The sequence below is a fragment of the Kytococcus sedentarius DSM 20547 genome (assembly GCF_000023925.1).
Lineage (GTDB): Bacteria > Actinomycetota > Actinomycetes > Actinomycetales > Dermatophilaceae > Kytococcus > Kytococcus sedentarius.
This window is the reverse complement of sequence record NC_013169.1, coordinates 2211296-2267973: the sequence shown is the minus strand read 5'-3', so window position 1 is coordinate 2267973 and position 56678 is coordinate 2211296. Positions and strand designations below refer to the sequence as shown.

The following is a 56678-nucleotide window of genomic DNA, read 5'->3' as shown; positions in this document are numbered from 1 at the left end:
GACCACTCGCCCAGCACCGAGGTGCTGCCGCTGGAGTCGACCGCCTGCACCTGGAAGCGGTCGTAGGCCCTGTAGGTCGACTCACCCGACTGCACGTTCAGCGCGAAGCGCAGGGAGGTCGCGTTGGAGGGCACCTTGAACCGCTGGGTCAGGATGGAGGTGTTGCTGTACCCCTTGCCGCCCAGCAGCGCCTTGTAGTTGCCGCTGTAGGCCGAGTACCGGCCGGAGGTGATGGCCGAGGTGGCGCCACCCCAGCCGGTGCTGCCCTGCTCGAAGTCACCGTTCACCAGGCTGGTGCCCGGCGTGGGGTCGGTCGGGTCGGTGGGGTCAGTGGGGTCGGTGGGCGTGGCGCCACCCATCAGGGCCGTGGTGTCCAGGAAGCGGTTGGGCGACCCGTTGACGCCGGTGATGGTGTTGGTGGTGGCCGTGGAGGTCAGGGCGTTGGTCACCTGCGAGACGCTGGCGTTGGGGTTCTTCTGCAGGTAGAGCGCCGCGGCGCCGGCCACGTGCGGGGACGCCATCGAGGTGCCCGAGATCGTGTTCGTGGCGCTGCTGCTGGTGTACCAGGCGGACGTGATGTCCGAGCCCGGCGCGAGGATGTCTACGCAGGAGCCGTAGTTGGAGAAATAGGACAGGCCGTCGGTCTTGTCGGTGGAGCCGACGGTGATGGCCGAGGAGGCGCGGGCGGGCGAGTAGTTGCACGCGTTGTCGGTGTCGTTGCCGGCCGCCACGACGGTGATGACACCGGCGGAGGTCATGCGGGCGATGCCCTGGTCGGTGGCCGCGTCCGCGCCGCCGCCGAGGCTCATGTTGGCCACCGAGGGGCCGGACTTGTTCTGGGCCACCCAGTCCATGGCGGAAATGATCCCGTTCGTCGAGCCGCTGCCGTTGCACCCGAGCACGCGGACCGGGACCAGGGTGGTGCCCTTGGCGACGCCGTACCTGGTGCCGCCGACGGTGCCGGCGACGTGGGTTCCGTGGCCGTTGCAGTCGGCCGACCCGCGGCCGTCGTCGATGGCGGTCACGCCGGCCTGCACCCGACCGCCGAGGTCGGAGTGGTTGGCGAGGATGCCGGTGTCCAGCACGTAGGAGGTGACGCCCTGGCCGGTCTCGGTGTAGTTGTAGGTGCCGTTCAGCGGCAGGTCGTCCTGGTCGACACGGTCCAGACCCCAGGGGGCGCTGTACTGGGTGGCGTCGATGGAGACCATCTTGTTCTCGGTCACCGTGGAGACGGCCGGGTCGTTGCGCAGCGCCTCCACCTGGGCGGGAGTGAGGTGGGCGCTGAAGCCGCCGAGGGCCTCGTAACGCTGCTTGACCTTGACGCCCTTCGCGCTCCACTTGTCGGCCTGCTTCTGGGTGGCGGCGGCCACGGCGGCCTTGCCCTGGGCGCTGGCCATGGCGTTCGGGCCGCGCTTGGCGGCCGACGGCAGCTCGAGCATCACGATGTAGTTGGCGTCCGCGACGGACAGGACCTCGGCCTGCTGCGAGATCTCGGTGGAGGGGTGCGGCTGCTGTAGGTGCGGCTCGGTGGTGAGGCCGGCTGAGGCGGGGGTCATGGTGCCGAGGCCGACGACGGCGGCGGCGAGGAAGCCGAAGGAGGCGCGTGTGTGTGACATGAGGGGCTCCTGTGAGGGAAGGGGTGCCGGTCGTTCCGGCGCTGTGATACTTGCCACAAACGCACCCCGTGACCAGACCGAGGAGCGCAAAATCTGCAAATCCTGAGCCCTCCTTGGGCAGTTCTTTACCCGCGGGCCCTCGCAAGACCGCGCCGGTGGCTCAGCGGCGGCCCGTGAAGCCCCGCATCGAGGACTGCACCCCGAGCGCGCGCAGTGCGGCGTCCCCCACGCGTACCGGGAGTGCCCGCAGGGCGAGCGAGGGCACCACGTGGCCGGGCAGCACCAGGCGCTCGCGGCCGGACTCGATGGCGTCCAGCACCCTCGTCGCCACGTCATCGGGCTGCAAGATCGGCAGCACCCGGCTGAACCGACTGCGCACGCCGGCGAACATGCCGGTGTCGATGTAGTACGGGCACACCAGCAGGGTGCTCACCCCGGGCCCCGACTCGTGCAACTCGGCGCGCAGGGACTCGGTGAAGCCCACGGCGGCGTGCTTGCTGCCGGAGTAGTCCGTCTGCTGCGCGACGCCGACCATGCCGGCGAGGCTGGCGATGGTGACCACCAGGCCGCGACGGCGCTCGAGCATGCCCGGCAGCACGGCCCGGGTCACCCAGTAGGGGGCCAGGGCGTTCACCTCGTAGGTGCGGCGGATCTGCTCGTCGGTGGCCTCGGTGAGCCGCTTGCCGCTCACCACCCCGGCGTTGTTCACGACCACGTCCACCGGGCCGATCGCCGCCTCGGCCTCGGCGGCCGCCGCGCGCACCGCCTGGGTGTCGGTCACGTCGACCACCTGCGCGAGCGCCGTGCCCGCCGGCTGTGCCGCGGCGATCTCCCCGGCCACCCGCTCGGCAGCAGGGCCGTCGAGGTCCCACAGCACCACCCGGGCGCCGCGTCCGGCCGCTCCGAGGGCCAGCAGGCGGCCGATGCCGGAGCCTGCGCCGGTGACGAGGACCGTCGTGCCGCCCAGGGGTCGCTTCATGTCAGTCCTTCGTGATCCGGGGCCAGTTGCGGTTGCCGAACTCCCGGCGCCAGACCTCGCGCCAGGTGGGGACGTACAGGTTCTCCTCCACGCGCATCCGCCGCCGGGCCAGAGTCCGGAACCACAGGATGGCCCCGATGCCCAGGGCGTACGGCACGAACTGCACGGCCAGCGCGGTGCGGAAGGTGCGCAGGTCGTAGGCGCCCCCCCTGGAGGTCCAGCACCACACCGATGCCGAGGATGGTCACCAGGGTGACGCCGAAGCCGGTCATGATGATGATGCCGGTGGCGCTGCCCAGCCGCTCGGAGGGGGAGAAGGTGCGGGCGAAGTCGAAGGCCACCGCCGAGCCCGGACCGCCGCTCGAGAGGCCCACCACCCACAGGACCAGCAGCCACGCTGGCGCCGGGCCGGGCCACGCCACCATCAGGGTGAACGGCAGCGCATTGGCCAGGATCACCAGGATCACCAGCGTGGAGCGGCGCAGGGGGTGGCGCTGGGTGAGGAAGCCCACCATCGGGCCGAAGACGAGCCCCAGGACGACGCTGAGCGTCAGCATCGAGGACGCGAAGGCGGCGCTGCGGCCCTCGCCCTCCGTGAGGTAGGGGAAGCCCCACATCATCGCGAACACCATGGGACCGAAGACGGTGGCGGCGTGCGTACTGGCGCCCAGCCAGGTGCCGGGGTGCCGCAGCACCGACGCGATGCTGGTGCGCGGCCGGCGGGTGGGATTGCGTCGCGGCTCGTCCCCCGGGGGCCGGTCGCGGATGAGCGTCACCGCCACCACGCAGGCCACGGCACTCGTGGCCGCGGCGGCGAGGAAGGCCGGGCGCCAGCCCGCGTTCGCCAGCAGGGCCACCAGCGGCACGGCCGAGAGGATCTGCCCGAACTGCCCCGTCAGACCGGTGATCTGCGTCATCAGCGGGATGCGGGAGGGGGCGAACCAGGCCGGCACCAGACGGATCGCCGAGGCGAAGGTCATCGCGTCGCCGGCGCCCACGAGCACCCGGGCGGCGATGGCCCAGCCGAGGTCGGGCGCGAGGGCCATGGACGCCTGGCCCACCATCATCAGCAAGGCGCCCAGGGTGATGAGCAGCCGCGAACCGTAGCGGTCCAGGGCGATGCCGACGGGGATCTGGGCGAGGGAGTAGACCAGCAGCTGCACCACCACGAAGGTGGCGACCACGCTGGCCCCGACCTCGAAGCGCTCGGCGGCCGGGACCGCCGCGACGCCCAGGGAGCTGCGGTGGAACACCGCGATGGCGAACGCGAACGCTGCCGCGCCCCACACGAACCACGCCGCGGGGGGCGTGGACGAGCGGAACGGGGCAGCGGACGGCGTGCGGCCGGTGGCCGCGGGGGAGTTCTGCTCCCGGCTCACTTCGGCGGCATGCGCAGCGCGCCGTCGAGCCGGATCACCTCGCCGTTCAGCAGCGGGTTCTCCACCAGGTGGCCCACCAGTGCGGCGTACTCCTCCGGGCGGCCGAGGCGCGAGGGGTGCGGCACCATCGCCTCGAGGGTGGCCTTCACATCACCGGGCATGCCGGCCATCATCGGCGTCTCCATGACGCCGGGGGCGATGGTCATGACGCGGACCCCCTGCCCGGCCAGGTCACGGGCTGCTGGGAGGGTGAGGGAGGCGATGGCGCCCTTCGAGGAGGCGTAGGCGGCCTGCCCGATCTGCCCGTCGTAGGCGGCCACCGAGGCGGTCATGACCACCAGGCCGCGGTCCCCGTGGCCGGTGTCGGCCTCGGTGCCGTTGTCGCCGGTGCGGACGTCGGGCACCTGCTCGTTGCCGGCCATCGCCTCGGCGGCCAGCCGCAGCACGTTGAAGGTGCCGATGAGGTTGATGTCGATGACCGTCTTGTAGGTCTCCAGCGGCAGCACGCCCTTGCGGCCCAGGATCTTGCCCGGGGTGGCGACGCCCGCGCAGTTCACCGCCAGGCGCAGCGAGCCCATCTGCGTCGCGGTCGCCACGGCCTCGGCCACCTGGTCCGCATCGCGGACGTCGGTGGCGCAGAAGGCCACCGAGCCGGCGCGCTCGGCGTTGAACTGCTCGGCCATCTCGGCACCGGGCGAACCGGGCAGGTCGAGCATCACCACCTTGCCGCCGGCGTCCAGGATGCGGCGGGTGGTGGCGTGGCCCAGGCCGGAGGCGGCGCCGGTGACCAGGGCGACGAAGTCGGGCGTGATCTGCATCGAGGGTGTCCTTCGCGGGTCGAGAGGTGCGGGGTGACCCCGGCCCGGTGGCTCGGGGCGCGGTGGGGCGTCAGCCCAGGGACTTGAGCATGTCGCGGGCGATGACCATGCGCTGGATCTGGTTGGTGCCCTCGAAGATCTGGGTGATCTTGGCGTCGCGGAAGTAGCGCTCGGCCGGGAAGTCGGTGGTGTAGCCGTAGCCGCCGAGCACCTGGATGGCGTCGGTGGTCACCTTCATGGCGGTGTCCGAGGCGAACAGCTTGGCGATCGCGGCCTCGCGGCTGAACTTCTTGCCGGCGTCCTTCAGACGGGCGGCGTGCAGGTAGGTCGCGCGGGCGGCGCTGGTCTGCGCCTGCATGTCGGCGAGCATGAACTGCAGGCCCTGGTTCTCGGCGATCGGCTTGCCGAACTGCTGGCGCTCCGCGGCGTACTTCAGCGCGAGGTCGGTGGCGGCCTGTGCCAGCCCGGTGGAGGCGGCGGCGATGCCGAGGCGTCCGGAGTCCAGCGCCGCCAGCGCGATGCCGAGGCCCTTGCCGGGGGTGCCGATGAGGTTCTCGCCCGGCACGGTGACCTTGTCGTAGAGCACCTCGCGCACGGTGTCGGAGTGCAGGCCCATCTTGCGCTCGGGCTCGGCGAAGGTGAGGCCGGGGGCGTCACCGGGAACGTGGAAGCAGCTGATGCCCTTGCCGTCGTTCTCCCCGGTGCGGGCGAAGGTGGTGTAGAAGTCCGCGTGGCCGGCGTGGGAGATCCACATCTTGCCGCCGCTGATGGCGTACTCCTCGCTGCGGCCGGTCTCGTCCACGTCACCGGAGCCAACGGCCTTGGTGCGCATGGAGGCGACGTCCGAGCCGGCAGCCGGCTCCGAGAGGCAGTAGGAGCCGAACCACTCGCCGCCGATCATGCTCGGCAGCAGGCGCTCCTTCTGCTCCTGGGTGCCGTAGCTGTTGATGGGGAAGCAGGTCAGCACGTGGATGGAGACGCCCACACCGATGGCCATCCAGGCGCTGGAGAGCTCCTCGATGCACTGCAGGTAGACCTCGTACGGCTGGTTCGCACCGCCGAACTCCTCGTCGAAGGGCAGGCCGAGCAGGCCGGCCTCGCCCAGGGTGTGGAACACCTCGGCGGGGAACTCGGCGTTCTTCTCGTACCGGTCGGCCTTGGGCGCCACCTCCTTGGCGGCGATGTCGCGGACGAGGGCGATGAGGTCTTCCGACTCGGGGGTCGGCATCAATCGGGTGACGGCCATGCACACAGCGTAACGAGGCCAACCAGTGGTGGTGAGCCGAGTCGGGCGCGGGTCACCCCACCGGGCTGGGGGTCACCCCATCGGCCAGGGGGTCATCTCGGTGAGCTTGCCGCTGCGGCCGTCACCGGACGACCGCCGCGTGACCCGGCGCTTGACCCACGGACCGGCGTGGGTGCGGGCCCACTCGCGGTGCTCGGCCCAGGTGGGGCGGGGCGCGTCGGCGAGGTCGAGGGGCCGGCGGAAGGCCCCCTCATCGGCCTCGGTGTGGCCCAGCGCGGCGAAGGCGGCCAGGGCAACGCGGCGGTGCCCCTCGGGGGTCATGTGGATTCGGTCGGGCGCCCACATGCGCCAGTCCTTCAGGAAGTGCAGGTCCCACTGGTTGAGCACGTAGCACCCGTGGCGCCCGGCGATGCTGAAGATGTGCGCGATGTACTGGCCCACCCGGCCGCGGGTGGCGCCGATGATGGGGGCGCCCACCGGGTCGGTCGGGGTCACCATGAGGACGTCGGCACCGGTGGCGCGCAGGCGAGCGACGGCGCCGTCGAGCCGGGCGGCCAGGGCGTCGATGTCGGCGCGGGGCCGCAGGATGTCGTTGCCGCCGCCCACGATGCTGACCAGCACCGGGCCCGTCGCGCCGGCCACGAGCTCGGTGGCCGCGTCGGTCTGCGGGCCGGCGACGTCGGCCAGGAGGCGGCCGCGGACGGCGAGGTTGGCGTAGCGGAAGGGAGCGCCCGTGGCCGGGGGCCGGGGGTCACCGGCCGCGTCCGCGTGCTCGTGGGACAGCATCGTGGCCAGGCGGTCGGCCCAGCCGGAGAAGTCGCCGGCGGTGACGTGCTCGTCATCGGACATGCCCTCGGTGAAGGAGTCGCCGATCGCGATGTAGTTGGCCCAGTCGCGCGGGGTGGTGGCGAGGTGGCGCAGGGGGGCGATGCCGGAGCCGGGCACGCGCCAGTCGGACTGCTCGGGCTGGGTCGTGGGGGTGGTCGGGTCGGTCACGGCAGTCTCCAGTCGATGGGGTCGGCACCCTGCTGCGCGAGGAGCTCGTTGGTGCGGGTGAAGGGGCGGGAGCCGAAGAAGCCCCGGCTGGCGCTCAGGGGGGAGGGGTGCGGGGACTCGACGCACGGCATCGGGGCCAGGTGGGGGGCCAGGTCGCGGGCGTCGCGGCCCCAGAGGACGGCGGCCAGCGGTTGACCGTCGCGGGCGCGCTGCGCCAGGGCACCGATGGCGAGCTGGGTGATGCGCTCCCAGCCCTTGCCGCGGTGTGAGGCGGGGGCGCCGGGGCGGACCGTGAGGCAACGGTTGAGCAGCATGACGCCGCGCTCGAACCACGGGGTCAGGTCGCCGGTGGAGGGGCGTGGGCAGCCGGTGTCCTCGACCAGCTCGGTGTAGATGTTCTGCAGCGAGCGCGGGATGGGCCGGACGTCCGGGGCCACGGAGAAGCTCAGGCCCACCGCGTGGCCGGGGGTGGGGTAGGGGTCCTGGCCGACGATGAGGACGCGCACCGCATCGAGGGGCAGGGTGAAGGCGCGCAGGATGCTGTCGCCCGGCGGGAGGTAGCCGCGGCCGGCGGCGGTCTCGGCGCGCAGGAAGGTGCCGAGTTCCGCCAGCGTCTCGGCGGCGGGCTCGAGGACGGGCACCCACGAGTCGTGGACCCGGCCGGCGAAGGTGGGAGCGTCGTTCACGCGGCCACGGTACGTCGCCCGCGTCAGGGTGGCGGGGCGTGGTGGGGCGGGGTTGCCCAGCGTCGCCCCTGAGCGTCATACTTGTGGTATGAGCCTCACCACCATCAAGGTCGACCACGATCTGCGCGACCGGTTGCGCACCGCGGCTGCGGCACGCGGGCAGTCGATGGGTGCCCACATCGCCGCGCTGCTCGACGAGGAGGACCGCCGCGCCCGCTTCGCCGCGGTGCGCGAGGCGATGGCCGCGAGTCCCCCGGACGCCGCCTACCGGGTCGAGGCCGAGGAGTGGCAGGCGGACACGGGGGAATGACCGTCCACCCGGGGGACGTCTGGTGGCTCGAGCCTGCTCGGACGGTGGGGCGGGAGCAGGCCGGGCGTCGTCCCGCCGTGGTGGTGAGCGGCGAGGAGTACCTGGCCACGGTGACCACACTGGCCGGCGTCGTGCCTGTGACCACCACTGACCGCGGATGGCCCAACCACGTGCCGCTCACCGGTGCTCCGGGGTTGCCGGAGCACTCCTTCGCGATGTCCGAGCAGTTGACCACCGTGAGTCGGGACCGGTTCGTGCACCGCTCCGGTGTGGTGGACGCTACCTGTCTGGAGGCGGTGCGGCGGTGGGTCGTTGACGGGCTGGTGTAAGGGTGCGGGAACGCACGGGCTGCGTCGGAGAAGAACGGGCAACGGCGGAATGACACGGCTGTGATTCCCCCGTACCATCGCCCGCATGGGAGCAGCTGAGCAGACCGCGGGGGCCGCCGACGCGCAGGCAGGGGGCCTGTCGGCGCGCGACCGCGAGATCCTCACCTTCGAGCGGCAGTCGTGGCGGTACGCCGGGGCCAAGGAGCAGGAGATCCGCGAGCTGTTCGGCATGACCACCACCCAGTACCACCAACGCCTGAACCAGCTGCTGGACTCCGAGGCCGCGCTCGCCGCCGACCCGCTGCTGGTCAAGCGCCTGCGCCGCCAGCGCGACGCCCGCCACACCACGCGGCTGGCGGCGCGGAACCGCACGCACACGCAGTGAGCGGTCGGCCGGCGGGGCCGCCCGCACCCGGACCGGGGACGCACCACGCACGCTGAGGGGAGAGTTCGATGGGGGAGCAGGACCACGGGGGCGCGGGGACCGACGTCGAGGCCGCGCAGACCACGTACGCCGCCGCCGAGGTGTGGACCACGACGGTGCAGGGTCACCGCATCGAGGGGCGGTTCGCCAAGGGGTGGCCGGAGAAGACCGCCTGGCTCGTCGTCGACGGCACGGCGGTCGGCCGCGCGAGCAATGACGGGACGGTACGGGTCTCCGCGCCCACCGGGGCCCTGACCAACGCCGGGTGGAGCGGCTCGGAGCGCGGGCCGCTGGGCTTCGGGGGCGGCGTCACGCTGGAGGTGCGCCACTCCCGCGGCAAGGCCTACGACATGGACCTGCTGCCCCAGGGTGCACTGTCCCGCGAACGCTGCCTCGCCCTGGACCCGCCGGCCGGCAGCGCCGGCGAACGCTTCCAGCGCCTGCGCGAACGCCGCCCCCGCGTCGCGGCGCTGCGTCACCTCGTGATGCGGCTGGGCTGGCTCCTGGTACCGCTGCTGCTCCTGCTGGTGGAACCGGTGCTCGCCCTGCTGCGGCGGCTGCTGGGCCTCCTCGGCCTTACCCTCCCCAGCGTGCCGATGCCGGACCTGCCGGCCATCCCGATGCCGGACCTGCCCCGCCTGCCGCGCATCCCCTGGCCCGACCTGCCTGACCTCCCCAGCTTGCCCCGCATCCCGTGGCCGGACCTCTCGTGGCTGTTCGACCCCATCCGCCCAGTGATCGACTTCCTGCAGGACAACGGCCGGCTCATCGGTGCCATCGTGGTCGGTCTGGCGCTCGCGGCCACCGAGCTGCGCCGGCAACGCACCCGCCGGGAGACCCGCGACGCCGAACGCCAGGTGGAGCTCGAGCGCCTCGCCCGCGCGATGCGGCAGGTCGCCGAGCGGGAACGCCCCCCGCGCTGAGCCCGGCACCCGTCAGTCCGGCCAGACCCCGCTGGTGCCGCGGCGGTGCGAGCCCACCAGGTGGGTGTCCACCATCCCGATGGCCTCCATCAGCGCGTACATCGTCGTGGGCCCCACGAAGGCGAAGCCGCGCTGCTTGAGCGCCTTCGACAGCGCCACCGACTCCGCGGACTGCGTGGGCACCTCGGCCACGCGCAGCGGCCGCGGCGTCTCGGCGGGCCGGAAGGACCACACGAAGTCCGCCAGGCCGCCGCCCTCGCGCAGGGCCACGGTGGCCCGGGCATTGGTCACCGCCGCCTCGACCTTGCGCCGGTTGCGCACGATGCGGGCGTCGGCCATCAGACGCTCGACGTCCCCCTCGCCGAAGGCCGCCACGGCATCGGGGCCGAACCCGGCGAAGGCCTCCCGGAAGGCCGGCCGTTTGCGCAGGATGGTCGCCCACGAGAGCCCGGACTGGAAGGCCTCCAGCGTCAGCCGCTCGAACAGCCCGGCCTCGTCCCGGACCGGCAGGCCCCACTCGGTGTCGTAGTAGTGGCGCATCAGGTCGCTGGAGTCGCCCCACGGAGTGCGCGCCAGCCCGTCGGCGCCCACCACCACCTCGGAGCCCGCCGGCAACCCCGGTGCCGCCCCCTCGCCCGCGGTGCCCTGCCCCGCATCCCGCCCCGATGCGGTGACGCCCCCGCCGCTCATCGCTGGAGCCCCGTGACGCGCAGGGTGATGTTCAGCCGCCCGGGCAGCTCCGCCTCGGCCTGCGCGGCCGCCACCTGCGGCCCGGCGGTGCCCGGGTGGATCCGCGGCACCCCGTGGAAGGCGCGCCGTGCGGGGCCCCCGAAGACCACCAGGTCACCGCTCTCCAGCCGGATGTCGGTCCACGGCCGCGTGCGGGTCTCGGTACTGCCGAAGCGGAAGGTGCACGCGTCACCCACCGACAGCGAGACGACCGGTGCCTCGGTGAGCTCGTCGGCGTCGCGGTGCATCCCCATCGAGGCATCGGGCCGGTAGTGGTTCACCAGGGCGACGTCGGGCGCGGCCTCGGCCCATCCGTCGAAGCCGGTGGCGACCACCGCCCGGCGGTAGAGGCGCACCATCCAGTCCGGCACCGGCAGCGGGGCCGCGTCCTGCTCACCGGTCCGTGCGTAGCCGGCGGAGGTCCACACCCACCCGAAGGGGACCATCGTCACGCTCATCCGCCCGCCGCGCACGGCCGGTCGGTGCGCCGGGACGGGCCCGGCCGCCCAGCGGCGGTACTGCCGCACCACCCAGGCCTGCTGCCCCGCATCGAGCCATCCGGGCACCCAGTGGCAGCCGGGCGCCACCTCCTGCGCGGGGCGGGGGAGGGTCTCGTCGCCGAACAGGGCGCCCACGGCGGTCACACGGCCGGGTCGGACGGCCCGTCGTGCATCGAGAGCAGGAGCACCCCGGTGGACTGGAGCACCTCGGCGAACATCTCCGGCCCCTGGTCGAAGTGGTAGTCCCGGGCGGTGATGCCCACCTCGGCGGCGCCGGCCACGTTGTCCGGGCGGTCGTCCACGAAGACAACCTCCTCGGGACGCACGGGGAAGCCGGCGTCGGCCTCCGCGGCCAGGATGCGGCGGAAGAACTCCGGGTCCGGCTTCGCCGCCCCCAAGCCCGAGGAGGTGTAGACGACGTCGCTGATCTCGGCGAAGGCGCGGCTCTCGTCCAACCACGCGGCGCGGTGGGGCTGCTGGTTGGTGGCCATGGCCACCCGCAGACCGCGCTGGCGGGCCGCGACCACCATCGCGCGCTCCTCCTCCAGAGCCACCGTGTTGTGCCACAGAGCAGCGGTCGCCTCGGGGTCGGCGGAGTTGTCGTGGTCGTCCAGGACGGTGGCGATGACCTCGGGGAAGGTCGGGTCGTCCTCACCGCCGGAGAGCAGCGACACCTCGGCCACGAAGATCTCGTCGAGCACGGCGCGCGTGCGGCCCCACAGCGCGGTGTCGGCGGCCAGGTCCTCGGCCGAGGCACCCCATCCGGCCGCGAGGTGGGCCAGGGCGTCGTCGCGCCAGGTGTCGGGCATCCGCTGGATCACGGCATCGGCGTCCAGCAGCAGCAGGCGCACGGTGGACGGGCGAGGGGTCGGCATGGCTCGATTCTCCCACCTGCCGTCGTGGCAGGTCCGCCCACCCGGGCAGGAGGGATGCCCCCGTCCGCGGGGATGGGGTGCCCCTCTCCGAAGGGCGAGCCGGCCTGCCACCGGTGCGCCGGGGGCGTGCCGACCGCGCTTTGCACTCTCGGGTGGAGAGTGCCAAAATCGGACTTGGCACTCGGCGGCTCCGAGTGACAGTTCGCAGGTCGCATGGCCGAGGACAGTGCCCCTCGGCCGGTCTGGTGAACAGTGCGTGGAGCCGTTCCGGGTGAATGACAACCGACCACAGGTCGAGGGGCTCGCGCCCGGCGGTCAACACCGCACCGGCGCGCCCCGTCCGTCGCGGGCGACCGGTGGTCAGCCACTACCTGTGTGGGAGGAATCACCGATGGCCAAGACCATTGCGTTCAACGAGGAGGCCCGCCGCGGCCTCGAGCGCGGCATGAACACCCTTGCCGACGCCGTGAAGGTGACGCTCGGCCCCAAGGGCCGCAACGTCGTGCTGGAGAAGAAGTGGGGCGCCCCCACCATCACCAACGACGGTGTCTCCATCGCCAAGGAGATCGAGCTCGACGAGCCCTACGAGCACATTGGTGCCGAGCTCGTGAAGGAGGTCGCCAAGAAGACCGACGACGTCGCCGGTGACGGTACGACGACGGCGACCGTCCTGGCCCAGGCGATGGTCCGCGAGGGCCTGCGCAACGTGGCCGCCGGCGCCAACCCGATGGGGCTGAAGCGCGGCATCGAGCAGGCCACCAAGGCCGTGTCCGACGAGCTGCTGAACATGGCCAAGGACATCGACACCAAGGACCAGATCGCCTCCACCGCGTCCATCTCGGCCGCGGACCCGGAGATCGGCCAGGTCATCGCCGAGGCGATGGACAAGGTCGGCAAGGAGGGCGTGATCACGGTCGAGGAGAGCAACACCTTCGGCATCGAGCTCGAGCTCACCGAGGGCATGCGCTTCGACAAGGGCTACATCTCCCCGTACTTCGTCACCGACACCGACCGCATGGAGGCGGTGTTCGAGGACCCGTACATCCTGCTGGTGAACTCGAAGATCGGCGCCATCAAGGACCTGCTGCCGCTGCTGGAGAAGGTCATGCAGTCCGGCAAGCCGCTGGTGATCATCGCCGAGGACGTCGAGGCCGAGGCCCTGGCGACCCTGATCGTCAACAAGGTGCGCGGCAACTTCAAGTCCGTCGCCGTGAAGTCCCCGGGCTTCGGTGACCGTCGCAAGGCGATGCTGGGCGACATGGCCATCCTCACCGGTGGCCAGGTCATCTCCGAGGAGGTCGGCCTGACCCTGGAGAACGCCGAGCTCGACATGCTGGGCACCGCCCGCAAGGTCGTCGTCACCAAGGACGAGACCACCATCGTGGACGGCGCCGGCGACGACGCCCAGGTGCAGGGTCGCGTGAACCAGATCCGCGCCGAGATCGAGAACTCGGACTCGGACTACGACCGCGAGAAGCTGCAGGAGCGCCTCGCCAAGCTGGCCGGCGGCGTGGCCGTCATCAAGGCCGGTGCGGCCACCGAGGTGGAGCTCAAGGAGCGCAAGCACCGCATCGAGGACGCCGTGCGCAACGCCAAGGCCGCCGTCGAGGAGGGCATCGTCGCCGGTGGTGGCGTGGCCCTGCTGCAGGCCGCCACCAAGGCGTTCGAGTCCCTGAAGCTCGAGGGCGACGAGGCCACCGGTGCCGAGATCGTCCGCGTGGCCTCCAGCGCTCCGCTGAAGCAGATCGCCATCAACGCCGGTCTCGAGGGCGGCGTCGTGGCCGAGAAGGTGCGCGGCCTCAAGCCCGGCGAGGGCCTGAACGCGGCCACCGGCGAGTACGTCGACATGATCGCCGAGGGCATCATCGACCCGGCCAAGGTGACCCGTTCCGCGCTGCAGAACGCGGCCTCCATCGCCGCGCTGTTCCTCACCACCGAGGCGATCGTGGCCGAGAAGCCCGACAACAGCAGCAACAACGCTGGCGGCGGCGACATGGGCGACATGGGCGGCATGGGCTTCTGATCCCAGCCACCGGGCCGGACCACCACGGTCCGTGCCCGCGCACCACGACGGGCGGTCCCTCCTGTGGGAGGGGCCGCCCGTCGGCATGTGGGCTAGGTCCAATCCCTCTGCGGTGCAGGTGATGCAGTGGTTGTCGGCGGGGTGGTCTACCTTTCCGCGTGACGGGTCCCGCAGCGTGTGGTTCCCGCGTCGTCCGGGACGGCTGAGCTGCCCGGCTTCCCCACGGAGAAATCACCCATGCGTCGAGTCGCACTCGTCGTGGCTGCCCTCGTGGGCGTCAGCACCGTCCCCACCGCCGCGCCCTCCGTGGCCGCGGGTTCGTGCACCATCACCACCCCCAGCAAGATCGTCGTCGACCGGGAGTTCCGGGAGTACCCGGTGAGCTTCTCCGGTGCCTGCACCACCGGCTCGGGTTCGGGCAGCTGGGATGCCGTGCACCCGACCAAGGGCATCCAGGAGTTCTTCCTGGTCATCGGTGGCGACGCCCAGTACGACACGCGGCAGACCTTCGACGTGTACGACTTCATGACGCCCATCGGCACCTGGAAGGTCCGCCCGGGGGGGGCGCCTACGACAGCCGCTTCAACACCCTTACCCAGAACACGCGCACGATGACGGTGAAGCTTGGCTCCAGGAACGCGCTGAGCGCGAGCCGGTCGGGCAGCGCGGTGACGCTGACCAGCAAGGTCACGGAGTCCCCGTCCGGTGTCCACGTGCTCGCCCTCAGCCCTCGCCGAGCTCCGGGGGCAGCGGCGCGGCGTGCACCACCTCGAGCCCGCTCACCGCGCGCGTGAGCACCACGTAGAGGCGGCGCAACCCGGTGCGGTGGTCCGGCTCATCGGCCACCACGCGGGCCGGTTCCACCACGACGACGCGGTCGAACTCCAGGCCCTTGGCCGTGCCGGCCGGCAGCACGGTGCAGCGCGCCGGCGCCGCGTCGTCCAGGGCCGTGCCGCCCTCGACCCCTTCGAGGGCGGCCGTCACCGCATCGGTCCAGGCCCCGGGCACGATGACGCCGACGGTCCCCTCGCGCGCCAGCGCCCGCCCGGCGGCCCCACGGACGGCGTCCAGCAGCGCCTCGCCCGGCGCGCCGCCCGCCTCGTCGCCGCCACCCTCCACCGCCGTGAACGCGAGGTCGCCACGATTCGAGCGCACCGCCTCCGGCGCACGGAGCCCGTTCGCGATGTGCGGCAGCAGGCGCGCGGCGAGCTCGATCACCGCCGCCGGCACGCGGAAGCCGCGCACCAGCTCCTCCACGTGAGACCCCTCGGCCCCCAGGTGGTGCAGCGTCTCGTCCCACGAGGCGGTGGCCCACGGCGTGGTGCCCTGCGCGATGTCACCGAGCACCGTGAGTGCCCCGGTGCTGGCCCGGCGCCCCACCGCCCGCAGCTGCATGGGGGAGAGGTCCTGCGCCTCGTCGAGCACCACGTGCGCGTGGCTGGCGGTGCGCTCCACCGCGTCGCGGGCCTCGTCCAGCAGCGCGATGTCGGCGATCGTCCACCGGGCGGACCGGGGGCTGCGGGGCGCCGTCTCCCACAGCAGCAGCGCCTGCTCCTCGGCGGTCAGGACGCCCTCGGCGGCCCGGGCCAGCACGGCGGGGTCCGAGAGCAGCTCGAAGACCACGCGGGCCGGGTCGAGCACCGGCCAGAGCGACCTCACCGACGCCTTCACCGGCGTCGAGCGCGCCACCGCGTCGGCCACCCGGTCGTCGGGGGAGTCACCGGCGGCCTCCATCTGCACGAGCACCCGGTGGGCCAGGCGGCGCGCGAGCATCTCCCGGGCCGCGGAGTACCGCACCCCTCGCGTGCACAGCTCCTCGAGCAGCTCGCGCACCTCGTACGCGGGCACGCGCCACCGCCGCGACCCGCGCGGCACCACGAGCGGCTCGGTCGGCTCGGCGATGTGGCCCCAGATCGCCCGGTGCACCACCTCGGCCATGCGCGCGTCGCCCTTGAGTGTCGAGACCTCCGCCGGCTCCTGCCCGGTCGGCACGATCTCCAGCAGCTCCTCGATGGTGGTGTGCCCCACCTCCACCTCGCCCAGGGCCGGCAGCACCTGCCCCACGTGCTCCAGGAAGGCCCGGTTGGGCCCGATGACCAGGGCGCCGCCGCGCGCCATCCGGGCGGAGTGGGCGTACAACAGCCAGGCCACGCGGTGCAGGCCGACAGCGGTCTTGCCCGTGCCCGGCGCCCCCTGGACGCACACGGTGGTGGCGGCATCGGCGCGGACGATGACGTCCTGCTCGGGCTGGATCGTCGAGACGATGTCGCGCATGGGCCCGGTGCGCGAGCGCTCGATCTCCCGGGCCAGCAGCTCCGATGCGGTGTCCTGGCCCGCGGCGTCCCCGTCCGCGTCGCTGGTCAGCAGGGCCTCGTCCTCGTACCCGGTCAGCTGGCCCCCCTCCACGCCGAAGCGGCGGCGCAGGCTCACCCCCATCGGGTCGGTGGTCGACGCGCGGTAGTAGGCGGTGGCGACCTCGGCGCGCCAGTCGATGACGAGCGGGTCGCCCTCCTCGTCGGTGACGTGCCGCCGCCCCAGGTGCCAAGTCTCGGCGGCGTGGGCCAGCGGGTCGGTGCCGTGGCCGGGGGCCAGGTCGATGCGGCCGAAGAAGAGCGTCGTGTGTGGGTCGTCGGTCAGCGCGATGGCGCGGCGATGGAAGGTTGCCTTGAGGTACTCGGCAGTCTGCGCGTCGGCGCCCTGGGCGGTCAGGGCCAGGGTCCGCTGCCGCATCCGCCCCATCGCGGCGCGCGCCGCCGCCAGATGGGCGCGTTCGGCGACGAGCTCGGGGTCGGGAGTGGGGGTGGAGTCCATGGTGTCCTCTCGGGGCCGGTCCGGGGGGTGTGGAGTGGTCTCTCCGGTGGGCCGGATGAGGCTCGGGACGGCGCAGCCATCGGCGGTGAGCCGATCCGAGGGGGTCGGTCAGGAAAGCACGGGGGGGCCCTGAACGCAAGCAGGAATGCGAATCGTTATCAATTAGCGTTGACTGTTGCGCATGGCACGACAGGACATCCGCATCAAGGTCCAGCTCCGTTCCACGGCGGGAACGGGCTACGCGTACATCACCGAGAAGACCGCCGGAACAGCCCGGACCGGCTGGAGCTGCGTCGGTTCGACCCCGTGGTCTGCCAGCACGTCCTCTTCCGGGAGGCCCGCTGACGGCCAAGACCTCGAAGAAGCTGCCGCGCGACGCCACCCCCACCCGCCTGCGCAACCGCGACGTCGTGGACGGTCGCCCCCGCGCCTTCCATCGCGCGTTCGGGCTCTCCCGCATCCGGCTGCGCGAGATGGCGCACCGCGGCGAGCTGCCGGGCGTGACCAAGAGCGCGTGGTGAGCCACTCCCCATCCGTTCCGAGTACCCAGGAGGTTCCATGAAGAAGGACATCCACCCCGACGACCACCCGGTCGTGTTCCGTGACGCCGATGCGGGGTTCGCGTTCCTGACGCGTTCGACCACCACGCCGAGCCGCACCATCGAGTGGGAGGACGGCAACGTCTACCCCGTGGTCGACGTCGAGGTCTCCAGCGCCAGCCACCCCTTCTACACCGGGCGCCAGCGGGCCATGGACACCGCCGGCCGCGTGGAGCGCTTCCGCCAGCCGTACGGGGGCCGCCGGTGAGCGGCGCGCTCGACGGCGGGGCCTGACTCTCGGCCCGCTCCACGGCGGGGCCTCCTCCCGGGTGGGCCCCGCCTCGCTGCGCCGGGGCAGACTGCGGGGATGACGCTCCGCATCGACGCCCCGGTGTGGCCCGCCCACGGCACCCGCTTCAGCCACCTGGTCAGCGACCTTTCCTGGCGCGACGCCGTGGGGGAGCTGCAGGAGTTCGCCGCACGGGTGGGGCTGGACCGGCGCTTCTTCGACGGTGACCACCACGACGTGCCGGAGGACCTGCACGCCGCGTGCGTGGCCGCCGGCGCCGTGCCGACGCCCGGCCGGGAGCTGGTGCGGGCACTGATGGCGACCGGGCAGCGCCTGCCCAAGCGCAAGGACGAACGGTGCCTGGACCGTCGCGTGGACGGCCTGCCCGGCCTCGAGCTCCCGCACCTGCTCGATGTGGTGCGCTCACCCCATCGGCCTGTGGGGGACACGACACGGGGCTGGGTGGTGCTGGAGCGCGATGGGGCCGGTGGGTTCACCGTGGTGGACGGGGGCACCGGGAGCCACGGGTCCGCGAGGCCGGTGGGGCACCTGCGGGTGTGGGTGCCGGGTGGGGCCTCGCCCGAGGGGGTGGAGCTGCCGGGGCCGGGCCTCCGGGTGCGCGCGGGGGAGAACCGCGTGGTGCTGGTGCGGCTGACGGAGGCCTGAGGGTGCTGGTGCGCCTTCCTGTGTCAGCTCAGTTGCAGGATCTCCGCCTGCATGTTGGCCAGGGCCCGCGGTCCCCACACGTCCCGGGCGTGGTCGGTCACGTAGGGCGTCCCGGTGGTGAGCAGGCCCTCCAGCACCGTGCGTCGCCCCCGTCGGAACAGCACCCCGGGGACGTGCCGGTACTCCTGCCGGACCGATGCGGTGTAGCTCGCGTACCGCCCCGGCGGCGCCGCCAGGATCCACAGGTCGGCGTCGCTGACCAGCCGTCCGGCGGTGTCGGTGGGGTCCTCCACCCGGTGGTCGGCCGTCAGCAGCACCAGCCGGGCCACCTCGTCGGCCACGGACGTGGCCGCGCCGAGGCTCGTCAGCACCTCCCGGGCGAGCTGCGCGGAGTCCCGCTCGTTCCGGGTGCCGCGGGCCCGCGGGTCGTACACCGCGTCGTGGAACCACAGGGCCAGCTCGCCCAGCGCCACGGTGTGGGCGTCGGCCCCGTCGGCGCCACCCTCCTCGGCGGCCACGAGTTCTTCGAGGGCCGCCAAGGTCTCGCGCAGGTGCTGCAGGTCGTGGTACCCGCGGTGCGGCTCACCCCATCGGGCCAGCAGGTCCTGCCCACCCGACAGTGTCTGGCCCTCGTCCCGGGGCGTGCACAGGACGGTGAGGGTGTGGCGCCAGCGGGCCAGCAGGACGTCGTACGTCCACGGAGTGCTCACCCGGCCATTCTGCCGCAGCACGTTGCGATGGGGTAACGATCTGTCACCCATCGGTCGCTCTTTTCCCGTCCTGCTCCGGGGTGCTTGGGGGCCGTTTCGCGTGGCCCGGGAAAGCGCACCACCGTGCGCCCAGGCCGGATTCCGGTGGGCGGTCACGGAGCGCGCTCGGAGGCGCCGTGGGGCGGCCTGTCGCGGCGGATGGACTGGTTGAGAACCCACCGGCCCGTCCATAACGTGGCATGGCAGACCACTCGGGCGCAGCCAGCGCTCGCCATCGCAAGGAGGAACATCATGACGACGCGACGCCGCACACTGATCGCCGCACTCGCCGCTGCCAGCCTGGGAATGGCGGCGTGCGGGGGCGATGAGGACAACTCCGGCGGGGGTGAGGACGGGGCAAACACCCTCGAGAAGCTGAAGGAGGAGGGCACCATCACCATCGGTTACGCCGGTGAGGAGCCCTACTCCTTCCAGAACGACGACGGGGAGCTCACCGGGGCCACCGTGGCCATCGACAAGAAGGTCTTCAACGAGCTCGGCATCGAGAACGTCGAGGGCAAGCAGGTGGCCTGGGAGGCACTCATCCCGGGCCTCGCCAAGGGTGAGTTCGACGCGATCAGCGCCGGCATGTCCATCCTGCCCGAGCGCTGCGAGAAGGCTGCCTTCGCCGACCCGACGATCATGTACACCACCGCCCTGATGGTGCCCGAGGGCAACCCGGAGGGCCTGTCCACCCTGCAGGACGTCGCCGACGCCGGTCTCACGCTGGCGGTCACCAACGGCGCCATTGAGCAGGGGTACGCCGAGGACATGGGCATCGACACCCAGGTGGTCTCCGACATGCCCGACGGCATGGACGCCGTGGCCAACCAGCGTGCCGACGTGTTCGCGCTGACCGGCATCTCGCTGCGCGCGATGGCGGAGAACAACCCCGACGCCGGGGTCGAGGTGACCGAGCCGTTCACCGCCGTGGTCGATGGGGTGGAGCAGGTCGGTGCCGGGTCCACCGTCTTCCGCAAGGACGACACCGAGCTGCTGAAGGCCTACAACGAGGAGCTCGCCTCCATCGTCGGCGAGGAGCAGGCCTTCGTGGACACCGTGGGCGAGTTCGGCTTCACCGACGCCGAGCGTCCGCAGGGCGACATCACCACCGAGCAGCTGTGCAACGGCGAGCTGCCGGAGGCGGAGGGTTCCGGTGAGGAGGGTTCCGAGTCCGGTGACTCCGGCTCCGAGGAGAGCCCCGAGTCCGAGGACTCGGGCTCCGACGAGAGCTGACCCGCCACCGTGAGCGAGTTCCTCGACAACCTCGCCACGGCCTGGCCACGCTTCGTCGACGGCTTCTGGGTGACCGTCCAGCTGTCCGTCGGCGGAGCGTTGGTCGGTTTCGTGGTCGCCGTCGTGCTCGGCATCGCCGCCAGCACCGGCACCGCGTGGCTGACCGGCCCGGCCCGCGTCATCATCGAGTTCTTCCGCGGCACCTCCTTGGTGGTGCAGCTGTTCTTCATCTTCTACGTGATCCCCACCGTGACCGGCTACGACATCGGGTCGCTCGGCACCGGCATCCTCGCCTTCGGGCTGAACTACGGGGCCTACGGCGCCGAGGTGGTGCGCGGGTCGTTGAAGGCCGTCCCCAAGGGGCAGTGGGAGACCACCACCGCCCTGTCCATGTCCTACCCGACCGCGCTCCGCAGGGTCATCTGGCCGCAGGCCTGGGCACTGATGCTGCCGGGTCTCAACAACCTCGCGGTGATGCTGGTCAAGGGCACCGCCCTGGCGAGCCTGATCCTGCTGACGGACATCACCGAGGTGGCCGACCGCGCCCGCCGCACCATGTCCACCTACGAGGCCTTCGGGGTGGCTGCGGTGCTCTACCTGGCGATCGCACTGGCCTTCTCGGCCTTCCTGCGCTGGCTGGAGGTACGAGCCCATCGCAAGCTGGGACGGGGCAAGCGGGCGCCGCGGAGGACTGAGGACGTCGAGGCACCCGGCGCCGGGGCCGCCATGCAGGGGGTGAACGCATGAACGAGCTCTGGGACAACGAGGTCGCCCTCGAGGCCCTGCCGGTGATGCTGGAGGCCTTCGTCAAGGTCACCCTGGTGGTGACGGTGATCGGATCCCTGGTGGCCGCCGTGCTCGGGCTGGTGTGGGCGGTCTCCCTGCGGGAGCTGCCCGCCGTGGTCGGCAAGCCCCTCGGGTGGGCGCTGGACGTGGTGCGCATGACGCCCCTGCCGCTGCAGCTGTTGTTCGTGTACTTCACGTTCAACCAGCTCTCGGGCATGGTCGTGGGCATCGTGGTCATGGGCATCCACTACTCCACCTACATGGCGGAGTCCTACCGGGCGGGCATCGAGTCGGTCCCCCGGGGCCAGTGGGAGGCGGCCACCGCACTCTCCCTGCCGGCCCGTCGCACCTGGACGGACCTGATCATCCCGCAGGCGCTGCGCAACACCCTGCCGTCACTGGGTGGGTGGGCCATCGCGATGTTCAAGGACACGCCCTTCCTCATCGTCATCGGTGTGCCGGAGATGGTGACCGCCGCCCAACGGGTGGGGGCGCAGAACTTCACCTACACCGAGGCCCTGACCATCGCCGGCGCCATCTTCCTGGTGGCCAGCTATCCCACCTTCCTGCTGATGCGATACCTGGAGAAGAAACTTGAGTACTGAGATCACCCCGGCCCACCGCGAGCTCGCCGCGGACCTGGCCGCCGCCAGCGAGCCACCCCGCATCGTCTTCGACGACGTGGTCAAGAAGTTCGGGGACACGACCGTGCTGCAGGACCTCAACTTCTCCGTAGAGCGTGGCGAGCGGGTCACCCTGATCGGCCCGAGCGGGTCGGGCAAGACCACCATCCTGCGGCTGGTCATGACCCTGGAGGAGCTCACCGGCGGGTTCATCTACGTCGACGGTCAGCCACTGACCCACGAGATCCGGGGCGACAAGCGGGTGCCGCGCAAGCGCAAGCAGGTCGGTGAGCTGCGCAAGCGGATCGGCATGGTCTTCCAGCAGTTCAACCTGTTCCCCAACATGACCGTGCTGGAGAACATCACGGAGGCGCCCGTCCGGGTGCTGGGCCAGAGCCGGTCCACGGCCGACGACCGGGGCGCCGAGCTGCTCGCCAAGGTGGGCCTGGCCGGGCGGGAGAAGGCCCACCCCACCCAGTTGTCCGGCGGTCAGCAGCAGCGCGTGGCGATCGCCCGGGCGCTCGCGATGGACCCCGAGATCCTGCTGCTCGACGAGGTCACCTCGGCCCTGGACCCGGAGCTCGTGGGGGAGGTGCTGGGCGTGCTGCGCGACATCGCGGCCGAGACCGACATCTCGATGTTGATCGTCACCCACGAGATGAACTTCGCCCAGGACGTCTCCCAGCGCGTGATGATGTTCGACGGCGGCCGGGTGGTCGAGGAGGGTGAGCCCGCGCGGATCTTCAACCAGCCGGAGCACGAGCGCACCCGCGCCTTCCTCTCCAGCATCCTCTGAGGGCCGCGCCCGGGGACCCACGTCGTGGCTCGGCGCGGCTTCCCGGGGCCCGGGGCCCGACGCGGCACTCAGGCCGTGGGGGCAGCCGGAGGTCGTTCGGTGCCGTCGGCCAAGCGCACCGTGAGGTAGGGCAGGAAGGCTTGCGTCAGCGGGCCGATCGCCAGCGCGTAGAGGATCGTCGCCACTCCGAGGGTGCCGCCCAGGAGCACGCCGGCCACGATCACGGTCACCTCCAGGCCGGTGCGCACCACGCGCAGGGACCACCCAGTGGTGTGCGCCAGGCCGGTCATCAACCCGTCACGCGGCCCGGGGCCCAGCTGCGCACCGATGTACATGGCGCTCGCGACCCCGTTCAGCGCGATGCCGGCCACCATCAGGCCGATGCGGGGCGCCCAGTCCTCCGGCGTCGGGAGCAACGCCAGCGTCAGGTCGGCGGCCGGTCCGATGAGGAGCGCGTTGCCCAGGGTGCCGAGGCCCGGTGGCTGGCGCAGCGGGATCCACAGCAGCAGCAACAGGACACCGACCAGCACCACGGTGAGCCCGAAGCTCAGCGGCAGGTGCGTGCCCAGGCCCACGTGGAAGACGTCCCACGGGATCTGCCCCAGGGTGGCGCGCAGCACCATCGCCATCGAGGCGCCGTAGAGCGCCAGCCCCACCAACAGCCAGGTCAGGCGCAGCGGGAGGCGCCCGGCGCGCAGCTGGGCGAGGGGCCCGAGGGTGGCCAGCTCCGTGCGGCGGGAGCGGCGCGGGGTGCGTTCCGTGGCGGGGGTTGCAGGGCTGGTCACAGGGCACAGTCTGCGTCACGGGTGCGGGCAGCGAACCGCCCGGGCCGGTGGTCACACACACCCACGGCCCGGGCGGTCCTTCCGGGGAGCTCCCAGGGGAGAGGGCTCGACCCGGCGGGGACCTTCTCGTCCCCACCCGTACCGTCCGGTCGCACGGCGGCCGGCACGGGAGTCCTTGGTCATTCCTTGGCGCCGGCGGTCACCTCCACGTCCTGGCGCTCGCCGTCGCGCACCACCGTGACGGTGGCGGTCTCGCCGACGGCTCGTTCGTGCATCTGGGCGATGAGGGCCCACATGCTGTCCACCGACTCACCGTCGATGGCCACCACCACGTCGCCCTCCTCGAGCCCGGCCTCGGCCGCGGCGGTGTTCGGCTCCACCGACGCGATGCCGGCGCCGTTCACGTGGGCGCCGTCGACCTGCACCGTGGCGTCGGTGACCCGGACGCCCAGCTGCGCGTGGGTGGCCTTGCCGGTCTCGATGAGCTCGCTGGTGACGTTCTTCATCTGGGTGGCCGTGATGGCGAACCCGATGCCGATGTTGCCGCCCTCCTGGCCGTTGGAGCCCAGGGTGGCGATGCTGGAGTTGATGCCCACCAGCTCGCCGGCGGAGTTCACCAGCGCGCCGCCGGAGTTTCCCGGGTTGATCGCCGCGGAGGTCTGCACCGCGTTCGTCACCACCTGGGTCTCGGCGTCACCGGCCCGGACCGGGCGGTCCAGCGCGCTGACGATGCCGGTGGTCACGGTGCCCGAGAGGCCCAGCGGGTTACCCACAGCCATCACAGGGTCGCCGACGTTGAGCTCCTTGTCGTCCCCGACCGTGATCGGCTGCAGGTCCTCGGGCGCCTGGTCGATCTTCAGGACCGCGAGGTCCGTCTCAGGGTCGGTGCCCACGACGGTGGCGTCGTACGCCCGGTTGTCGCCGATGGTCACCCGGATGTCCTGAGCGCCGCTGACGACGTGGTCGTTGGTGACCACGTGGCCCTGCTCGTCGAGGATCACGCCGGAGCCCGACCCACCCGCCGTGGCACTGGCCACCGAGATGGCGACCACGCTGGGGGAGACCTGCTCGGCCACCCCGGACCAGTCGACACCGTCGGCGGTCGCCACGGGGGCGGCCTTCGCGCCGTCGCCCGACTCGGCGCCGTCACCGGAGCCGTCGGACTCACCGGCGCCGTCCTGGCGGTCGCTGGCGGGCTCGCCCTGCGCCACCTGGCTCTCCGAGGGGGAGGTGCTGCCCCCGGAACCGATGACTCCGTTCTCCGCCAGCGTCCAGGTACCGGCGGTGGCCAGGGCAGCCGACAGCACCGCGGCGGTGGGCACCTGCCACCAGCCACGCGAACGCTGCGGGGCGTCCTCGTACTGCCTCGACGAGCTGTAGGGCGGGTACTGGTCACCCTGGCCGTACGGCTCGTCCTGCCCGTGCTGGGTCATCGTTGCTCCTTCCGACACCGAGCAGTGGACCACGCGAGGCTTGGGTCGCGCTGCACCGACGCTGGGATTTCTCTGTGAATCACGCCGGCTCCTCCTCGTGGGCGGGCAGGCGGACCTCGAAGGTGGCCCCACCACCGGGCGTCTCCAGCGCCGAGACGGTGCCCCGGTGCTGGGCCACCGTGGTGGCCACGATGGCGAGCCCCAGCCCGGAGCCACCGCCCTCGCCGCGCTGCCGAGACGGGTCGGAGCGGTAGAAGCGCTCGAACACCCGCGTGCGGTCCTGCGGAGCGACCCCCGGCCCGTGGTCCACCACGCGCAGCACCACCTCGTCCCGGTCGCGCCCCACCTGCACCTCGATGGGGCTATCGGGGGTGTGGCGCACCGCGTTGGCCACGAGGTTGGTCACCACCTGCCGCAGGGAGGCCTCCTGCCCGCTGGTCAGGGCGGCCTCGAGCGGCTGCCCGGCCAGGCCCTGCAGGCGCAGGGTGCGTTCGGGGGCCCAGGCGCGGGTGTCCGCCACCGCGTCGCTGGCCAGCACGGTCAGGTCCACCTCGGTGGGCTCGGGGACGGCGTCGGCCGCGCTCGTGGGGGGGGAGAACGCGTGGCGCTGCCCCGCATCGAGCCGGGCGAGGGTCATGAGGTCCTCCACGAGCACGCCCATGCGGGTGGCCTCGTCCTCGATGCGGCGCATGGCCGCCGCCGTGTCCTCGGCCCCGGTGATGGCACCGGAGCGGTACAGCTCTGCGTAGCCGCGGATCGCCGCCATCGGCGTGCGCAGCTCGTGGGAGGCGTCGGCGATGAAGCGGCGCATCTGCTGCTCGGAGGCATCGCGCACTGCGAGGGAGCGCTCCACGTGCGCCAGCATCAGGTTCAACGAGCTGGCCAGCGAGCCGACCTCGTCGCGCGTGCCGGGGTGGGGGACGCGGCTGGAGAGGTTGCCCTCGGCAATGCCGGCGGCGGTGTCCTCGATCTGCGTCAGCGGACGAAACGCCCGGTTCATCAGCGGCCACCCCAGCAGGACCCCCGCGGCCAGGGCCACCAGCCCCACCGAGAAGGCCAGAATCTGCAGGTTCTGCACGGCCTCGTCGATGTCCCGCAGCGGGCGGGCGACGGCGTAGGTGGCCACCTCGTTCACGTCCACCCCGGTCACCACCCGCCAGCGGTCGCCGTTGCCGTCGGTGACGGTGAACGGCTCCCCGGAACGCACGCGGGGGTCGTCCGGGTCCAGGTACCCGATGCGGGGGATGCTGCCGGCGGACTGGGCGTCGGCCACGGTCAGCGGCTGGGTGCCGTTGACCGGCATGAACTGGATCCAGTAGTTGTTCGGCGGGCGGAAGCCGGTGGACCCGGTGCGGGTGAAGCTGTCGAAGGCCGACTGGGCCACGGGGGCTGCGGCGCGCTCGAGCTGCTCATCGACCTGGCGCACCAGGAACTGCTGCATCAGGATGGCCAGCGCGATCGCGGTCGCGCTCAGGGCGCCGACCAGCAGCACCATCACGACGGCCAGCAGGCGCACCCGCAGGGGCCAGTGGCGGGGGGCCGCCCAGTGGCGGGCGACCCGGCCCGTCGCGGTGGCCCCCGCCGCCACCGGGTTCACGCGACCGACTCCGGCGGCAGGCGCAGGACGTAGCCCACCCCCCGCTTGGTGTGGATCAGGGGAGGCAGTCCCTCGGTGTCGATCTTGCGGCGCAGGTAGGAGATGTAGCTCTCGACGATGCCCATCTCCCCGCGGAAGTCGTAGTCCCAGACGTGGTCCAGGATCTGCGCCTTCGAGAGCACCCGGTGGGGGTTCTGCATCAGGTAGCGCAGCAGGTTGAACTCGGTGGGGGAGACCTCGATGACGCGTCCGGCGCGGGAGACCTCGTAGGTGTCCTCGTTGAGGGTGAGGTCCTCGAAGGTCAGCACGCGGTCCTCGTCGGCCTGGTCCTCGGCGTGGCTGCGCCGCAGGATGGCGCGGATGCGGGCCACCACCTCCTCCAGGCTGAACGGTTTGGTGACGTAGTCGTCGCCGCCGACGGTCAGCCCCTTGACCTTGTCGTCCACCGAGTCCCGGGCGGTGAGGAAGAGCACCGGCATGTGCTGGTCGCGCTCGCGCAGGCGGCGGGTGATGGTGAAGCCGTCCATGTCCGGCAGCATCACGTCCAGCACCAACAGGTCGGGCTCGACCTCGGCCGCGAGCTGCAGGGCGGTGCTCCCCTGCGCCGCGGTGTGCACCTCGAACCCGGCGAAGCGCAGGCTCGTGGCCAGCAGCTCGCGGATGTTGGGCTCGTCCTCGACCACGAGGAGGGTGGCGTCAGCGCTGGTGTCCATGGCTCCACTGTGCTGAGTGGGGCTGGGAGTTTCCTGAGCACACGCTGGGGAGGTCCGATGACGGGCCGAGCCCGGTCTCGCGGTGCGGCGGGAGCGGGGCACAATGTGCGCATCGTGCCCTCCTCCACCTCTGCCCCGTCCCCTGCCGGTACCAGCCCGGGCGCGCAGCGTGCCCTGCGCCTCTGGGTGCCCGCGCTGCTCGTCAGCGTGGCCGCCCTGGCGGCCCTGTGGATCAATGGCGGTTGGCCGGTGGACCTCGAGGTGTATCGATGGGGTGGCCAGCTGGTGGCCGACGGCGACAGCCTCTACGCGCCGCGCGAGGGCCTGCCGTTCACCTACCCGCCTTTCGCCGCGCTGCTCTTCGTCCCGCTGGCGCTCGCCCCGCAGGCGGTCGCCCTCGGGCTGGTGGTGCTCGGTTCCGCGCTGGGTCTGGTGGTGGTGCTGCGCCGGGCCCTGGAGGGTGCGCGCGAGGGCTCCATGACCTTCCTGGGCCACCGGTTGGCGCCCACCTGGAAGATGTTGGGTGTGCTGGCCGTGGCCGCCGTGGTCTGCGAGCCCATGTGGCAGACCTTCTCGTTCGGCCAGGTGAACCTCCTGCTGGCGGGCCTGCTGGCCGCGGACCTGCTGCGCCGCGGCGACCGCCCCTGGCGCGGGGTGTGGCTGGGCGTGGCCGCCGGCATCAAGCTCACGCCGATCTTCCTGCTGGCCTGGCTGGTGCTGAGCCGCCAGTGGCGGGCAGCGGGCGTGGCACTGGGGGCGATGCTGTCCACCATCGGCCTGGGCTTCCTCGTGCTGCCGGGTGACTCGCGGGCCTTCTGGACCGAGGTGTTGCCGGAGACGGGGCGGATCGGCGCGCCCAGCTACGTGGCCAACCAGTCGGTCAAGGGCGTGCTCGCGCGCTTCCTGGGCGACGAGGCCCCGGCGCTCGACCCGGCGTGGTTCGTCATCTCGGTGGTGGTGGGTGTGGTGCTGGTGCTGGCCGCGGCGCGCCTGAGCGCCCTGGGCGACCGTTCCGCCGGGCTCTGGGTGGCCTCGATCGGGATGCTGCTGGCCTCCCCGGTGAGCTGGTCCCACCACTGGGTGTGGATGGTCCCCCTGGCGCTGGCGGTACTGTGCTCGGCAGCCCGGAAGGACGTGCCCCGCCTGGCGCGGTGGGCTGCGGGGGGCATGCTGGCTGCGGCAGTGCTGCAGGTGATCTGGTGGGTCCCCTCCCGGGACGGACGCGAACTGGAGTGGAACGCATGGCAGATGGTGTTGGGGAACGCGTACGTGTGGGGCGGTCTGTTGCTGACGGTGGCCCTGGTGCCGTTGGCGGCGCGGCAGGTGCGCGAGCTGCTGGCCGGCCGCGGGGGCGTGGGGTCCGACGCATGACCGCGGCGGCCCCGCGGGTGGTTCCCGCGGGGCGTGCTGAGCCCTGGGCCGCGGACCCGGGAGAGCGTCGCGGCACCTCACCGGCGGTGTGGCTGCCGGCCTTCGTGCTGCTCAGCGCGGCCGTGCTCACCATGCTCGTGATGCGCGAGGACCCGCCGCTGGACCTGCGGGTCTACACCGGCGGCGTCAGGGCGTTGCTGGAGGGTGACAATGTCTACAACCTCACCTACACCAGCTCACAGCTGACCTTCACCTACCCGCCGTTCGCGCTGCTGGCCTTCCTGCCGATGGCCTGGGTGAGCCCGTGGCTGGGCTCCGCCCTGACCCTGCTGGTCTCGATCGCCTGCGTGGCCTTCCTGCTGCACGTGGCGCTGGGGCGAGCCGGCGTGGGGGTCGTGGTGGCCACCGTGATGCTCGTGGCCGCCATGGTGGCCGAGCCGGTGTGGCTGACCATGCACTTCGGACAGGTCAACCTCATCCTGGCCGCCCTCATCACGGCCGACCTCGCCACGGGGCGCGACCGCTGGTGGCGGGGCGTCGGCCTGGGCATCGCGGCCGGCATCAAGCTCTCGCCGCTCACCTTCCTGGCCTGGCTGCTCCTGACCCGCCAGTGGCGGGCGGCGGCAGTGGCCACCGGCACCTTCGTGGCCACCATCGGGGTCTCGTTCGTCGTCACGCCGGGCACGGCCCGCGCCTTCTGGCTGGACACGCTCCCTGCATCGGCCGGCGGGGAGCCCAACCACATGAGCGACGCCATCGCCCACTCGATGCCCAAGGAGTACCTGGGCAACCAGTCGGTGATGGGCTTCATGAGCCGCTGGTTCGGGCCCGACACCGATGCGGCGACGCTGGCCTGGCTGCTGGTGGGCGGGGTGGTGTCGGTGGCCATCGTGGCCGTCGGGGCCTGGCTGACCCTCCACGGGGAGCGCGTGCTCGGCTTCTTCGTCGCCTCGCTGGCGGTGGTGGTGGCCTCGCCGATCGCCTGGACGCACCACTGGGTGTGGGCCATCCCGCTGGTGGTGGCGCTGTGGGAGTCCGCGCCGCGGGTGGCACCGCTGCTCCGGTTCAAGGCGGCGCACCTGCAGGCGCTCGCCGCCGTGGTGGCCCTGGTGCTGGTGGCCGACGCGCACTGGTGGGCCCCTGCCCGGCGCATGCAGGAGTTGGACTGGAATCCCCTGCAGATGATCGTCGGCAACGACTACCTGCTCATGTTCCTGCTGCTTCTCGGGGTGCTCGGCGCCGGCGTGCTGCGCGGCGGGCCGAGCACCGCCTGGCGCGCCGCTCCGGCCGGCGCGCAGGGGGCCGGCGTCGCGGGCCCGACCGCATCGCGCCCGGCCGTGGCGGGTCAGTCGCCGGTCACCAGCGCGTCCGGCACCTCCTCGGCATCGAGGATGCGGTAGGCGTAGCCCTGCTCGGCGAGGAAGCGCTGGCGGTGGGCGGCGAACTCCGCATCGACGGTGTCCCGCGTGACGACGGTGTAGAAGTGCGCGGTGCGGCCGTCGCTCTTCGGGCGCAGCACGCGGCCGAGCCGCTGGGCCTCCTCCTGCCGTGAGCCGAAGGTGCCGGAGACCTGGATGGCCACCGAGGCCTCGGGGAGGTCGATGGAGAAGTTGGCCACCTTGCTGACCACCAGGCGGGTGATCTCCCCGGAGCGGAAGGCCTCGAACAGCCGGCCGCGCTCCTTCTGCGGCGTCTCCCCGGTGATGATGTCGCAGTCCAGCCGGCCCGCGATCTCCTCGAGCTGGTCGAGGTACTGGCCGATCACCAGGGTTGCCTCGCCGGCGTGGTGCTCCACGATGCGGTCGAGCACCGGCAGCTTCACGTCGGCGCAGGCGGCGAGCCGGTAGCGCTGGTCGGCCTCGGCCGTGGCGTAGGCCATGCGCTCGGACTCCGGCAGGGTGGTGCGCACCTCCACGCAGTCCGCCGGGGCGATCCAGCCCTGGGCCTCGATGTCCTTCCACGGCGCGTTGTAGCGCTGCGGGCCGATGAGGCTGAACACCTCGTTCTCGCGGCCGTCCTCGCGCACCAGGGTGGCCGTGAGCCCCAGCCGACGGCGGGCCTGCAGGTCGGCCGTCATGCGGAAGATCGGCGCGGGCAGCAGGTGCACCTCGTCGTAGATGATCAGGCCCCAGTCGCGGGCGTCCAGCAGGTCCAGGTGGGTGTAGACGCCCTTGCGGCGCGTGGTGAGCACCTGGTAGGTCGCGATGGTGACCGGGCGGACCTCCTTGACGGTGCCGGAGTACTCGCCGATCTCCTCCTCGGTGAGGGTGGTGCGGCGCAGCAGCTCGGCCTTCCACTGGCGGGCCGACATCGTGTTCGTCACCAGGATCAGCGTGGTGGTCTCCTGGCGGGCCATCGCCCCGGCGCCCACCAGCGTCTTGCCGGCCCCGCAGGGCAGCACGACCACCCCGGAGCCGCCGTCGGTGAACCCGTCCACCGCGTGCTCCTGGTAGGGGCGCAGGCCCCAGTCGCCCTCGAGCCCGATGGGGTGGGCCTCGCCGTCGACGTAGCCCGCCTTGTCGTCGGCGGGCCAGCCCACGTTGATGAGCTCGCTCTTGATGGCACCGCGCTCGGACGGGTGCACGGCGACCGTCGCGGCGTCGACGTCCGCTCCCAGCATCGGGGCGATCTTCTTGTGGCGGCGCACCTCGGTGAGCACGGCGGGGTCGGTGGAGTGCAGCACCAGGCCGGCCGTGGGGTGCTGCTCCAGGGTGAGGCGGCCGTAGCGGTCCATCGTCTCGGCCACGTCGATGAGCAGCGGCTGCGGTACGGGGAAGCGGCTGTGGGTGACCAGCGCGTCGACCACCTGCTCCGCATCGAGGCCGGCGGCGCGGGCGTTCCACAGGGCGAGCGGGGTGATGCGGTAGGTGTGCACGTGCTCGGGGGCGCGCTCGAGCTCGGCGAAGGGTGCGATGGCGCGGCGGGCGGCCTCGTAGCCGTCGTGGTCGACCTCGAGGAGGACGGACTTGTCGCTCTGGACGATGAGGGGGCCGGTCATGGGGGCGTCAACGCGGTGGCCCGGTGCGGTGTTCCGTCGCGCGGGTGGGCCACCGCCCGGCCGGGTGGGTTGAGACACTGGGGGTGAGAACACCATCGGACCGAGGAGTCCCCATGCGCACTGCCCAGATTGAGACCGTCCGCTCCCTCGCCCCCGAGGTGGGTGCCGTGGGGGGCATGCCCGATGCCGTGACGATCTACGAGGTCGGCCCGCGCGACGGCCTGCAGAACGAGAAGGGCGTGATCCCCACCGCGGTGAAGGCCGAGTTCGTGCGGCGGCTGCTGGATGCCGGGCTCGACACGGTGGAGACCACGAGCTTCGTCCCGCAGAAGTGGGTGCCGCAGCTGGGCGACGCCGCCGAGCTCATCGGGCAGCTCGGCGACCTGGCCACGGGGCCGAAGCGCCCGGTGCTCGTGCCGAACATGAAGGGCCTGGAGCGAGCGCAGGAGCTGGGGCTGAGCAGCATCGCGGTGTTCGGTTCGGCCACCGAGGCGTTCGCGCAGAAGAACCTCAACCGGGGGCGCGAGGAGCAGTTCGAGATGTTCGCCCCGGTGGTGGAGCAGGCCCGGGCCGAGGGCATGTGGGTGCGCGCGTACGTCTCCATGTGCTTCGGCGACCCGTGGGAGGGACCGGTGCCGGTGTCCCAGGTGGTGGACACCTGCCAGCGGCTGATGGACCTGGGCTGCGACCAGCTCAGCCTGGGCGACACCATCGGCGTGGGCACGTACGCGCACGTGCACCACCTGCTGGACGGTCTGGAGGACGTGGGGCTGGGCACCGACCGCATCGGCGTGCACTTCCACGACACCTACGGCCAGGCCCTGTCGAACACGATGGCGGCGCTCTCCCGGGGCGTGCGCGTGGTGGACGCCTCGGCCGGGGGCCTGGGCGGGTGCCCCTACGCGAAGTCCGCGACCGGCAACCTGGCCACCGAGGACCTGGTCTGGGCCCTGGAGGGCATGGGCATCGAGCACGGGGTGGACCTGGAGAAGCTGGTGGCCACGTCGGTGTGGATGGCCGAGCAGCTGGGCAAGCCCTCGGTCAGCCGCGTGGTCAAGGCGCTCGCCGGCTGAGCCCGCGGCCGGGGCGGGCCCGGCCTGCCCGCGCACGCAGAACGGCCCGTCCCGGGATCCCCAGGACGGGCCGTTCATGGGGGGACCGACGAGGCCCCAGGAACTCAGGCCGTCGTGCTGGGCACGGCGTCGGACTTCTCGAGGTGCTCACCCAGGATGAGGGTGCGCATCTCCTCCTCGGAGGTGGCGGCCACCGCCTTGCGGCGCGACACCCAGAACACCAGGCCCAGGGCCACCCAGACCCCCAGTGCGATGAGGGAGGGCATCTTCAACGCGGCCGGGGAGCCGGGCACCAGGAGCAGCAGCAGGAAGCAGACACCGGCCAGGGCGCCCAGAAGCGCCAGGACCTTTCGCACCGTGGAGCGGCTGCCCTCCGGCTCGGTGGGGTCGGCCGGGGCGTTGCTCCAGCGCAGCATCTTGAACGCCGCCAGGCAGGTGTAGGTGTAGGCGATCGTCACGCCGATGGAGCTCATGTCCACGATCCACGACAGGGCCTGACGGCCGAACCACGGGGAGAGCAGGCACACGGCCATCACGAACACGACCGCGAAGGCCGGGGCGCGGTGGGAGTTCAGACCCGCGAAGCGCTCCGGGATCACCCGGGCACGCCCCATCGCGAACAGCAGGCGGCTGGCGGCCACGTAGAAGCCGTTCAGGCCGGTGGAGACACCCATGGCCACCGAGAGGCCCAGGACCAGCAGCCCCACGGAGCCGAAAAGGTTGCTCAGGCCGTCGGCGGTGCCCCACAGCGGCTCGGAGGCGACGAGGCCCTCCCACTTCTGCGAGGCGGCCGTGGCCACCGTCATCGCGATGTAGATGGCCGCGGCGGCCACGATGGCGAAGACGATCAGGGCGAAGGCCTTGGCCGGCGGGAAGTCGAACTCCTCGGCGGCCTGCGGCACGTTGTCGAAGCCCACGAAGGCCCACGGGGCGATGGCCACGATGCCGAGGATCGCCGCGGTCGGTGCAACCCCCTCGGGGAAGCCGGGGGAGACGTTGGCCCACATGCCGTCCGGGTGGATCAGCACACCGACCAGGATGAGGGCGACGCCCACCAGCATCGCCATCACCATGAGGAACTGGGTGCGGCCCGACAGGGCGGTGCCGCGGGTGTTGAGCACCGCGAAGGCCACCAGGGCCAGGCTCGCGACGACGACCTCGCCGAGGTAGACCTGCCACCCGGCGATCTCCCACAGCGGCACCCACTCCACCAGGTCCGGCAGCAGCCGGCGGAAGAGCAGGGCCACGGCCGAGGCGTTCAGGGCCACGATCGAGGCATATCCGAGGGTGAGGAACCACCCGCAGGCAAAGGCGTGGTTCCGGCCGAACGCATTGAAGGCGTAGGCGAACTCACCACCGGAGACGGGGAAGGTGCGGATGAGGATTCCGTAGCTGACGGCGATGAGGCACATGAGGGCCGCGCCAATGGTCAGTCCGATGGCGGTTCCCAGCGGCCCGGCGGTGGCCAGCCAGTCGGTGGGCAGCACGAAGGCGCCCCAGCCGATGGCCGAGCCCAGGGCGATGGCCCACACCCAGTGCGGCTTGAGGGTGGAGTCGAGGCTGTCGCGTTGCTCCAGCAGGTCCGCAGACGACTGGCGCGTGGCGCGATTGTTCATGAGGGGCTCCGATGGGGAGTGAGGGGGCAGGGTGCGGCGGCGAGGGGTGCCGCGCGGTGCACCCCATCATGCCTCGGGCACTGCGCGGGCATCCTGTTTTCTAGCCGCAGGCGTTGCCGCGTGTTCTCCCGGATGTCACGGGAAGTTCACGATCGGCGCGGTGTGCTTGACACGCCCCCCCTTGACCGACATTGTGCGGAACGGCACCGCACGTCCCTGTGGTGTCGGAAATGTTCGTTCGGATTACCATCCCAGACCCCTCAAGGACCCTCCATGCTCTCGTCCGCGCGCCTGCCGCGGGTGTCGACAGCTCTCGCTGGTACCGCCCTCGGGCTCGGTGCTGCAGGGATTGCTGCCTCGGCCGCTCACGCACACGCCACGGAGTCACAGTCGTACACCGTGACCGCCTGGTACCTGAATGTCCGCTCCGCCCCCACCGACGCCTCGGCCCGGGTCGACCTGCTGGAGAAGGGGGACGTCGTCCACGGCACGCCCCTGGACAACGGCTGGGTGCAGATCGATGGCGGTTACGTCCACGGGTACTGGCTCGAGGCCAACGAGGCCGACCCCACCCCGGAGCCGCCCACGCCGGAGCCGCCGACCCCGGGTGAGGCCACCTTCGAGGTCACCACCTACCTCAACGTCCGCGCCGAGGCCACGGCCCGGTCGTCGATCGTGGGCCTGTACACCCCCGGCACGCAGGTGGCCGGCACGAAGCTCGACAACGGGTGGGTGCAGACCGCTGACGGTTTCGTCCACGGCGCCTACGTGAAGCAGGTCGACGAGGCCCCCACCCCGCCGACCCCGGAGCCCGGCCCAGCTCCCGGTGACACCTACCGCATCGACCGGTCGGTGAACCTGCGGTCCGGCCCGGGCATGCGCTACCAGGTGATCGGCGTGGCGCCCCGCGGCGCCGAGGTGACCGGCACCGACGTGAACGGCTGGGTCCAGACGGACCTCGGCTACTTCTGGCACACCTTCGCCACCAAGGTGGAGGACGGCTCGGTGGACCCGACGCCGGAGCCCCCGACCCCGCCCGAGCCCCCCACGCCGCCGACGCCGGAGCCGCCCACGGCCGAGGTCATCCGGTACGTCAACCCCGCCGGGGGCGCCCAGTTCACCGGCGTGTACGCCGGGCCCAGTTACGGCTCAGGCTACAAGGGCTCCGTGGCCGAGGGCTACGTGCTGCGCGGCAACTTCACGGCCGACGGCCAGTGGTTCCAGGCCGGCCCCACCAGCTTCGTGCCCGTGGCGCACCTCACCGACGTGCACTACGCCTACACCGGCTCGAACGGCCGCCTCGACCCGAACACGCTGTGCGACAACCCCATCCCGGGTCAGGAGCACCAGCTGCTGCAGTGCGACGCCGTCGCCCCGCTGGCGGGTCTGAACAAGGAGTTCAAGAACACCTTCGGCCACGACCTCAAGCTCGGCGAGTGCTACCGCACCTACGAGACGCAGGTGCTCTACAAGATCCGCCGCGGTTTCTGGGCCGCCACCCCGGGTACCTCGCAGCACGGCTGGGCCGCGGCCTGCGACCTCAGCGAGCCCGAGAGCGAGCTGGGTTTCGGCACCGCCAAGTACAACTGGCTGGACGCCAACGCCCCCCGCTTCGGGTGGGAGAACCCGAGCTGGGCCCGCGAGGGCGCCTACAAGCCCGAGTACTGGCACTGGGAGTTCGCCTCGCTCACCCAGTACTCCAAGGGGCTGGGCGCCCTGGGCGACTGACACCGACCGAGCACCGACCGAGCCCCGCGACCACGTGTTCGCGGGGCTTCGTCGTGCCCGGGCCCTCCACCGGGTGCCGCAGCGCCTGTGACGGGTGGCACAGTGTCGCCATGACTTCTGCGAACCTCGGACTCAAGCTGGGCGACCGCGACCTCGCGGTGCGCCCGCAGGACAACCTCTTCCTCCACGCCAACGGCACCTGGCGTGCGACGCACGAGATCCCGGCCGACCGGTCGGTCTACGGCACCTTCCACCAGCTGCGGGAGAAGGCCGAGGCGGACGTACGCGCCCTCATCGAGGCCGCGGCCGACCGCGCCGGGCAGGACGCCGGCGACTCCGAGGCCGGCACGGTGGGTGCGCTCTTCGCGTCGTTCATGGACGAGCAGGCCGTCGAGACCGCCGGGCTGGACGCGCTGGGGCCCGACCTCGAGATCGTCCGCGGCGTGACCGATGCGGAGTCGCTCGCTCGTGCGCTGGGCGCCCTCCAGGCCACCGGGGTGGCGGGGCTGCTGATGCCCTTCGTGGACAACGACAACGAGCACCCCGACCGCTACTCGGTCTACCTGGAGCAGGCCGGCATCGGGCTGCCCGACGAGGCCTACTACCGCGAGGAGCAGCACGCCGAGGTGCTGGCCGCCTACCGCGAGCACGTCGCACGCCAGGCGCGTACCGCCGGCCTGGTGCAGGACGACGCCGCCGCGCAGGACCTCTCCCGGCGCGTGGTGGACCTCGAGCAGCAGATCGCCGCCCGCCACTGGGACGCCGTCGCCACCCGCGATGCGGTGAAGTCCTTCACCCCCTGGACGCGCGAGGAGCTGCTCGGCGCCACCGAGGGCCTGCACCTCGAGGCCTGGGCCGAGGCGCTGGGGCTGCCGGCCGCGGGGCTCGAGCGCGTGATCGCCCGCCAGCACACCTTCCTGCGGGCCCTGCCGGAGCTGCTCGACGGCCCGGACGCCGCCGCCATCGACACCTGGCGCGACTGGCTCGCCTGGCGCGTGGTCACCTCGCGGGCCCCCTACTTGCCGTCCGCCGTGGTCGAGGAGAACTTCGACTTCTACGGCCGCACCCTCACCGGTGCCCCGGAGCTGCGCGACCGCTGGAAGCGCGGGGTCGCCTTCGTCGAGGGGGCCGCCGGCGAGCTGGTGGGCAAGCTGTACGTCGCCGAGCACTTCCCGCCCTCGCACAAGCAGGCCATGGAGGAGCTCGTCGCCAACCTCACCGAGGCCTACCGCCGCCGCTTCGCCGACGTGCCGTGGATGGGGGACGACACCCGCGAGCGCGCGCTGGAGAAGCTGGAGGCCTTCCGGCCCAAGATCGGCTACCCGGAGACCTGGAAGGACTACTCCGACCTGGACGCCGACGCCGGCGACCTGATGGGCAACGCCCGCCGGGCCGCGCTCTCGGAGACCCGCCGCGAGCTGCGCAAGATCGGCCAGCCGGTGGACCGCGACGAGTGGTTCATGCCCCCGCAGACCGTCAACGCCTACTACAACCCGGGCCTGAACGAGATCGTGTTCCCGGCCGCCATCCTGCAGCCGCCCTTCTTCGACGCCACCGCGGACGACGCGGCGAACTACGGCGGCATCGGTGGCGTCATCGGCCACGAGATCGGCCACGGCTTCGACGACCAGGGCTCGCGCTACGCGGCCTCCGGGGCGTTGGAGGACTGGTGGACCGCCGAGGACCGGGAGCGCTTCGACGCCCTGGCCCAGCAGCTCATCGCGCAGTTCGATGCGGTGGAGCCCGCCGACGCACCCGGCACCCACGTCAACGGTGGGCTGACGGTCGGCGAGAACATCGGCGACCTGGGTGGGCTGGCGATCGGCCTGGCGGCCTACCGCATCGCGCTGGGGGGTGAGCCGGCCCCGGAGCTCGAGGGGCTCACCGGCGACCAGCGCTTCTTCCTGGCCTGGGCGCAGATCTGGAACGGGGTCGCGCGCGAGGCGGAGGCCAAGCGCCTGCTCGCGATCGACCCGCACGCGCCCATGGACGCCCGGGCGAACGTCGCCCGCAACCTGGACGCCTTCCACGAGGCCTTCGGCACCCAGCCGGGGGACGGGATGTGGCTGGACGAGGCCGACCGGGTGCGCATCTTCTGAGCGGACACGAAACAGGGCCCTGAGGAGTCAGACTCCTCAGGGCCCTGCGTCAGCAGTGCTGGTGGGTGTTCCCACTGCGCTGCTCAGAGCTTGATCAGACCGCGCTTCACGGCGTTCACCAGACGGCGAGGCACAGTGACCTCCTGGCCGTCAATGGTGTGCGTCTGCAGGGTCGGCACCTGGGCCTTCCACTGCGAGCGACGGTGGCGGGTGTTGGAACGGGACATCTTGCGCTTCGGAACTGCCATGGGGCCAGTCTACGCGAGATTGACCCTTCTCCTTACCACGCGTGCTGCCGACCACCTCACACCCCCGCCGCGGCCCCCACGATGCGGTGGATGCTCCAGGTCCGCGTGAGCTTCTCGGCGTCCTTCACCGCATACAGCCGGCCACCGTCCACGGAGGTGGGCGTGACCAGGGTGGTCCGCACCGCGCCGAGGTCGTCGGTGTGCCAGATCCACACCGGCGCCCCATCCTGGGCGGCCTCGCGCAACAGGGCGAGCACCACCATCGGGTCGCGGCTCTGCATCCGTGGCGCGGTGGGGGCGGCTGCTCGCCCGGGGCCGTCGCCCTCCTCCGGGGCCGTGGCCTCGGTGAGGGACCGCGCCCGGTCGAGGGCGAGCTCGCGGGTGAGGGGCCGGGAGGCGACCGGCGGCGCGGTGCGCGGGGTGACCCGTGCCGGGACGCCCGCCGCACCCTCGCCGACCGAGGGGCCGTAACCGTGGTCGCGCAGGAAGGCGCGCGCCTGGGCGGCGGGCAGGCGCGAGGTGACCACCGTCGGGGCCGCCTGCTCCAGCCCGAGGGGGGACAGCTGCGGGTCGTGGACCATGCGCGTGGCCAGGGCGGGGTCGTCGACCACCAGCACCGCCCGGGCGTCGCCGACGTGCACCCGGCCGTGGCCCGCCGCGACCTCGCGGAGCAGGAACTCAACCGGTTGCGGCAGGCCCGTCGCCGAGGCGGCCGCGACGCGCTCGCGGACCTCCGATGCGGGGTGCCCGGCGTCCAGGGCGCGGCGCAGGCTCCGCTCGCTGAAGCGGTGGGTGGTCGCCCCGCCGCGGGACTCCACGTCGGTGGTGGTGTGCAGCAGGCGCGTGAGCTCGGGGGTGGGCCGCCCGGGGACCACCGCGGTCAGGTCGGCCTGCACCAGCATCGAGGAGGTGGCCTCGGGCAGGTGCTCGGCGAGCGTGGCGGCGAGCTCCTCGGGCCGCTCGGCCAGGGCCACGAGCCAGGGGCTGGCCACCCAGCGGTCGCGCTGCGTGATGGGGGTGGCGGCCAGGCCCAGCAGGCGCGCCTGCTCCAGGACCCCGGCCACGGCCTCCGGTGCGGGCGGACGGCGCAGCGGGTGGCGCCAGGCCCAGCGGGCGAGGAGCTCCTCGACGGTGCCGGACTCCTCGCCCAGGGCGGCGAGCTCGCCCAGCAGCTCCTGCCGGCGGTGCCGGGCAGTGGGGGAGGACGCGGCCTCCGACAGGGCGTTGACGCGCTTCGACCGGCCGGAACCGGCGTCCGGAGCCGGGCCCGTGCGCGCGCCGGCGCGCCGGCCGGGGGGCGCGGTGGTGCCGGTGGCGTCGGGGTCGAGCGGCGTGGACCACCAGGCGTCCAACAACTGCGCGGCGCGTTCGGGGTCAGGGAGCTGCTGCCAGCGGTCGGCGGCCGGCGTGGGGCCCCAACGGTGCCCGTCGCTTGCCCCCGGCCAAGCCCCGACCTCCATGAGCCCGGCGGCGTGCGCCACCGTCAGCAGCAGGTGCGCGGCGGGGGCGTCGATGCCCAGGCGCCGCTCGACGGCCGTCACCTCCCGGACGCCGAGGCCGCCGTTGGCCAGCACGGCCGGCGGGTGGACCTCCAGGGTCAGCAGCAGCTCGTCGGTGAGGGAAAGCAGCCCCGAGGTCTCGGCCGCGGCGGCGTCCACCAACGGCGCGTCCCGGCGGGCCGCGCCGGTCTCGGGGGCGGGTGGTTCCACGTCGAGGGAGCGGTGCGTGCGGCCCTGGCGCAGGGCGAGCGCCACCTCGCGCGGCAGCTGGACCGTGGTGGCCGACCGGTCCACCAGCAGCCCGGCGGCCACCAGCTCCCGCCGGGCCTCCTGGGTGGCGGCCGGCGCGCTGGCCGTCACGGTGCCCACGCCGGGCCCCCAGGTGAGGGCTCGCAGGAGGGCGCTGCCCGCATCGGACACGGTGGCGAGCTGGTCCTTCAGCGACGGGCCGGTCGCGGCGGGGGCGGCCCCGGGGGCCCCCGCCTCGCTGGCCGGCGCGAGGCCGGCGGGGGAGGGCAGGAGCTCGGAGAGGATCCGCACGGGGCGCAGGCCCTCCGGGCTGCGCCACAGCAGGGCGGCCGTCCACAGCCGGTCGAGTCGGGAGGTCACCTCGCGCAGCGGGGCGTCGACGGCGCGGGCCACCTCGTCGGCGCCGGTGGGGGCCAGCACCAGGGCGGCCTCGAGCACCTGCAGCGTGGGGCGGTCCAGGGAGTCCAGGGCGCGGGTGGTGGACGTGGTCGTGGTGGCCGCCGCCGCCAGGGCGGAGAGGTCCTCCACGGAGTGGCGTGCGAGGTCGGGCCGGGCGAGCAGGAGGTCGGCCAGTTCGTCGACACTCCGGCCTCGCAGGTCTGCGGCCAGGGAGCGGAAGCCGCCACCGGGTGTCGAGGGAGGGGTCATCCGGCCCACGGTAGTCGCAGGGGCGCGGTCGGGCTCCCGCGCACTCAGCGGAAGCGGTAGCCGACGCCGCGGACCGTCTCGATGTGGTCGCTGCCCACCTTGGTGCGCAGCTGGCGCACGCAGACGTCGACCACGTTGGAGTGGGGGTCGTGGTCCACGCCCCACACCTCCGCCAGCAGCTGCTGGCGGCTCAGCACCTGGCCCGGGTGGCGCATGAAGGTGGCCAACAGGCCGAACTCGCGGGAGGTCAGGGAGGTCTGCACGCCGTCGCCGCGGACCTCGCGGGTGCGGTGGTCCAGGGCCAGGCCGCCGGCCTCCACGACCATGCCGTCCTTCGCCGTGGGCACCTCGGTGGTGTCGGCCAGACGGACCCGCACGCGGGCCAGCAGCTCGGCGAACTGGAAGGGCTTGGTCATGTAGTCGTTCGCGCCGCCCTCCAGCGCGGAGACGGTGTCCTCCACCGTGTCCCGGGCGGTGAGGACCACGACGGGCACCGAGACGCCCTGCCCGCGCAGGTTCTCCAGCAGGTCGGTGCCGTCCATGCCGGGCAGGCCCAGATCGAGCACCACGAGGTCGAAGCCGCCGTGCATGGCCAGCGTCAGTCCGGTGCGGCCGTCGCCGACCACCTCGGTCTGGTATCCGGCGGCACGCAGCCCCTTGTCGATGAAGGAGGCAATCCGGTCGTTGTCCTCGATGATCAGGATGTGGGGCACCTCAGTCGTCCTCTCCGGGGTCGGCCTGCTCGTCGAGTGCGTCGTCGGCGGGCGCGGGGGTGTGGTTCTCCACCGGGACCAGCAGGGTGAAGGTGGCGCCGCCGCCGGGGGTGGGGGCCACCGAGACCGAGCCGCCGTGACCCTCGGCGATGGCGCGCACGATGGGCAGGCCCAGCCCGGCGCCGGGGTGGTGGGGGTCGCCCCCGCCGGCGCGGTGGAAGCGCTCGAAGATCTTCTTCTCGTGGCCCGGGGGCACGCCGGGGCCGTGGTCGGCCACGGTGAACGCCAGCGACCACTGCCCGGCGCCACTGGTCACCCAGCGGGAGGCGAGGTGGATGCGGTCACCGTCCTGGGTGTGCTGCGCGGCGTTGCGGGCCAGCTGCAGCAGCGCCTGCGTCAGACGCTGCCCATCGAGCTCCGTGGTCCCCTCGGCCAGCTCGTCGTCACCGCTGACGGGCAGCCGTCGCGTGAGGTCGCGCTCGGTGATCTCCTGGGCGGCGTTCTGGAAGCTCCGCAGCGGGGAGAGGATCCGGCCGGAGACGAACCACCCGGCCAGGCCGGCCAGGACCAGTGCGAGGGCGGCCACCGGGGCCGCGCGCTTCAGCACTGAGGTCAGCACCGCATCGTTCTGGCCGGGGAAGGACAGGACGGTCAGGGTGCCGGAGGTCTCGCCCACCTGCACCGAGCTGCGGGCGTAGCGCGCCTCGCCCAGGCGGGTGTCGACGATGCCGGACTGGGCACCCTCGAGGTCCGCCCAGAGCTGGTCCTCCGACAGGAGCCCGGCGGGGTCCTCCACGGAGGGGCCGGACACCTGCATGATGTCGCCGGAGGCGGTGCGGCCCACCAGCAGCTCGCTGGCGCTGGGCTGCTGACGGGCCAGGAAGACCTCGAGGAGCCCGGCCGTGCTGGTGAAGGGCTTGCCCGTCGAGGGGTCCAGCCCTTCCTGGCGGAACTGCTGGAACTCGCGCAGCTCCTGGATGACGTCCTGGTTGGCCCGGTCGGCGTTGTCGGCGCGCGCGAGCCCGTAGGTGAGGGTGATCAGGGCGGTCAGCGCGACCGCGACGATCGCGACGAGCCACAGGACGATGCGGCCGCGCAACCCCAGCGTGCGGGAGCGGGGGTCAGCGGGCATCGCAGCCGTCAGTCGTCGTCATCGTCATCATCGTCGTCGTCGTCCCAGTCGTCGTCGTCATCATCGTCGTCGTCCCAGTCGTCGCCATCATCATCGTCATCGTCGTCCCCGTCGTCGTCACCGGGGGGCTGGGTCGGCGTGGGCGTCGGTGTCGGCGTCGGCTTGGCCGTGCGGGTGACCGTGCGCGGCACCTCCCGGGGGGTCCGTGTCGTCGACGAGGTGCTGGGCCGCACCGGTCGGGGGTCCTCGGCGGTGGGGCGGGGCGGCGCCGGTGCGACGGTGGGCTCCGAGGTGGGGCGGGGGGCCGGCTCGGTGGTGCGCTCGGGGGTCGGTTCGGCCGCGCTCCGGGGGGTGGACGGGGCCTGCGAGCTGGCGGTGTCCTTGCTGCGGGTCGTCTCGGTGGGCTGCGGGGCGCTGCTGCGCGTGGGCTCCGTGGAGCTGGGGGACCCGGACGTGCTGGGCCCCGAGGTCGCCGAGCCCTCACCGCCACCGGGGGCGTCGGCGAAGGCCGAGGACGAGGTGCCGGAGGAGCTACCGGAGGCGTTGGAGCTGCCGGAGGCGCTGGCCGGGGACGAGCTCTCGGCGCCGGTGGGGCCGGCCTCGGCGGGCGAGCTCGCGGCGGGCGGGTTCTCCGGCCCGGAGGACAGGTCCCCCAGGTCGGGGCCGCCGGGCAGGCGCATGGCCAGGGCGAGCACCGGGACGATGATCGCCAGGACGGCGACCGTGATCAGGGCGGGCAGGTACTTCTTCATCGCACACTCTCGGCTTCAGTGGTGGAGTCGGACTGTCGGGTGGCGCCGCGCTGGACCAGCCAGAGCGGGGTGGAGGAGTCCAGGTCCCAGACGTGCCAGTCCGGGAGCGGGTCGTCGCCGGTGGCCAGCACGATGCCGGGGTAGTCGGCGAGGGCGGACCGGACGCGCGCCCGGGAGGCGTCGGACAGACGGTCGTGCACGTCATCGAGCACGAGGAGCTTGGGCTTGCCGTAGAGGCCGCGGGCCAGGTGGAGCAGCACGCGCTGCTCCCGGGTCAGGGGCTCACCACCGCGGCGCAGGGTGGTGCGCTCACCCTTGGGCAGGGCGGCGACCACCTCGTCGAGGCCGACGGCGGCGAGCACCGGGCCCACCGGCTTGTCCAGGTCGGGGCGGCGGTAGCGGACGGCGCGGGCGATGCGGCCGTGCTCCACCGGCACGTCGGCGGCGACGTAGCCCAGCAGTCGCCGGCGGCGCTTGGAGTTGACCGCCGGGAGGTCCCAGCCGTCGAGCTCCACCCAGCCGTCCTCGGGCTGCGCGTCGCCCACCAGGGCCGCCACCACGCGGGCGGCCCGCTCGGGGTTCGCGCTGCGCAGGTGGATGCGGGAGCCGGGGGTGGCAAGCAGCTCGGGCAGGGTGTCCCCGCCGTCCTGCAGCCCGTTGATGTGCAGCAGGCCACGGGTGGGGCGGGAGCGCCGGCGGGCCGGAGGACCAGACCGGGTGCTGCCCGCGTCGTCCTCGGCGGACGGTGCGTCGGCGCCGGAGGGGGTGCTGGCCGCATCGGCGGAGGGGGTGCCGCGGCGCAGGGCCTTGGCCAGGACGAGGCTCGCGGCCAGGTAGCCCTGGCGGTACTCACCCACCCGGCCCATGTCCTGCACCGGTGTGGAGACGAGGCCCACCAGCAGCAGGGCGGTGGTGAGGCGCGCGGGGGTCAGGTCGGTCCAGACCGAGGTGACCCCCGCGAGGATGATGGCGATCACGGCCACCGAGGCGGCGCCACCCCGCATCACGCCGGCGAGGCGGGCGCGGCGCACGGCCAGGCTGCGGACGGTGTTGCTGTGCTCGTCGACGTTCTTGAGCTCGCGGTGCTCACCGCCGGCGGCGCGGATGGCCGGGGCGGCCTGCACTGTGTCGGCGATGTAGGAGGCCATGCGGCCACGGTGGCGGCGCAGCTCGCGGCTGCGGCGGAGGACCGGGCCCGAGAGGGCGTACAGCAGCACGGCCATCACCAGCAGGGCGATGGCGACCGCGGCGGCGATCTCCCAGGCCATGAGGAACAGGGCGACCACGACGCCCACCAGGAGCGGGATGCCGCTGACGAGGGGGGCGATGCCCATGGCCACCCAGCTGCGGATGGCCGAGAGGTCGTTGGTGGTGCGGGCCACCAGTACACCGAGGTTGGAGTGGCGGCCGGGGCGCAGGGCCGTGGCCACCAGCAGGCGGCGCAGCTCCAGGACGTAGTGCTGGCCGAGCACCTCGGCGAGCACCCACTCCGCCCAGCGCAGGGCGCCCACCGTGACGGCCGCGCTGAGCAGGCCGATGGTGAGGGTCCAGCGGGCGGCGGGGGTCGCCGCATCGAACAGCTGGGGGGTGAACCAGGCGATGCCCGCAGCAGCCGCTGCCTGGGCGACGCCGGAGGCCACCAGGCCGCCGAGGTACAGGCGGCGGACGCCCTTCCACACCGGGGGGAGCTCGGCGGCCGCCTCGTGGGCCGTCTGCTCCTCCCCGGCGAGGAGGGTGTTGCGGGTCAGCATCGGTTCAGAGCCCCAGGAACTCGCGGACGGTCGCCGGCTCGGCCAGGGCGAAGGTGTCGACCAGCGGCAGGTCGATCACCGCATCGGCCTCACGGGAGGCCATCGGGGAAGCGGTGATGGCGCCGCTGACACCGGCCACCGGCAGCCCGGCGGAGCGCAGCTCGGCCACGCCCGTGACGGCGCCGAGGGCCTCGCCGACGGCGAGGACGACCGCGTGCACGTCGTCGCCCAGGGCGCCGCTGCGGATCAGGTGGCTGGTCTCGCGCTGGTAGAGGCCGTCGGCGATCTCGATGACGACCACGTCGGGGGCGTCCTGCGAGAGCTCGTGGCGGACGGAGGCCACCAGGTCGACGGTCTCCTGCAGGCCGATGCGGAAGGTGCTGCCGTAGCCGAAGTCCGTGAAGTCCAGGACGGTGGACGCACCGGAGTCCAGGAACAGGCCCGGGTCGCCCCAGGCGCCGGTGCCGGTGGCCTTGCCCGCGGCGACCGTCAGGCCGGCCAGGGAGAGGCCGCGCACCACGTTGGCCACGGCGGTGGTCTTGCCGGCGTTCATGGAGCTGCCGACGACGTACACGACCTGGGGGCCGTTCGCGGGGCGCTCGGCGGCCAGCTCGGCGGCGGGGTGCACGGAGCGGGGGGCGACGTCGCGCAGGGTGACGATGCTGCCGTCGCCGCGGGCCAGCAGGCCGAGGGGCTCGATGAGGGTGGCCTCGGAGGTGCTGCCGTGGCGGTCGGTGACGTGGGCGGCCAGGCCGCCGGCGGCGGCGAGGTTCGTCAGGGCCAGGGAGTCGGGGACCTCGGCCTCGAACTGGTCGGGGGCGTAGCGGTCGCCGTAGGCCAGCAGGATCTCGTCGCCGGGGTAGAGGGTCTGGCGGCGGCCGCCCGGGTCCGGCAGCTTCTTGTGCTGGCCGAGGGAGACGATGCGGGCCAGGACGACCTGCCCGGCGCGGGGGGCCACGTCGGCGCCGGAGATCAGCTGCAGGCCCGAGGGGGTCCGGGCGAGGCGCTCGGCGACGTAGCGGGTGGTGTAGGCCTTCTTGGCGCGCAGGAGGCGCTCGGCGTCGACCGGGGTGGCGTGGACACCCGGCTGCTGGCTGGCCACGGAGTGGGCGCCCGCCTCGGGCACGACGGTCGGGTCGGCGGCCTCGGTGTGCTGGGGGAGGCCGGTGGTGGGGGGGAACGTGTCGGTCACGGCGGTGATGAGCGTGGCAGTCATGTCGACTCCTGTCTCGAGGGTGGGCCGGTCGGGCTGGCCCGCTGGGGGTCTGTCGCGGTGGGCGATGACCTCAAGGTAGGGAGGCGCCGTGAGGTGGCCGTGAGGAGCGCATGAGGGTTTGCTCATGGAGCGCTCGTGGGGGCCGGCGGGGGGAGGGTGCGGGTGGGCAGAACCGCACGGGTCCATGGCATTCTGGGGGGAGTTGTGACCCGCCTCACGCTCCCCAGGAGGACCCCATGTCGCGTGAAAGCACTGCCCTGTCCTACGTGTCCGGTCCCAGTGAGCTGCCCCTGTTGGGGCAGACCATCGGCGACAACCTGGACGCGACGGCCGCCCGTTTCGGGGACCGCGAGGCCCTGGTGGAGAGCGCCTCGGGGCGGCGCTGGACCTACGCGGAGTTCGTGGCGGACGTGGACCGGCTGGCCCGCGGACTGATGGCGCGCGGTCTGGGGGTGGGTGACCGCATCGGCATCTGGTCGCCGAACTGCGCGGAGTGGACCCTGCTGCAGTACGCCACCGCCAAGGTGGGGGCGGTGCTGGTGAACGTGAACCCGGCCTACCGTGAGCACGAGCTGTCTACGTCATCGAGCAGTCGGGCATGCGCTGGCTGGTGAGCGCCATCCAGCACAAGACGAGCAACTACCGGGCGATGGTCAAGAAGGTGCGTCCCCGCATCGAGACCCTGGAGGAGGTCGTCTTCATCGGTGACGAGAGCTGGGAGGCGCTCGTGGCCGCATCGGATGAGGTGGACGCGGCGGCGCTCGCGGCGCGCCAGGGCGAGCTGGGGGCGGACGACCCCATCAACATCCAGTACACGTCGGGGACCACGGGCTTCCCGAAGGGTGCGACCTTGAGCCACCACAACATCCTGAACAACGGGTACTTCGTGGGGGAGCGGGTCAACTACACCGAGGCCGACCGCATCTGCCTGCCGGTGCCCTTCTACCACTGCTTCGGCATGGTGATGGGGAATCTGGCGGCCACCACGCACGGGGCGTGCATGGTGATTCCGGCGCCCAGCTTCGAGCCGGCAGCCACCCTGCAGGCGGTCTCCGACGAGCAGTGCACCAGCCTCTACGGCGTGCCGACGATGTTCATCGCCGAGCTGGGGCTGCTGGACAAGCAGGAGGCCGAGTACGACCTCTCGCACCTGCGCACCGGCATCATGGCCGGCTCGCCCTGCCCGGCGGAGATCATGCGGCGGGTGATGTCGGAGATGAACATGGGTGAGGTGGCGATCTGCTACGGCATGACCGAGACCTCGCCGGTGTCGCTGATGACCATGGCCGATGACGATGTGCCCCACCGCACCGAGACCGTCGGTCGCGTGATGCCGCACGTGGAGGTGAAGGTGGTGGACCCGGTGACCGGCCGGCCCGTGCCGCGCGGGGAGACCGGGGAACTCTGCACGCGCGGGTACTCGGTGATGCTGGGCTACTGGGAGCAGCCGGAGAAGACCGCGGAGGCGATCGACGCCGCGCGGTGGATGCACACCGGTGACCTGGCCGTGATGGCCGACGACGGGTACGTGGCCGTCACTGGGCGCATGAAGGACATGGTGATCCGTGGCGGGGAGAACATCTACCCGCGGGAGATCGAGGAGTTCCTGTACGGGCACCCGTCGGTGCAGGACGTGCAGGTGATCGGCGTGCCCGACGAGAAGTACGGCGAGGAGCTGATGGCCTGGGTGGTGCTGCGTGAGGGCGCCGAGAGTGTGGACGCCGACGGGGTACGGGAGTTCTGCAGCGGGCAGTTGGCGCACTACAAGATCCCGCGGTACGTGCACGTGGTGGAGTCGTTCCCGATGACGGTGACCGGCAAGGTGCGCAAGGTGGAGATGCGGGAGAAGGCGCTGGCGATCCTGGGGTTGCAGCAGCGCTGACGGGGGGCGCTGGGGGTTCAGGGGGCGATGGGGGGGCCGGCGCGGGTGCGTCGGCCCCCTGTGGTGTGGGCGGGGTGGGGCTGGGGGTTGTCCACAGGCCGGGTGGGTGTGTCTCGGCATGGTGGGCGCTCGTCAACATGTACTAGCCGGGGCTTGCATTGTGTCGGTGGTGTGTACTATTCTTGGGGTGTGGTCAGCAGGACGGGGGTTCTGGTGACCAGGGGACGTTCAGGCCTGGAAGGGGGTGGTCCCGGTGGCAGCACAACCTGTGGCGGGGGCCGGCCCGGTGCCGGGCACCCCTGGGGCCGTGGACGCCCCCAGGACTCCCCACGCCCCTGGTGCTGCTGGTGCTCCTGGTGGTGCTGTTGGTGTGCGGGTGGTGGGGGTGGTCGTGGGGATCCACGCACAGATCGACGAGCTGCTCGTCTCGATCGCCGAGCTCTCTGCCCCGGCCCCGGCGCCCGAGGACTCTGCTTCGGGTGTGTCGATGGTGGTGGTGCGTGAGGCCGAGGCGGAGGTCTCTCGGGCGCGTAACCGGTTGGAGTCGGCCCGGTTGCGGTTGGGTGCGGTGGCCAAGGCCGAGCGGGAGGCCGGCCGGGCCAAGCACCTGGACGAGGGGCAGCTGTTCGGGTCGGCCGGACGGATGGACGGCCCCTCAGCAGCCCGCGACGGACGCCTGGCCGAAGGGCTGGGCAACGCCGCCCCCACACCCAGCCCCGATGGCGACCCCGAGACCCCGGCCACAACGGCCCGGGTGGCCCGGTTGGTGGGGTGGTGCGGTCGCCGGTGGGGGTGGCGTTTGATGGCTCTTCACGAACGAGGGTGTAGCGCGGGTCTGAACCCTCCGGCTTCGAGCAGCGACCGAGCGATGTAGTGGGTGAGGTTGCGGAAGCCGAGGGCGGAGCCGCGGAGGTGTTCGAGTCGCCCGTTGATGGCCTCGGTCGGGCCGTTGCTGGTGCCGGGGCGGTCGAAGAACGCGAGGATGTCGCCCGCCCGCTGCTTCATGGTCCGGCCGAGCTTGCGGACCTCGACGAGCGCCGCGGGAACGCCGCTGCTGATCGCAGCGATCACCTCCTGCATCATCGCCTTCGCTTTCTTCTTGTCGGGCTCCCGGTAGGCCGCGACGATGCGCTGGTAGATGCCCCAGGTCGCCTCGACCTCGACGTGCTCCTCGCTCGCGAACACTGCGTCCAGGCGTGCCCGCTGCCGGTCGGTGAGCAGGCTCGCCCCGGTGTGCAGGGTGCGGCGGGCTTTGTAGAGCGGGTCGCCCTTGAGCCCGCGGTGACCGGTGGTGTCTTGCTGGACCCGACGCCGGCAGACATCCAGCGCGTCGCCGGCGAGGCGGACCACGTGGAACGGGTCCATGACGGGGACGGCGTCGGGGAGTTCCTCGGCGGCAGCGGTCTTGAACCCGGCGAAGCCGTCCATCGCGACCACCTCGATCCGCTTCGCCCAGTCCGCGGGGCGGGCGGCGAGCCACTGCTTGAACACCGCCTTGGAGCGGCCCTCGACCATGTCCAGCAGCCTCGCCGGCCCGGTCTTGTTCCTCGCGGGCGTGAGGTCGATGATCACGGTGACGTACTTGTCGCCCAGCCTCGTGTGTCGCCAGACGTGCTCGTCGACACCGATCGTGGTGACCCCGTCGAACCGGGCGGGGTCGTCGATCAGGCGCCGCTTGCCTTCCGCGAGGACGGCGGCGTTCGCGGCACTCCAGGACACCCCGAGACCTGCGGCGACGCGGGTGACGGTGAGGTGGTCGATGACGATGCCCCGCAGCGCCCACTCCAGGCCGCCGCGGGAGATCTTCGCACGCGGCGCCGCTGCCCGCGTCATGTCCTGCCGCCACGTGCGCCGGCAGTGTCCGCACCGGTACCGGCGCACCCGCACCAGCAGGGTCGTCGGCCGGTGCCCGAACGGTTCATGCGCCAGCGGGCGCGTCACCGTGTCCCGTGGCACGCCCTCGACACCGCACTTCCGACACCGCGGGTCGTCCTCGACGACGCGGCATTCGATCGTGGCCCGATCCGGCTCGATCAGCTGGCCGACGGCGACGAGGCCGAGCTCGTCGAGGCGGCAGAACGTGGTCAGGTCAGGGGTCGCGAAAGTAGGGTGGAGCACGTCGAGGTCTTTCGGGATGGCGAGCGTGAAGAACTTCCATCATCCGGGAGACCTCGACCCCTACCCGGCCACCGACGCGCTCAACCGACTACACCCTCGTTCGTGAAGAGCCCGTTTGATGCTGGGGTGTTGTCCAAGGAGCACGTGGCGGTGATCCAGGGCGCGTTGGCCACGGTCCCTGACTGGGTGACCCCCGAGCAGCTCCACACCCTCGAGGTCGACCTGGTCGAGCGGGCCCGCCGGTTGCGTCCGGCCTCCCTGCGGAAGGTCGCCCGCCGGGCGATCGAGATCTTGGACGTCCCGGCCGAGGTCGTCGATGCCCACGAGAACGACCTGATCGCCACCGAAGAGCACCAGGCATACGCTGCGGCGTCCTTCACGGTCCACCACACCGGCCACGGTGTCTCCCACGGCAAGTTCACCGTGCCGACCCTGCAGGCCAAGCTCCTGGAGAAGGTCCTGTCCTCGATGACCTCCCCCACCCGCACCAAGAACCGCACAAAAACCCACACCAAAGCCAGCACGGGCAATACCGGCGCCACGGCTGGCGCGACCGGTGCGGCCACTGCGCCCGGCGCCACGTCTGGCGCCCCTGGTGCGGCTAGTGCGGCTGGTGCGGTGGCTGGGGTGGGGTCCGGTGAGGTGGCTCGGGACTGGGCCACGGCCAAGGGGCAGGCGCTGGCGGACCTGATCGATCACCTGCCCACTGGCGGGCTGGGTTCCAAGACCGCGTACACCGTGATCGTCTCGACCGACCTGGAGACCCTGCGGGGTCAGACCGACCGGGCCGGGCTGACCGACACCGGGCAGAAGCTCTCGGCCGGGCAGGTCCGCCGGATCGCTGCCGGGGCCGGGATCATCCCGACCGTGATGGGTGGACAGTCCCTGCCGTTGGACCTGGGAACCCAACGCCGGTTCTTCACCGAGTCCCAACGCATGGCCCTGGCCCACCTGTACGACGAGTGCGCCGTCGCGGACTGCGACCGACCCTTCTCCTGGTGCCAGATGCACCACGTCAACCCCTGGAAAGCACCCCGCGGAGCACCCCCCGGATGGGCACAACCCACCACCCCACCCACCACACCCGACCAGCACGACCCCACCGACCAGCACGACCCCACCGACCGGCGTGACACATCACCCGACGCCCGTGGACGGACCGACCTGTCCAACGCCGCACCGGTCTGCGGAAGCCACAACCGCCTCATCGAACAACCCACCACCGGCCACACCACCACCCGCGAACCCAACGGCCGCATCACCATCCACATCCACCCCTGAAAGAAACCACCATGCCCACCCCCACACCCAGCCACCCCGCATGCCGCCGACCCTCGTGGCACTTCCCCTCGGGTCACAATGGGCCCCGTGAACCCCTCGACCCTGGCTGCCCGCGTCATCATCGACGAACTCGTCCGGTGCGGCGTGCGCGAGGCAGTTCTGTGCCCCGGGTCCCGGTCGGCCCCACTCGCCTACGCCCTCGCAGCTGCGGACGCCGACCCCGACGTTCCGCTGCGCGTCCACGTCCGTACCGACGAGCGCACGGCCGCCTTCCTGGCCCTCGGCATGGCAGCTGCATCGGGGCGGATGGTCCCCGTGGTCACCACCTCAGGCACTGCGGTGGCGAACCTGCACCCCGCCATGCTGGAGGCCCACCACCAGCGGGTCCCGCTCCTCGCACTGACGGCCGACCGTCCCCCGGAGTTGCGCGGGACGGGGGCGAACCAGACCACGCATCAGCCGGGGCTCTTCCCCACCGTGCGCCTTGCGGTCGACCTCGGCACGCCCGCCGCGGGTATGGAGGCCCCGCAGGGAGTCCTGGGAGAGGCAATGACGGGCCAGGCCGCCGTCGAGGCGCGGTCCTGGCGCACCGCCGTCGACCGCTGCTGGGCCGCCGCCATGGGAGCACTCGGGGGCGATGCGGGTCCGGTGCACCTCAACCTGCCGCTCCGGGACCCCCTCGTGGCCACGGGCGGGCCGGGTCTTGGACTCGATGGGGCAGCCGCTCCAGTTGATGCGGAGGGGACGGTCCCCGGCGTGGCTGATGCGGTGGCCGGCCGAGCCGGCGGGGCACCCTGGACCGCTGTTCCCGGTCGCGTGGTCGACGGATCTCCGGGGGCACACCTCGCCGACCGAACCCCGGAGGCGGATCGGGATGGTCGAACCCTCGAGTCGGATCGGGAAGGCCGCACCCTTGAGGCGGACCTGCCAGAGGGTCCGGAGCGGACCGTGGTGCTGGTCGGGGACCTGGGCTCTCCGTCCGTGGCCCGGGCCGTCCAGGCGGGGGCGCGACGGCGAGGGTGGCCGGTCGTCGCTGAGCCCTTCAGCCGGTTCGGTGGGGACTCGGCCGTGCCAGGTGGGGTCCACCTGCTGGGTGACGAGGAGTTCCTGGCGGACCACACCCCGGAGCGCGTGCTCGTCGTGGGCCGCCTGACCCTGCACCGGGTGGCCGGTCGGTTCCTGGCGCGTCCCGGCGTGCGCGTCGAGGTGGTCAGTGCGTCCACCGCGTGGCCGGACCCGGGTCATCGCGCGGAGGTCGTGCACCCTCTGGTGCTGCGTCCTGCTGCGGGCGAGACAGCGGGTGGCGAACTGGCCGGGGGCAGCGAGTGCGCATGGTGGCAGGCATGGCACGACGCCGGCCGGCAGCGGTCCTCGTCGCCCACGGCCCCCAGTGCACTGGCCCCAGAGGAGGAGACCAGGGCCCCCGGCGCGGCACCTGGCGGGGAGGTGTCACTGGCCCCCGGCGTGACGGTTGCCGGGGAGGGGCCGACGACCTCCCGTGCGGTCGCTGCCGGGGAGCAGCCCCTCACCACGGCGACGGCTGCAGCCGTCGTGGCCAGCAACGTCCGGGGCCTGCTCTTCCTGGGCAGTTCGCGGGCACCCCGGTCGCTGGACCTGGCCCTCGACGGGCCCGGCCGCGGGGTCACGGGCATCCTTGGGAACCGCGGACTGGCAGGGATCGACGGCTGCCTGTCGACGGCCGCAGGGTGGGCCCTCACTCACGGCCCGACGACGGCGCTGGTGGGCGACCTGACCTTTCTCCACGACGCCAACGCCCTGGCGATCGGCCCCGGGGAGCCACGGCCCGACCTCACCGTCGTGGTGCTCAACGACGACGGAGGCGCCATCTTCGGGGACCTGGAGTACGGCCGCCCGGAGCACCTGGAGGCCCACGGCGCACACACCTTCCGGCGGGTGTTCACCACGCCTACGGGTACCGACATCGGACACCTGGCACGGGCCCACGGGGTGGAGCACACCCGGGTGGTGACGGCGCAGGCCCTGCAGGACGCGCTGGCGTCCGAGCCGTCCGGTCTACGCGTGGTCGAGGTGGGCCTCACGCCCTGAGGCCGCGGCTGGGTGGTTGTCCGACGCGAAACGTCGGGACCGCCCTGCGGTGGTTGCGATGGGTGGCTGCGCTGAAAACTCCCTCCCGGGACCGTCGTGCGGGATGGGTTGCGCTGGGGACCGCCTTCCGGGCTGGCGGCCCGGCGGCCAGGCCTCAGTCGCCGCTGAGGGCCGAACGCATGGGTGCCAGCTTGGCCCCGGTCTCGGCGTACTCGGCCTGCGGGTCGGAGTCGGCCATGATGCCGCCACCGGCCCACATCCGCAGGCTGCACGGGTCCTCGGCCTCGATCTGGCCGGTGCGCAGCGCGATGCCCATGTCGCCGTCGCCACGCGCATCCATCCAGCCCACGGGCCCGGCGTAGCGGCCCCGGTCACGTCCCTCGAGCTCCCGGATGAGGTCCAGCGCCACCACGCGGGGCGTCCCACCGACCGCAGCGCTCGGGTGCAGCGCCCCCGCGAGCTCCAACACCGTCGTACCGGGCACCGCCCGTCCGTCCAGGTCACTGACCAGGTGGAAGACGTTGGGCAACGTGAGCAGGGCCGGCGACCGGGGCGCCACCACCGCAGTGCACAGCGGCGACAGACGCTCGACCACCGACTCCACGGCAAAGGCGTGTTCGGAGAGGTCCTTGCGGCTCGCGAGCAGGTCGTCGGCAGCGTGCTGGTCGTCCTCCACATCGGCAGCCCGCGACGCGGTCCCGGCCAGCACCCGCGAGAACACGTGCCCGTCGTCCAGGCGCACGAGCATCTCGGGCGTGGCACCCACCAGTCCGTCGACGGCGAAGGTCCACGTGTCCGGGTAGGCACCGACCAGCCGGTGGAGGAGCCAGCGCACGTCCAGCGGCTCGGGGGCCGTGGCCACGACGTCCCGGGCCAGCACCACCTTGTCGGCTCGCCCGGAGCGGATCGCGTCGATCCCGCGTTGCACCACCGCCGGCCAGCCCTCCGCCGGGGTCCCGCCCGGCCCCTCCTCGATGCGGGTGGGCGCCGAGGGCGGGTCGTCCGAGCGCTGCGGGATGCCGGCCGGCGTCGCACCCTCGGCAGCCGCACCCTCGGTCGCCTCCCCGGCGACCTCGATGCGCGTCACCCAGGCCACGTCGTCCTTCACCCCCACGACCACCTCGGGCACCACGAGCACCGAACCCTCCGGGGAGTCGTCGCTGAAGGCCATGGACGCCCACGCCACCAGCCCAGCGCCTCGGGGCAGCGACCCGTCGCCCCCCTGGGGCACCGACGAGTCGGCCACGACCTCCTCACGCGCCTCCTGCGCCACCTGCCGCCACCACTGGCTCAGGCGCTCCCACCGGTCGGGCCCCGACTCCTCACCGACCAGCGTCACCGAGGCCGCCCGCCCCCAGCCGACCATGCCCTCACGGCGGCGGATCCACGCGGTGACCTCCTGCGGGGCCACCCGGGGGAGCACCTTGCCGAGGCTCACCCCATCGGAGGGGTGGACCTCGGTGCGCACCACGAGTCGGGGGATCCGCGCGGAGGTGGGGGCTCGCCCGGTCGCGGGGGTGGCGGGGTCACGGGGCTGGTCGGCGGCGGTCATCGCCGGTGAGCGTATCCACCCACCGAGCTGGGGTGACCGGGTGGGAGACTGGGCCCATGACCCGCGCCAGCCTCGCGAAGGACCCCTCGCACGTCTCCTCGATGTTCGATGAGGTCGCACCCCGCTACGACTGCACCAACGACGTCCTGTCGATGGGGCAGGCCCGCCTCTGGCGGCGAGCCGTCACCCGCACCATCGCCCCGCGTCCGGGAATGCGCATCCTGGACCTTGGCGCCGGCACCGGCACCTCCAGCGAGCCGCTGGCCGATGCGGGTGCCGATGTCGTGCCTGCCGACTTCTCCGAGGGCATGCTCGCCGAGGGCCGACGCCGCCGCCCGGACATGCCGTTCACCCACGCCGACGCGATGGACCTGCCCTTCGAGGACGCATCGTTCGACGTCACCACCATCAGCTTCGCGCTGCGCAACGTGGCCGACCCGGCCCTGGCGCTGCGTGAGATGGCACGCGTCACCCGCCCGGGCGGCCGGTTGGTGCTGTGCGAGTTCTCCAGCCCGACCTTCGCACCCTTCCGGACGGTGTACGACACCTACCTGATGAAGGCCCTGCCGGCGATCGCCAGCCGCGTGTCCTCCAACCCGGAGAGCTACCACTACCTCGCCGAGTCGATCGCGGACTGGCCGGACCGGGACGGGGTCCGCCGCATGGTGGAGGCTGCCGGGTGGACGGGCGTGGAGGTGCGTAACCTCTCCGGTGGCGTGGTCGCCCTGCACACGGCCCACTGCCCCGCGGGACGCTGACTCGCCTGCCCATGACCCTGCACACTCGAGGAACCACTGTGGAGAATGCGCGCCCTGACGCGGGCCTGAGCGGCGTCGCGTCCGGCATGCAGCAGGTCGACGCCCTGCTGGCCGAGGTTGTCCAGCACGACGACCCCTTCATCGCCGAGGCGTCGGCCTACCTGATGCAGGCCGGCGGCAAGCGCTTCCGCCCCCAGCTCGCCCTGCTGGTCTCCGGGCTCGGGGACGGCCCCACCCCCGAGGTCGTCAAGGCCGCCGCCGCGGTGGAGCTGGTGCACCTGGCCTCGCTCTACCACGACGACGTCATGGACGACGCCGACCTGCGCCGGGGCGTGCCCAGCGCCAACGCCCGCTACGGCAACGCCACCTCCGTGGTGGTGGGCGACATGCTGTTCGGCAAGTCCTCGGCCCTGGTGGCGGAGCTGGGGCCGGAGGCGGTGCGCCTGCAGGCCGACACCTTCGTGCGCCTGTGCGCGGGGCAGATCCGGGACGAGCGGCCCGTGCCCGCCGGCGTCGACCCGGTGGACCACCTGCTCGGGGTGCTCGCCGACAAGACCGGCGCCCTCATCGCCGCCGCCGCGTGCTACGGGGCGCAGTTCTCCGGCTGCGACGCGGCGACCGTGGAGCTGATGGGCGCGTTCGGGGAGCGCCTGGGGCTGGTCTTCCAGCTGGCCGACGACCTGTTGGACGTCGCCTCCGATGCGGAGGAGTCCGGCAAGACGCCTGGGACCGACCTCCGCGAGGGCAAGGCCACGCTGCCGGTGTTGTTCGCCCGCCGCAGCACCGATGCGGGGAGCGCCCGCCTGCGCGAGCTACTCGCCGGGCCGGTGGCCGAGGAGGACCTGTCCGAGGCCCTGGGCATGCTGCGCGCACACCCGGGCCTGCAGGAGGCCCGCGAGTTCACCCTGGCCTACGCCCGCCAGACCGAGTCGATGCTGGAGCCGCTGGGCGACGGTGAGGTGCCGGACGCGCTGCGGCAGCTCGTGCACGCCGTCGCCGACCGCGTGGCCTGACGGGGCGCACCCAGGGCGGTGGGTGAGGCGCCGCTGCGGGGGAGACACCGGGCGGGCC

50 protein-coding genes and 2 pseudogenes (1 of these 52 cut by a window edge) are annotated in these 56678 nt (G+C 72.6%); 25 read left to right on the top strand and 27 right to left on the bottom strand.

Annotated elements, in window-relative coordinates; translation table 11 throughout:
* The 7 genes from KSED_RS10745 to KSED_RS10715 all read right to left on the bottom strand — a co-directional run.
* A protein-coding gene (locus KSED_RS10745) for a S8 family serine peptidase (RefSeq protein ID WP_015780111.1) crosses the window boundary here: on the bottom strand, positions 1-1616 show its 5' portion. The gene continues 145 nt to the left of window position 1, outside the view; the window shows 1616 of its 1761 coding nt (coding positions 1-1616); the start codon lies at positions 1614-1616; its stop codon lies beyond the left edge, outside the window.
* 160 nt (positions 1617-1776) lie between these two features.
* Complete coding sequence (locus KSED_RS10740; RefSeq protein ID WP_015780110.1) at positions 1777-2595, bottom strand: SDR family oxidoreductase; 819 nt, start codon at positions 2593-2595, stop codon at positions 1777-1779.
* Positions 2592-3974: an MFS transporter gene (locus KSED_RS10735; protein ID WP_015780109.1), complete on the bottom strand. Its 1383-nt coding sequence runs from the start codon at positions 3972-3974 to the stop codon at positions 2592-2594. The genes KSED_RS10740 and KSED_RS10735 overlap by 4 nt, the downstream gene beginning before the upstream one ends.
* Positions 3971-4792: an SDR family NAD(P)-dependent oxidoreductase gene (locus tag KSED_RS10730; RefSeq protein ID WP_015780108.1), complete on the bottom strand. Its 822-nt coding sequence runs from the start codon at positions 4790-4792 to the stop codon at positions 3971-3973. The genes KSED_RS10735 and KSED_RS10730 overlap by 4 nt, the downstream gene beginning before the upstream one ends.
* Positions 4793-4862: 70 nt before the next feature.
* The gene (locus KSED_RS10725) at positions 4863-6038 is read right to left on the bottom strand and encodes an acyl-CoA dehydrogenase family protein (RefSeq protein WP_015780107.1); all 1176 of its coding nucleotides are present in this window, start codon (positions 6036-6038) and stop codon (positions 4863-4865) included.
* A 72-nt stretch (positions 6039-6110) separates the two neighbouring features.
* Positions 6111-7034 (bottom strand): SGNH/GDSL hydrolase family protein, encoded by a 924-nt coding sequence (locus KSED_RS10720; protein WP_015780106.1) that lies wholly within the window; start codon positions 7032-7034, stop codon positions 6111-6113.
* Positions 7031-7720, bottom strand: a complete 690-nt coding sequence (locus KSED_RS10715; RefSeq protein ID WP_015780105.1) for a uracil-DNA glycosylase — start codon at positions 7718-7720, stop codon at positions 7031-7033. The genes KSED_RS10720 and KSED_RS10715 overlap by 4 nt, the downstream gene beginning before the upstream one ends.
* A gap of 88 nt (positions 7721-7808) precedes the next feature.
* Here KSED_RS10715 and KSED_RS10710 point away from each other — a divergent pair, with 88 nt between their 5' ends.
* The 4 genes from KSED_RS10710 to KSED_RS10695 all read left to right on the top strand — a co-directional run bounded on the left by KSED_RS10710 (position 7809) and on the right by KSED_RS10695 (position 9706).
* Entirely contained in the window at positions 7809-8030 is a 222-nt protein-coding gene (locus KSED_RS10710) for a ribbon-helix-helix protein (protein ID WP_015780104.1), read from the top strand.
* Positions 8027-8359 carry a type II toxin-antitoxin system PemK/MazF family toxin gene (locus KSED_RS10705; RefSeq protein WP_015780103.1) on the top strand — a complete coding sequence of 111 codons (333 nt, stop codon included), beginning with the start codon at positions 8027-8029 and terminating at the stop codon, positions 8357-8359. The genes KSED_RS10710 and KSED_RS10705 overlap by 4 nt, the downstream gene beginning before the upstream one ends.
* Positions 8360-8444: 85 nt before the next feature.
* Positions 8445-8744: a DUF3263 domain-containing protein gene (locus KSED_RS10700; protein ID WP_015780102.1), complete on the top strand. Its 300-nt coding sequence runs from the start codon at positions 8445-8447 to the stop codon at positions 8742-8744.
* Between the two features lie 68 nt (positions 8745-8812).
* Entirely contained in the window at positions 8813-9706 is an 894-nt protein-coding gene (locus KSED_RS10695) for a hypothetical protein (protein WP_015780101.1), read from the top strand.
* 12 nt (positions 9707-9718) lie between these two features.
* On the opposite strand, the gene KSED_RS10690 is transcribed toward KSED_RS10695, so the two are convergent.
* From KSED_RS10690 to KSED_RS13800, 3 genes are read right to left on the bottom strand one after another with little or no spacing between them, the layout of a single operon-like run.
* The gene (locus tag KSED_RS10690; protein WP_015780100.1) at positions 9719-10396 is read right to left on the bottom strand and encodes a DNA-3-methyladenine glycosylase I; all 678 of its coding nucleotides are present in this window, start codon (positions 10394-10396) and stop codon (positions 9719-9721) included.
* Positions 10393-11079: an alpha-ketoglutarate-dependent dioxygenase AlkB family protein gene (locus KSED_RS10685; RefSeq protein WP_015780099.1), complete on the bottom strand. Its 687-nt coding sequence runs from the start codon at positions 11077-11079 to the stop codon at positions 10393-10395. Before KSED_RS10685 ends, KSED_RS10690 begins: the two co-directional genes overlap by 4 nt.
* Positions 11076-11810 (bottom strand): HAD-IA family hydrolase, encoded by a 735-nt coding sequence (locus KSED_RS13800; RefSeq protein ID WP_015780098.1) that lies wholly within the window; start codon positions 11808-11810, stop codon positions 11076-11078. The genes KSED_RS10685 and KSED_RS13800 overlap by 4 nt, the downstream gene beginning before the upstream one ends.
* 391 nt (positions 11811-12201) lie before the next feature.
* Here KSED_RS13800 and groL point away from each other — a divergent pair, with 391 nt between their 5' ends.
* Together groL and KSED_RS10670 are read left to right on the top strand one after the other, a co-directional pair.
* The gene (gene groL / locus KSED_RS10675) at positions 12202-13833 is read left to right on the top strand and encodes a chaperonin GroEL (RefSeq protein ID WP_015780097.1); all 1632 of its coding nucleotides are present in this window, start codon (positions 12202-12204) and stop codon (positions 13831-13833) included.
* A 237-nt stretch (positions 13834-14070) separates the two neighbouring features.
* A complete protein-coding gene (locus KSED_RS10670; protein WP_015780096.1) occupies positions 14071-14448 on the top strand; it encodes a hypothetical protein in 378 nt (125 codons plus the stop codon).
* 108 nt (positions 14449-14556) lie between these two features.
* On the opposite strand, the gene KSED_RS10665 is transcribed toward KSED_RS10670, so the two are convergent.
* Complete coding sequence (locus KSED_RS10665; protein ID WP_015780095.1) at positions 14557-16644, bottom strand: HelD family protein; 2088 nt, start codon at positions 16642-16644, stop codon at positions 14557-14559.
* Here KSED_RS10665 and rpmG point away from each other — a divergent pair.
* The 4 genes and pseudogenes from rpmG (at position 16594) to KSED_RS15405 (ending at position 18138) form a co-directional block, all read left to right on the top strand.
* Entirely contained in the window at positions 16594-16989 is a 396-nt protein-coding gene (gene rpmG / locus KSED_RS15770) for a 50S ribosomal protein L33 (protein WP_373419160.1), read from the top strand. The two genes, KSED_RS10665 and rpmG, sit on opposite strands and share 51 nt — an antisense overlap.
* Before the next feature lie 14 nt (positions 16990-17003).
* Positions 17004-17165, top strand: a pseudogene (gene rpsN, locus KSED_RS10660) (30S ribosomal protein S14); the annotation flags it as partial.
* A gap of 37 nt (positions 17166-17202) precedes the next feature.
* A complete protein-coding gene (locus KSED_RS10655) occupies positions 17203-17451 on the top strand; it encodes a type B 50S ribosomal protein L31 (protein WP_015780094.1) in 249 nt (82 codons plus the stop codon).
* 99 nt (positions 17452-17550) lie between these two features.
* On the top strand, positions 17551-18138 hold the full coding sequence (locus KSED_RS15405; protein ID WP_015780093.1) for a DUF4031 domain-containing protein: 588 nt from the start codon (positions 17551-17553) through the stop codon (positions 18136-18138).
* Positions 18139-18161: 23 nt separating this feature from the next.
* Here KSED_RS15405 and KSED_RS10645 read toward each other — a convergent pair whose 3' ends face one another.
* Positions 18162-18848 carry an HD domain-containing protein gene (locus KSED_RS10645; RefSeq protein WP_015780092.1) on the bottom strand — a complete coding sequence of 229 codons (687 nt, stop codon included), beginning with the start codon at positions 18846-18848 and terminating at the stop codon, positions 18162-18164.
* Positions 18849-19139: 291 nt separating this feature from the next.
* Here KSED_RS10645 and KSED_RS10640 point away from each other — a divergent pair, with 291 nt between their 5' ends.
* Genes KSED_RS10640 through ehuA form a run of 4 tightly spaced genes read left to right on the top strand, consistent with a single transcriptional unit; the run spans position 19140 to position 22328 of the window.
* Positions 19140-20123: a transporter substrate-binding domain-containing protein gene (locus tag KSED_RS10640; protein ID WP_015780091.1), complete on the top strand. Its 984-nt coding sequence runs from the start codon at positions 19140-19142 to the stop codon at positions 20121-20123.
* Positions 20124-20132: 9 nt separating this feature from the next.
* Complete coding sequence (locus KSED_RS10635) at positions 20133-20870, top strand: amino acid ABC transporter permease (RefSeq protein WP_015780090.1); 738 nt, start codon at positions 20133-20135, stop codon at positions 20868-20870.
* Positions 20867-21514 (top strand): amino acid ABC transporter permease, encoded by a 648-nt coding sequence (locus KSED_RS10630; protein ID WP_015780089.1) that lies wholly within the window; start codon positions 20867-20869, stop codon positions 21512-21514. Before KSED_RS10635 ends, KSED_RS10630 begins: the two co-directional genes overlap by 4 nt.
* 34 nt (positions 21515-21548) lie before the next feature.
* Complete coding sequence (gene ehuA / locus KSED_RS10625; protein ID WP_049758689.1) at positions 21549-22328, top strand: ectoine/hydroxyectoine ABC transporter ATP-binding protein EhuA; 780 nt, start codon at positions 21549-21551, stop codon at positions 22326-22328.
* A 68-nt stretch (positions 22329-22396) separates the two neighbouring features.
* On the opposite strand, the gene yczE is transcribed toward ehuA, so the two are convergent.
* The 4 genes from yczE to KSED_RS10605 form a co-directional block, all read right to left on the bottom strand.
* Positions 22397-23113 carry a membrane protein YczE gene (gene yczE / locus KSED_RS10620; RefSeq protein ID WP_015780087.1) on the bottom strand — a complete coding sequence of 239 codons (717 nt, stop codon included), beginning with the start codon at positions 23111-23113 and terminating at the stop codon, positions 22397-22399.
* A gap of 179 nt (positions 23114-23292) precedes the next feature.
* A complete protein-coding gene (locus KSED_RS10615; RefSeq protein WP_015780086.1) occupies positions 23293-24546 on the bottom strand; it encodes a S1C family serine protease in 1254 nt (417 codons plus the stop codon).
* A gap of 79 nt (positions 24547-24625) precedes the next feature.
* Entirely contained in the window at positions 24626-26143 is a 1518-nt protein-coding gene (locus KSED_RS10610; RefSeq protein WP_015780085.1) for a sensor histidine kinase, read from the bottom strand.
* Positions 26140-26856 carry a response regulator transcription factor gene (locus KSED_RS10605; RefSeq protein WP_015780084.1) on the bottom strand — a complete coding sequence of 239 codons (717 nt, stop codon included), beginning with the start codon at positions 26854-26856 and terminating at the stop codon, positions 26140-26142. The genes KSED_RS10610 and KSED_RS10605 overlap by 4 nt, the downstream gene beginning before the upstream one ends.
* Before the next feature lie 114 nt (positions 26857-26970).
* Between KSED_RS10605 and KSED_RS10600 the strand changes: the two genes are divergently transcribed.
* Both KSED_RS10600 and KSED_RS10595 read left to right on the top strand, forming a co-directional pair.
* Positions 26971-28227 carry a glycosyltransferase 87 family protein gene (locus KSED_RS10600; RefSeq protein WP_169307792.1) on the top strand — a complete coding sequence of 419 codons (1257 nt, stop codon included), beginning with the start codon at positions 26971-26973 and terminating at the stop codon, positions 28225-28227.
* Positions 28224-29627, top strand: coding sequence for a glycosyltransferase 87 family protein (locus KSED_RS10595; RefSeq protein ID WP_015780082.1), 1404 nt, complete (start codon positions 28224-28226; stop codon positions 29625-29627). Before KSED_RS10600 ends, KSED_RS10595 begins: the two co-directional genes overlap by 4 nt.
* Here the strand turns inward: KSED_RS10595 and KSED_RS10590 are convergent.
* Positions 29573-31225, bottom strand: a complete 1653-nt coding sequence (locus KSED_RS10590; protein WP_015780081.1) for a DNA repair helicase XPB — start codon at positions 31223-31225, stop codon at positions 29573-29575. The two genes, KSED_RS10595 and KSED_RS10590, sit on opposite strands and share 55 nt — an antisense overlap.
* A gap of 113 nt (positions 31226-31338) precedes the next feature.
* On the opposite strand from KSED_RS10590, the gene KSED_RS10585 reads away from it, so the two are divergent.
* Positions 31339-32298 carry a hydroxymethylglutaryl-CoA lyase gene (locus tag KSED_RS10585; RefSeq protein ID WP_015780080.1) on the top strand — a complete coding sequence of 320 codons (960 nt, stop codon included), beginning with the start codon at positions 31339-31341 and terminating at the stop codon, positions 32296-32298.
* A 104-nt stretch (positions 32299-32402) separates the two neighbouring features.
* On the opposite strand, the gene KSED_RS10580 is transcribed toward KSED_RS10585, so the two are convergent.
* On the bottom strand, positions 32403-33914 hold the full coding sequence (locus KSED_RS10580; RefSeq protein ID WP_015780079.1) for an APC family permease: 1512 nt from the start codon (positions 33912-33914) through the stop codon (positions 32403-32405).
* 399 nt (positions 33915-34313) lie between these two features.
* Here KSED_RS10580 and KSED_RS13795 point away from each other — a divergent pair, with 399 nt between their 5' ends.
* Entirely contained in the window at positions 34314-35642 is a 1329-nt protein-coding gene (locus KSED_RS13795) for a D-alanyl-D-alanine carboxypeptidase family protein (protein WP_015780078.1), read from the top strand.
* 110 nt (positions 35643-35752) lie between these two features.
* Positions 35753-37741 (top strand): M13 family metallopeptidase, encoded by a 1989-nt coding sequence (locus KSED_RS10570; RefSeq protein ID WP_015780077.1) that lies wholly within the window; start codon positions 35753-35755, stop codon positions 37739-37741.
* Positions 37742-37824: 83 nt separating this feature from the next.
* Here the strand turns inward: KSED_RS10570 and rpmF are convergent, their stop codons facing one another.
* The 7 genes from rpmF to KSED_RS10535 are packed head-to-tail and all read right to left on the bottom strand — an operon-like array spanning position 37825 to position 45949.
* On the bottom strand, positions 37825-37989 hold the full coding sequence (gene rpmF / locus KSED_RS10565) for a 50S ribosomal protein L32 (protein WP_015780076.1): 165 nt from the start codon (positions 37987-37989) through the stop codon (positions 37825-37827).
* Positions 37990-38045: 56 nt separating this feature from the next.
* The gene (locus KSED_RS10560) at positions 38046-40385 is read right to left on the bottom strand and encodes a helicase-associated domain-containing protein (RefSeq protein ID WP_015780075.1); all 2340 of its coding nucleotides are present in this window, start codon (positions 40383-40385) and stop codon (positions 38046-38048) included.
* Between the two features lie 44 nt (positions 40386-40429).
* The gene (locus tag KSED_RS10555; protein WP_015780074.1) at positions 40430-41098 is read right to left on the bottom strand and encodes a response regulator transcription factor; all 669 of its coding nucleotides are present in this window, start codon (positions 41096-41098) and stop codon (positions 40430-40432) included.
* A gap of 1 nt (position 41099) precedes the next feature.
* Positions 41100-42230, bottom strand: coding sequence for a HAMP domain-containing sensor histidine kinase (locus KSED_RS10550; RefSeq protein ID WP_015780073.1), 1131 nt, complete (start codon positions 42228-42230; stop codon positions 41100-41102).
* Between the two features lie 8 nt (positions 42231-42238).
* Positions 42239-42982 (bottom strand): hypothetical protein, encoded by a 744-nt coding sequence (locus KSED_RS14685; RefSeq protein ID WP_015780072.1) that lies wholly within the window; start codon positions 42980-42982, stop codon positions 42239-42241.
* Entirely contained in the window at positions 42979-44733 is a 1755-nt protein-coding gene (locus tag KSED_RS10540) for an ABC transporter transmembrane domain-containing protein (RefSeq protein WP_015780071.1), read from the bottom strand. The genes KSED_RS14685 and KSED_RS10540 overlap by 4 nt, the downstream gene beginning before the upstream one ends.
* Positions 44734-44737: 4 nt before the next feature.
* Positions 44738-45949 (bottom strand): hypothetical protein, encoded by a 1212-nt coding sequence (locus KSED_RS10535; protein ID WP_015780070.1) that lies wholly within the window; start codon positions 45947-45949, stop codon positions 44738-44740.
* A gap of 236 nt (positions 45950-46185) precedes the next feature.
* Here KSED_RS10535 and KSED_RS10530 point away from each other — a divergent pair.
* A pseudogene (locus KSED_RS10530) lies at positions 46186-47831 on the top strand (AMP-binding protein).
* A gap of 391 nt (positions 47832-48222) precedes the next feature.
* Positions 48223-48705, top strand: a complete 483-nt coding sequence (locus KSED_RS14680; protein ID WP_143827376.1) for a hypothetical protein — start codon at positions 48223-48225, stop codon at positions 48703-48705.
* Here the strand turns inward: KSED_RS14680 and KSED_RS10520 are convergent.
* Complete coding sequence (locus KSED_RS10520) at positions 48642-49949, bottom strand: ISL3 family transposase (RefSeq protein WP_012801719.1); 1308 nt, start codon at positions 49947-49949, stop codon at positions 48642-48644. The genes KSED_RS14680 and KSED_RS10520 overlap by 64 nt on opposite strands.
* Positions 49950-50051: 102 nt before the next feature.
* Between KSED_RS10520 and KSED_RS10515 the strand changes: the two genes are divergently transcribed.
* Complete coding sequence (locus tag KSED_RS10515; RefSeq protein WP_081439843.1) at positions 50052-51230, top strand: DUF222 domain-containing protein; 1179 nt, start codon at positions 50052-50054, stop codon at positions 51228-51230.
* A gap of 78 nt (positions 51231-51308) precedes the next feature.
* Positions 51309-53297 (top strand): 2-succinyl-5-enolpyruvyl-6-hydroxy-3-cyclohexene-1-carboxylic-acid synthase, encoded by a 1989-nt coding sequence (gene menD, locus KSED_RS15130; protein WP_414467383.1) that lies wholly within the window; start codon positions 51309-51311, stop codon positions 53295-53297.
* A gap of 154 nt (positions 53298-53451) precedes the next feature.
* On the opposite strand, the gene KSED_RS10505 is transcribed toward menD, so the two are convergent.
* Positions 53452-54849, bottom strand: coding sequence for an isochorismate synthase (locus KSED_RS10505; RefSeq protein ID WP_015780067.1), 1398 nt, complete (start codon positions 54847-54849; stop codon positions 53452-53454).
* A 56-nt stretch (positions 54850-54905) separates the two neighbouring features.
* Here KSED_RS10505 and KSED_RS10500 point away from each other — a divergent pair, with 56 nt between their 5' ends.
* Together KSED_RS10500 and KSED_RS10495 are read left to right on the top strand one after the other, a co-directional pair.
* The gene (locus KSED_RS10500) at positions 54906-55607 is read left to right on the top strand and encodes a demethylmenaquinone methyltransferase (protein WP_015780066.1); all 702 of its coding nucleotides are present in this window, start codon (positions 54906-54908) and stop codon (positions 55605-55607) included.
* Positions 55608-55645: 38 nt separating this feature from the next.
* On the top strand, positions 55646-56620 hold the full coding sequence (locus KSED_RS10495) for a polyprenyl synthetase family protein (protein WP_015780065.1): 975 nt from the start codon (positions 55646-55648) through the stop codon (positions 56618-56620).
* Positions 56621-56678 lie beyond the last annotated feature (58 nt).

Bases quoted from the DNA above. Each gene is read 5' to 3' on its own strand.
- KSED_RS10740 (WP_015780110.1), bottom strand. From the start codon at position 2,595: ATGAAGCGACCCCTGGGCGGCACGACGGTCCTCGTCACCGGCGCAGGC.
- KSED_RS10730 (WP_015780108.1), bottom strand. From the start codon at position 4,792: ATGCAGATCACGCCCGACTTCGTCGCCCTGGTCACCGGCGCCGCCTCC.
- KSED_RS10725 (WP_015780107.1), bottom strand. From the start codon at position 6,038: ATGGCCGTCACCCGATTGATGCCGACCCCCGAGTCGGAAGACCTCATC.
- KSED_RS10710 (WP_015780104.1), top strand. From the start codon at position 7,809: ATGAGCCTCACCACCATCAAGGTCGACCACGATCTGCGCGACCGGTTG.
- KSED_RS10705 (WP_015780103.1), top strand. From the start codon at position 8,027: ATGACCGTCCACCCGGGGGACGTCTGGTGGCTCGAGCCTGCTCGGACG.
- KSED_RS10700 (WP_015780102.1), top strand. From the start codon at position 8,445: ATGGGAGCAGCTGAGCAGACCGCGGGGGCCGCCGACGCGCAGGCAGGG.
- KSED_RS10695 (WP_015780101.1), top strand. From the start codon at position 8,813: ATGGGGGAGCAGGACCACGGGGGCGCGGGGACCGACGTCGAGGCCGCG.
- KSED_RS10690 (WP_015780100.1), bottom strand. From the start codon at position 10,396: ATGAGCGGCGGGGGCGTCACCGCATCGGGGCGGGATGCGGGGCAGGGC.
- KSED_RS13800 (WP_015780098.1), bottom strand. From the start codon at position 11,810: ATGCCGACCCCTCGCCCGTCCACCGTGCGCCTGCTGCTGCTGGACGCC.
- groL (WP_015780097.1), top strand. From the start codon at position 12,202: ATGGCCAAGACCATTGCGTTCAACGAGGAGGCCCGCCGCGGCCTCGAG.
- KSED_RS10670 (WP_015780096.1), top strand. From the start codon at position 14,071: ATGCGTCGAGTCGCACTCGTCGTGGCTGCCCTCGTGGGCGTCAGCACC.
- rpmG (WP_373419160.1), top strand. From the start codon at position 16,594: ATGGGCGCGTTCGGCGACGAGCTCGGGGTCGGGAGTGGGGGTGGAGTC.
- KSED_RS10665 (WP_015780095.1), bottom strand. From the start codon at position 16,644: ATGGACTCCACCCCCACTCCCGACCCCGAGCTCGTCGCCGAACGCGCC.
- KSED_RS10655 (WP_015780094.1), top strand. From the start codon at position 17,203: ATGAAGAAGGACATCCACCCCGACGACCACCCGGTCGTGTTCCGTGAC.
- KSED_RS15405 (WP_015780093.1), top strand. From the start codon at position 17,551: ATGACGCTCCGCATCGACGCCCCGGTGTGGCCCGCCCACGGCACCCGC.
- KSED_RS10640 (WP_015780091.1), top strand. From the start codon at position 19,140: ATGACGACGCGACGCCGCACACTGATCGCCGCACTCGCCGCTGCCAGC.
- KSED_RS10630 (WP_015780089.1), top strand. From the start codon at position 20,867: ATGAACGAGCTCTGGGACAACGAGGTCGCCCTCGAGGCCCTGCCGGTG.
- KSED_RS10615 (WP_015780086.1), bottom strand. From the start codon at position 24,546: ATGACCCAGCACGGGCAGGACGAGCCGTACGGCCAGGGTGACCAGTAC.
- KSED_RS10605 (WP_015780084.1), bottom strand. From the start codon at position 26,856: ATGGACACCAGCGCTGACGCCACCCTCCTCGTGGTCGAGGACGAGCCC.
- KSED_RS10595 (WP_015780082.1), top strand. From the start codon at position 28,224: ATGACCGCGGCGGCCCCGCGGGTGGTTCCCGCGGGGCGTGCTGAGCCC.
- KSED_RS10590 (WP_015780081.1), bottom strand. From the start codon at position 31,225: ATGACCGGCCCCCTCATCGTCCAGAGCGACAAGTCCGTCCTCCTCGAG.
- KSED_RS10585 (WP_015780080.1), top strand. From the start codon at position 31,339: ATGCGCACTGCCCAGATTGAGACCGTCCGCTCCCTCGCCCCCGAGGTG.
- KSED_RS10580 (WP_015780079.1), bottom strand. From the start codon at position 33,914: ATGAACAATCGCGCCACGCGCCAGTCGTCTGCGGACCTGCTGGAGCAA.
- KSED_RS10570 (WP_015780077.1), top strand. From the start codon at position 35,753: ATGACTTCTGCGAACCTCGGACTCAAGCTGGGCGACCGCGACCTCGCG.
- rpmF (WP_015780076.1), bottom strand. From the start codon at position 37,989: ATGGCAGTTCCGAAGCGCAAGATGTCCCGTTCCAACACCCGCCACCGT.
- KSED_RS10560 (WP_015780075.1), bottom strand. From the start codon at position 40,385: ATGACCCCTCCCTCGACACCCGGTGGCGGCTTCCGCTCCCTGGCCGCA.
- KSED_RS10550 (WP_015780073.1), bottom strand. From the start codon at position 42,230: ATGCCCGCTGACCCCCGCTCCCGCACGCTGGGGTTGCGCGGCCGCATC.
- KSED_RS14685 (WP_015780072.1), bottom strand. From the start codon at position 42,982: ATGAAGAAGTACCTGCCCGCCCTGATCACGGTCGCCGTCCTGGCGATC.
- KSED_RS10540 (WP_015780071.1), bottom strand. From the start codon at position 44,733: ATGCTGACCCGCAACACCCTCCTCGCCGGGGAGGAGCAGACGGCCCAC.
- KSED_RS10535 (WP_015780070.1), bottom strand. From the start codon at position 45,949: ATGACTGCCACGCTCATCACCGCCGTGACCGACACGTTCCCCCCCACC.
- menD (WP_414467383.1), top strand. From the start codon at position 51,309: ATGGGCCCCGTGAACCCCTCGACCCTGGCTGCCCGCGTCATCATCGAC.
- KSED_RS10505 (WP_015780067.1), bottom strand. From the start codon at position 54,849: ATGACCGCCGCCGACCAGCCCCGTGACCCCGCCACCCCCGCGACCGGG.
- KSED_RS10500 (WP_015780066.1), top strand. From the start codon at position 54,906: ATGACCCGCGCCAGCCTCGCGAAGGACCCCTCGCACGTCTCCTCGATG.